Raw genomic sequence first — 57,671 nt, forward strand, 5'->3', positions numbered from 1 at the left:
AGGACGTTGATAGGCTGGGTGTGGAAGTGCAGTAATGCATTAAGCTAACCAGTACTAATTGCCCGTACGGCTTGTCCCTATAACTTTGGTCAGTTATAGATAACTACGACAAGTATTACAAAAGTGTTTGCCCATATTGTTTGAGCAGTCACAACCGATTATTTCTGACGATAACATCGTCTACTTCTTCCCAATTGGATTTGCTGAAAGCGACAAAACAACGCGCTCTCAACAAATCAACAAGTTATGCCTGATGACTATAGCAAGTTGGTCCCACACCTTCCCATCCCGAACAGGACAGTGAAACGACTTTGCGCCGATGATAGTGCTGCAACCAGTGTGAAAGTAGGTCATCGTCAGGCTCTTATCCCAGAAAGCCCCTGATTCCAGCGAATCAGGGGCTTTTGCTTTGCGCTTACGGAAAACATCGTCAACTCAATTGGGCCTAATATCCTGCCTAAGCTCATTTTTACCTACCCAATTTGATCGTCCTAAATCTAAGGAATAGAGCGAATATCAGGGGGCTGCTGTTGAACCAAGTTAATTTGTGTTTGTCCAACGACCGTTCGGTTCAAGCTTGGTCTATGATAAGTTTTGTCCTTCCTTAGATAATAATTACACGGAGTTTGCTATGCGTCTTAGCTACAGTCGAAGCCTGTTTATCGCGATGTGTTTGATTTCTGGTCTCAGTAACTCTGCTGATGTACCAAAGAAGAAATGGGATGTTAATTCCCCACCTAGCGAAACAAAGACCATTAATCTCGATATTAAGTCTGGTACTTGGATCAGCGTTGACGTGAGTCCTGATGGAAAACAGGTGCTGTTCGACATGCTTGGTGATATATATGTGATACCAATTGAGGGTGGTGATGCTAAAGCCTTGACGCACTCAATGGCTTGGGAAATGCAGGCTCGCTATTCACCAGATGGGAAACAAATCGCCTTCATGTCTGATGCTGGTGGTGGCGATAATATTTGGGTGATGAATGTAGATGGCTCCAATCCACATCCGGTCACGAAGGAAGACTTCCGTTTATTAAACAATCCTGTGTGGCATCCGAACGGTCAGTATATTGCTGCACGCAAACATTTTTCAGGAACACGATCCCTTGGTTCCGGCGAAATCTGGATGTATCACACGAGCGGTGGTTCCGGAGTTCAACTCAACGAAAAACCAAACTGGCAGAAAGATTTAGGCGAGCCAGCTTTTTCACCTGACGGCCGCTATGTTTACTATTCTCAAGATACGACTGGTGGTTCTTCGTTTGAATATAACAAGAATTCGAATGGACAAATTTATCAAATCTTCCGTAAAGATTTGATCGATGGGAAAACGATTTCTTTGGTTAGTGGCCCAGGTGGTGCTGTGCGACCTACACCATCACCCGATGGTAAATATTTGGCTTTTGTGCGTCGTATTCGAAATCAAAGTACTTTGTTTTTGAAGGATTTAAAAACCGGAGAAGAGATGCCGGTTTGGGCACATTTAGAGCGTGATATGCAAGAAGCATGGGCAGTGCATGGTGTTTATCCTGCATTCGCTTGGATGCCCGGAGCCAAAGAAATCGTGGTTTGGGCCCAAGGTAAGATCTGGCGAGTTGACCCATTTGCTAAGAGTGCCAAAGAAATACCATTTCATGTGAAAGACAGTAGGGATATTCGTTCCGCTGTTCGATTTAGTACCGAGGTCGGTGCAGATCAATTTGATGTGAAGCAATTGCGCTGGGTGAACGTGTCACCAAAAGGTGACAAGGTCTTGTATTCTGCTTTGGGACATATCTATATCCGCGATTTACCAAACGGTACGCCTCGTCGATTAACGAAGCAAAGCGAACATTTTGAGTACTTTCCGCAGTTTTCGCGAGATGGTAAGTCTGTCGTCTACGCAACCTGGCATGATCAAACAACGGGCTCGATTCGTACCTACGATCTGGAGAGTGACCGTGAGCAAGTGTTGACAAAAGAGCTAGGCAAATACATTGATCCTACGGTGTCCCCTGATGGCAAGACGGTCGTTTATCGAAAGGTGCGTGGTGGCTACCTGACTACACCTTGGTTTGGCCTTGAGAACGGTGTCTACGCCGTCAGTTCTGATGGAAAGTCATCCCCGCGTTTGGTGGCAGAGGATGGTGAAAATCCGCAGTTTGGAGTCGATAATAATACCTTGTATTTAACACGGACCAAATATACGAGTGAGGTCGATTGGTCGACATCTTTGTTTCGGATTAATCTAAGCAAATCAGAAGAGTTCGCGGTCGCTCGTGGCGACTTTGCATCAAACTTTTCAGTCTCGCCAGATGGTAAATGGCTGGCTTTTACCGAGCGTTTCCATGTGTATGTGATGCCTATGCCTGCAATTGGTAAAGCAATTACTGTTGGCTCGAAATCTGATGCTGTTCCGGTCAAGCAATTAGATGTGAACGCTGGGGACTATTTGCATTGGTCTGGTGACAGCAAAAAAATACATTTCAGCCTTGGTGATCAACTATTTACAAGTCCATTAATTGATAGCTTCGCATTCATTGATGGAGCGTCGAAAGAGTTGCCAAAGCCAGCTGAGAATGGGCTTCAAATTGGATTCCGAGCACCTTCTGATAAACCTTCAGGCGTGACGGTTGTCTCTGGAGCGCGCGTAGTCACGATGCGTGGCGACGAGGTGATTGAAAATGCGCGCATCCTTATTCGTGATAATCGGATTGCTGCAATTGGTAAGTCGGAAGAGATTGCAATCCCTGCCGGTGCGAACGTCGTTGATGCGAAGGGGAAGACGATTATCCCTGGCCTCGTTGATGTTCACTGGCATGGCGGTATGGGGGAGTCAGAGCTTATCCCGCAGCAAAGCTGGGTCGATTATGCATCGCTCGCTTTTGGTGTGACGACGATTCATGATCCGTCGAATGATACCTCTGAGATTTTTACTCATAGCGAGATGCAAAAGGCGGGTCAAGTGGTTGCTCCCAGAATTTTCTCGACTGGGACAATCCTTTACGGAGCAAAGGCGAATTTTAGCGCGGTCGTGAATAGTTACGAAGATGCGCTAACTCATTTAAAACGCCTCAAAGCAGCAGGGGCAATTTCAGTAAAAAGCTATAACCAACCACGTCGTGAGCAGCGTCAGCAAATTCTCGAAGCAGCGCGCCAGACAAATATGATGGTTGTACCCGAGGGTGGTTCTCTGTTTCAGCACAATATGACGATGGTAGTCGATGGCCACACAGGCGTCGAACACTCGATTCCAGTAGCGAACGCGTACGAAGATGTGAAACAGTTATGGTCTCAAACCAAGGTCGGTTACACGCCCACATTGATCGTTGGTTATGGTGGATTAGATGGCGAACATTATTGGTATGCGAGAACAGATGTGTGGAAGCATCCGATTTTGTCTCGTTATGTGCCACGCTCTGTTCTGGAACCACGTAGCGTGCGTCGTGAGACAGCACCCGAGGAAGATTTTAATGTATTCAATATCGCCCGCACTGCGACTGAATTGCAACGAGCAGGTGTAGCTGTCAATATCGGTGCTCATGGTCAACGCGAGGGACTTGGTGCTCACTGGGAGATGTGGACGTTGGCACGTGGCGGCATGACGCCGCTCGAAGTGATACGTTCTGCGACACTCAATGGCGCGGCTTATCTTGGTATGGATAAGGATATCGGTTCGCTAGAGGTTGGAAAGTTGGCTGACATGGTAATTTTGAATGGTGATGTGTTGAAGGATATTCGTAATTCGGATCAGATTTCCCACGTAATGTTGAATGGACGTTTATACGACGTAAATACGATGAACGAAATCGGCCTTCGTAATAAGACACGTAAGCCATTTTTCTTCGAGGGAAAAAATGGAGTGAATGTACCCGTCAATGTACAGACCTATGGTGATGGACACGGACACTAGGCGATTGATTTGAGTCGCCCACTGGGGGCGCATAAAGCCATAACATTTTGCGATGTTGTGGCTTTTTCTTTTTTAAATTTTGTTTCTGACCTTGCATCGACGGCACTGTCAACATGTTGGACAGAGTAAATCTAACTGGAAGAACGAGAGTTCCTTAAGAATCCGAGCAAGCGCTCGAAAAAGCAGATAAAAATCATTATTTTGCTAATAGAAAGGCAAGATTTGTGCATTGTGTTTCTGCATCGTTGTGTAAATCCTTTAGAATAGAGGGTTACAACATTTTGTGTTCACTGAGTTCGAATTGGTGACACGTCCAAGCAAAGTACAGCATGAATATTTCAAATACCCAAGAAATTGTCGAAGAACTGCGCGCCGGTCGTATGGTGATTTTGGTCGACGAAGAGGATCGCGAAAATGAAGGCGACCTAGTACTTGCCGCGGAGTTCGTCACGCCAGAGGCCATCAATTTTATGGCGAAGTACGGACGAGGATTGATCTGTTTGACCTTGACTGAAGAACGGTGCGACCAGTTGAACCTTGCGATGATGTCTAGTCGTAACGGTACTGCGTATGGTACAAATTTCACGGTCTCGATTGAAGCTGCAGAAGGGGTTACGACCGGTATTTCAGCGGCTGACCGAGCACGTACTATCCAAGTTGCTGTCGACCCGAATATGACGGCTGACGACATTGTGCAACCGGGACATGTGTTTCCATTAAAAGCGCAAAAAGGTGGTGTTTTGATGCGCGCTGGTCATACAGAGGCTGGGTGCGATTTAGCAGAGTTAGCTGGGCTCAATCCATCATCTGTAATTTGTGAGATTATGAAAGATGATGGCACAATGGCACGTTTGCCAGATTTGCTTGAATTCGCGGCGACGCATGGGCTGAAGATCGGTACCATTGCAGATCTGATTCGCTATCGCAGTCAAAATGAAAGTATGGTGCAACGTGTTGCTGAGCGCCCTATGCAAACCGTACATGGCCGTTTCGATGCGATTGTCTATCGCGATATTCCGAGTAACTCAGCTCACTTAGTCTTGGTCCATGGCGATGTCTCGGCTGATGTTGAAACGCTAGTGCGCGTGCATCAACCTGTTTCAATTCTCGATTTGCTTGAAACACAGGTAACAACACACTCATGGAATATAGCGAGTGCCCTACAAGCAATACAAGCAGCACCAAGTGGCGTAATGGTGCTGCTCAATTGCGAAGAGACCGCCGAACAGCTTTTCTCACAGTTTAATGCGTTGAATACACCAGAGAAAAAGCCTCAGGGGCGTGCAGCCCGGATGGATTTGCGCACTTATGGCATTGGAGCGCAGATTTTACGTGATGTTGGAGTGGGCAAGATGCGTTTGCTGGCTAATCCACGTAAGATGCCATCAATGACAGGTTTCAATTTGGAAGTGACAGGCTATCTCGATTGCCCAACAAAATAGTCTATGCTGTTCTGACACTGGCATTCAAGCAAAAGAAAATTTAATGCGATCTGGTCGCGAAAAGGAATAAACATGACAGTAGGACACTATGAATCAAATTTAGATGGTGCAGGCGTGCGCGTTGGGATTGTTCAAGCACGCTTCAACGAGAATATTGGCGAAGGATTGTTAAGCTCATGCTTATCGGAGTTAAAACGTCTCGGCGTGATGGATGAGGATGTCTTGCATGTCACTGTGCCAGGCGCCTTGGAAGTGCCACTAGCTTTGCAAAAGCTGGCAGCCACTCACCAGTTTGATGCTTTGATCGCTTTGGGTGCAGTCATTCGTGGTGAGACCTATCACTTTGAGTTAGTCTCAAATGAATCAGGTGCGGGCATTACACGCGTTGGATTAGACACTGGTATTCCAATTGCAAATGCAATTTTGACGACCGAAAATGATGAGCAGGCCGAAGTGCGGATGCATGAAAAGGGGGCAGATGCGGCACGCGTTGCGATTGAAATGGCGAATTTGACTTTAGCGCTGGAAGAACTCGCTGAAGCCACCGAAGACATTCATTACGAAGCAGATTAATTTGTAGTGCATTGGCACTACTACGACAAAATACGAAGGCAAAACTATGACTACCACTTCACAACACGCCAATCCAAATAAGAGTCGCTCACCACGCCATCGCGCCCGTGAGTTTGCACTTCAAGGTATTTACCAATGGCTCTTAAATAATGAAGATTCTGGCGTAATTGATGCACATATTCGAGAAGCGCACGGTTTCGATAAGGCTGATCGAGAGCACTTTGATGCACTCTTGCATGGTGCGATTAATCAATCGATTGAACTTCGTCAGCAGTTCGCGCCTTTTATTGATCGTGGCATCGCGGAACTGTCACCTATCGAACACGCTGCTTTGCTCATTGGCGCTTATGAATTGAAAAACCATTTGGAAATTCCTTATCGCGTCGTTATTAACGAAGCGGTGGAATTGACGAAATCATTTGGTGGACAAGACGGTCATAAATATGTGAACGGTGTGCTCGATAAATTGGCGGCACAACTTCGTGTGGTTGAGGTTTCTTCGAAATAAGGAGCAATTGACAGATTAGATGAAAAAGGCCCTCGATTGAGGGCCTTTTTTATATATGTATTGGATCTATTTTCGTGCTAATCAAAGCTATATTCTAATAGCACTTGAGAACCTTCATTACCACCCGAGCTCCAAGTCGTACGTCCGTGTCCGCGAATTCCTTCAAAATCGCCTGTACCTGAACCTGTGATCACGTTAAGTGTGCTGATCGATTGCCCCGATTTGACCGAACCAACATGTTGCAAAATAAAGCCACCACGGCGATCACCAATTTTCCCGTTCAAGTATTCGAGCCCCACGAAACTCGAGACCCCTCCATTCCCAGCGAATGCTAAACACTCAAAGCGCGATTCTGCCTGTATATCACCTAAATAATGGTGTGTGAGTTTAGACCTGCGTAGCCCAGTCTCTAGATCGAGTTTTTCGTCTAGACCAAAAAGTTTAACAGTTCCGCATGCAAGCATCTTTATTCCTCCCCCTAAGAATACGATTCAAAAAGACTAGTGAAATAAATAAGGACTTCACCACAACTGATAATTGTGACTATTCGGAAATGACCTTTTGAGTAATATACCGCTTTAATTTTTATTGTATTTCTTCCACTTGATTGTTCTTTCGATATAAATCAGCGTGGTTTTTTACCTTTTTTGCATCTAAAAGTAGAGTATTTCAAATTTTACGTATCATGTCTAATCGTAAAATCACATACTCTATGCGATTTTGTTATAAGCTCGGGGCCGGTCATAATATAAAGATTATTCTAATAAAAAACTTATATAAAAATGATGAAATTTAGACAAATCGAGGCATTTCGTTGTTTGATGGTCGCTGGTACGAGTTTGGGGGCAGCTAGAAAGATGAACATTTCTCAGCCCGCAATTAGCCGTCTGGTTGCAGATCTTGAGGATAGCCTTGGATTCCGGTTGTTCAATCGCTCTAAAGGCCGTTTAGAGCCGACTACGGCTGGAGTTCGATTCTATCGGGCCGTAGAAGAGAATTTTCTTGGTCTTGAGAGATTGACTCAAGTTGCGGCCAATATACGTGCTGATGCACCTGAAGGTATATCGGTCGCTTGTCTATTTGTACTTTCGACTACATTAATGCCCTTAGTCTTGAAAGAATTCTTTAAATATCATCCAAACGTGCCTGTAACGGTCGATACCTGCAATGGCCCTGAGATCTTAGTACGATTGCAAGATATGAAAGTCGATATGGCTATCGCACTTGAGTTCCCAGCGTTTGCTGGCATTGAGATTGAAAAGATACTAAAGGTGAATGTGTCTTGTGCTTTGCCCGAGGGGCATAGACTTGTCGAGAAGGATATGATCTTTCCGGAGGATATCGACGGTGAAAATATGATCGGTTGGGTACCTATCATTTCACAGAATTATGAAAAGGAACTCGAAAGTTTGCAGGCCGCAAAGAGTGTACCTAGAAATGTTATTAAGACCCACACTTCACATACACGTTATGCGATGGTGGCACATGGGTTAGGGCTCTCTTTGGTTGAACCATTCGCTGCCAAAATTTGGCGTAAAAATGGAGTGGTGGTGAAGCCATTTGCGGGTGAGATTAGTTATGATTATGTTTTAGCTTATCCGAGTGGCGGCATTCGATCTCAGATCATGCATGATTTTCGTGACGCAGTAATTAAGGTGGCTAATGAATATGATTTTGGCTTCGATTGTCGGACTAAAGCGGCATTAGTAAACGGTCTTTCAGAGAAGTCTTCAAGCAAAAAAAGCCCGAATTAATCGGGCTTTTTTTATATGTTTGTCGTTGATGAATTAAATCCCCGCAACGATCTCATTGTGATCTTTTGGCGTAACTTTCTCATTTGTAAGTTCGTCAATTGTTTTATCACCTGGCGTTTCTTGAGGGCGAACAATGTTTGCTGGCTTGTTGGTAGAGAATATTGAAACTGGCTTGCCAGCCGCGACGTCTTTAAGGCGTTTGTACTCGGCTAAGACCAAGTTGCCATAGCCGCCGTCTGTTTCATTGTCGGTTGCACCTACATATCGTTTAAGGCCACCTTCGATAGAGCCGGCAGCTTTTACGCAATCGCGCAGAATCATTGCACCAACTTTGATATTAGCCACTGGGTTCAACGCCGCTTTAACACCGCCCAATTCATTAAAACGATCCTTATGCACCTTGGACATGACCTGCATTAGTCCTTGTGCCCCTACTGGACTTTCGGAAAAAGGGTTGAAGCGTGATTCAATCGCGATGACCGACAAAATAAGTAGTGGATCTAACTTGGTTTCTTTGGCAGTGAGATAGCTCGCAGAAACTAGCATATCGATTGCGTCATTGGCTACACGGTAACGTTTCGAGAGCCAATTTGTGACGAGCAATTGCTGGCGTTGGTCGCCTAGTAATTTCGTGTTACTCACCGCGATTGTATCGACTGTCGATTCTTGCTCGGTGCTTTGAGAAATCATTTCAGGTGTTGCCATAATCATTGATAGATCCGGCGTGCTCGTACTTTCCAGGGCAGTATTTTCACTATTGGCAAATGGCGAGAGCGATCTGAACTTAGTCGCCAATTCTGGATTGAAAAACATGCATGCCAGAATAACGATAGCAAGCATGCCAAGCGCAGCCGTTGTGTGTAATACGGTGGTCAAAACATCGACCTTGCGTTTCTTCGCAAGCAAACGCTGCATTTCTTTTTGCGCAGAGCGAGAATGGCTCGGCGTATGAGCTGTTAAAATTAGGTTTTGAATCATTACTACCTCCTGAGTGCTCGAGCCACCCTCAAACAAAAGCCTTTGGCATTTATTTGATTGCGGAACGAATCAGAAACATCGCGCAAGCCCAACCTGATGGAGCAGGCATAAGAGCAAGAGCGCCGGAGTTACTCATCCTTTTGTGTCGTGTCATATGCATGGCAAAAAAGGATAAACAACGTTTTCGGGATGAATTTAAGGATTTCCTTAATCCGACATGGGAACCCGAATCCCAAGGTTTAGTGATACTGTTTGTTGCGTTGTTTTTAGACTTGGCTAAAAATTACTGTAAATCAAATCAGTAGTTTTTGAATTTTGGCGAATTGTATGGGCGCATTTATATCGAGTCAATACTATAGAAATCAGTTTTAATTACTTTTAGATCTTACTTTTCGTGCTGCGATGCAGCAAAACTGAATGAAATCAATCACTTGGAGCATATTTTTTGCCCAAAACATTGAACCAAAAAAAGCGTAAAAAAATATGAAATATACGGATTTGCGGGATTTTATTTTTCAATTAGAGAAACAAAATGAATTAAAACAAGTAGTTACACCTGTATCCCCATTTTTGGAGATGACGGAAATCTGCGATCGCACTTTGCGTAATGAAGGTCCAGCACTTTTGTTCACTAATCCTACTGGGCACCAAATACCCGTATTAGGAAATTTGTTTGGTACGCCAAAGCGGGTAGCGATGGGTATGGGGGCTGCCGATATTTCTGAATTGCGTCAGATTGGTCATGTCCTGTCTTCGCTTAAAGAACCTGAACCACCTAAAGGATTCAAAGACGTGCTCGGTATGGGGTCTCTGATTAAGGCGGTCTGGGATATGGCACCAAAAGAATTAAGGTCGGCCCCATGCCAGCAAATTGTGTGGGAAGGAAATGATGTGGATTTGGCTCGTCTTCCAATACAGCACTGCTGGCCGGGTGATATTGCGCCGCTTATCACTTGGGGATTGGTGATAACCAAGGGCCCTCATAAAAAACGTCAGAATCTTGGAATTTATCGTCAGCAGGTATTGGGTCGCAACAAGGTCATCATGCGATGGTTGGCTCATCGTGGTGGAGCCTTGGATTTTCGTGAACACACTATCGCTCATAAAGGTAAGCCATATCCGATCGCAGTAGCTTTGGGTGCAGATCCTGCGACAATACTTGGTGCTGTCACGCCAGTGCCAGATACGCTCTCAGAATACCAGTTTGCTGGCCTCCTTCGCGGCAGTCGTACTGAACTTGTGAAGGCAATCGGCAGTGAGTTGAGAGTGCCAGCCTCTGCTGAAATCGTTCTTGAGGGGCATATTTATCCGGACGATTCTCATCCTACTGGCTTTGAACATGCGCTTGAGGGCCCCTATGGTGATCATACTGGCTACTATAATGAGCAAGATAGTTTTCCCGTGTTTACCATCGATAGAATCACGATGCGTGAAAATCCAATCTATCATTCAACATACACCGGAAAACCGCCCGATGAACCTGCAGTCTTAGGCGTCGCATTAAACGAGGTATTCATTCCACTTTTGCAAAAGCAGTTTCCGGAAATTACGGACTTCTATTTGCCGCCCGAGGGATGTAGTTACCGTATGGCGGTGGTCCAGATGAAGAAGTCTTATGCAGGTCATGCGAAGCGGATCATGTTTGGTGTTTGGAGCTTTTTGCGCCAATTTATGTACACGAAATTTATTATTGTTGTCGATGAGGATGTCAATATTCGAGATTGGAAAGAGGTGATCTGGGCGATCACCACGCGTGTTGACCCTTTGCGCGACACCACAATGGTCGATAACACTCCTATCGATTATCTAGACTTCGCCTCTCCAATTAGTGGCCTTGGAAGTAAGATGGGTCTTGATGCTACCAATAAATGGCCAGGTGAAACCAGTCGTGAGTGGGGGCGCACGATAGAGATGACGCCAGAGGTAAAGAAGAGGGTGGATTCGATTTGGCAGGAGCTCGGCCTATAATGCTTGAGTTGATTTGCGTTGGGGATTTTTGCCACTCATTGGTATTGTGCGATATAATTGAGGTTGGCGGGCCCCTGCGCATTACGGCGTGATCAATCTGGTCAGGTCGGGAACGAAGCAGCCACAGTCATTTCCCGTAAGTGCCGTAGATCAGGCTCGCCTCTTTCAAACATCTTCGTTTCGCCCTTTCTCTTACTTGTCTGAACTTGCGCTATAACAAACTTATGAAAGTTTGGATTCGATTTTGTCGGATTACGATTTTGCGCAATTGCATACTTAAGTAGCTTATGTCACAGTCAATGTTGGTTCATTAATTTGATGTTGGGATGACCAGCTTTTAAAATTGTCATGGGCGCGGAGTACACAAATTGAGACAGCATAAAGTTGATGCAAATGGCATTGTAGAACTTGAATATGGTTTGAGCGCCAACTTCTTTACTTGGTTTTCTCGCCCAATTTTGTTATTTGGTCTGCTGTTATCAATTCCAGCGTTCTATTTATTGTTAGCGCAGGAAAATGCGCAGGGACGAATGATTGGCCATGTCCTTTATGGCGTCGTTGCTCTTATTTTGTTTGCAGACACACTCTGGCAATGGCAGGCGCATCGTAAGCAAAAAACTCGACACGGTAAGCTGATTCTCGATGTGGTAATCATACTAGGTTGTATCGCCAGTATTATTCCGACCGAAGTGCAATGGGGCATGTTGGAATGGTTATTTCGACTTGGCCTTTGTGCCGTGATCCTCTTACGTATCGCCACCTTAATTTTGCAACACATGCAGCCTAGCCATTTGGTGCAGGTGATCGTTCTCGCGATTATAATGCTGAGTACGGCTGGGGCCGGATTTTATTGGCTTGAGCCAAGAGTAGGAAATTACGCTGATGGAGTGTGGTTGGCGTTCACTACTGTCGCCACGGTGGGTTATGGAGATATCGTCCCGTCGACCCCCGCGTCAAAAATCTTCGCGGTTTTCATCGTTTTGTTGGGGTATGCGATGTTTTCGATCGTGACCGCAAATATCGCAGCTCTATTTGTTGGTGAAGAAGAAGAGGAGTTTGAGCGCCAATTGCACGATGATATTCGAGCTTTGCATCAAGAAGTATCCGCTTTGCGAGAAGAGTTGCGGCTTCAGGACCAACTACTCAATGCCTATCTACAACGGGCCGACAAAGAAAATCATTCTCCGTAGTACTTTTGCACGTACTTACTTCGATTTGTCTTTCATAAGTTGCGAAATTCCCTGATTTTCTTCGTCCAGTCGAGGCTATAATCGATAACCCTGAAATAGGTGGCAAAGAATAAGGTAAAATTGTCGTATGTCCTATCAAGTCCTCGCCCGAAAATATCGCCCTAAGAGTTTTGAGACTTTAGTTGGTCAAGAACACGTTGTTCGTGCCTTGACGCATGCGCTTGAACAGCAGCGGCTGCATCACGCATATTTGTTCACTGGTACGCGCGGTGTTGGTAAAACGACCTTGTCGCGAATCTTGGCAAAGTCATTCAACTGCGAAAAGGGAATCACAGCCCAAGCTTGCGGCATATGCGATGCATGTACTGCGATCGATGCAGGGCGATTTGTCGATTACATTGAGATGGACGCCGCTTCAAACCGCGGTGTTGATGAGATGGCCTCGTTGTTAGAGCAAGCGATTTATGCGCCTTCCAATGCACGATTTAAAGTGTATATGATCGACGAGGTGCACATGCTGACTAACCATGCTTTCAACTCGATGTTGAAGACTTTGGAAGAACCACCGCCGCATGTCAAATTCATTCTCGCAACGACGGACCCACAAAAAATTCCTGTTACCGTCCTTTCTCGGTGTTTGCAGTTTAATTTGAAGCAAATGCCACCTGGTCATATTGTCGGGCACTTGGAAAATATTCTCGGTCAAGAACATATCGATTTTGAAGTTCCTGCGTTACGTTTGTTGGCGCAAGGTGCGCATGGCTCGATGCGCGATGCTTTGTCCTTAACTGACCAAGCAATCGCATATGCTGCTGGTAAGGTAAGTCTAGATGCAGTACAAAATATGCTTGGAGCACTCGATCAATCTTATTTGATTCGATTATTGGACGCATTAGCGGTCGAAGATGGCGCTGCATTGTTGTCCGTTGCAGACGAAATGGCGGCTCGTAGCTTGTCGTATAAGTCGGCCTTGCAGGATTTAGGAACCTTGCTGCATCAGATTTCAATCGCGCAATTGGTGCCAGCGGCACTGGCAGATGATTTGCCAGAGCGTGCCGAATTGATCAGATTAGCTCAGTTGTTTAGTAAAGAGGAAGTGCAACTTTTTTACCAGATCGCGGTACATGGACGTAATGAAATCGGCTTGGCGCCGGATGAGTATGCTGGTTTCTCGATGACCTTGCTAAGGATGCTCGCATTTCGCCCCGGAAATTTGCCACCTGCTGGCGGAGCAGGCGGTGGCGGTCAAACTGGAGTAAGACCTTCTCCCGTAACGCCTAATCGCTCGGCTGCAGTTTCCCAGGCAAGTTCCGGTAATCCTGCGACACGCTCGGCAACTGTTGGGCTAATGCCAAACGGGGTACCTGCTCAAACGCCTTCGTCATCGATATCAACGGTTACTCAATCTTCAGAGGCAGAAAGCAAATCAGAAAATAAGCCAGATATTGAGCAAGAGACGATTGAAGACAAAGCGCTAGCAGGAATTCGCTTGCCACCTCCTGCACCTAAGGCCGACAATTCTTTAGCGGTAGCTGCACCGACAACCAATTCCGGTAAGTTAAGTCCTGCAATGGCAGCATTGGCAGCAGCACGTGCCGCGAGTGGTCGAAATCAAGGAGCTGCAGTTAGGTCATCTAACGTCGTAGTGGCGCCTACAGCACCAGCCCAAGTCAAGGCTGAAGCGATGCAAGAGCCACCAAAGGTAACGCCTATTGCGCCAAGGGTTCCAGAACATCGAGATGTGAGCTCTACCAACTTGCAAGATGGTGAAATGCCTCCACCTTGGGATGATGCTGAGTTTGCTTCAGTTGCTCTGCAGTCAGGGCCACCATTGAAGCAAAAAGATCTTAACGATAGTGATTATTTTGTCGAGGCTGGTCAAACGATTGATTCTCAACACAGTAGAAATGGAGAAGTTTCTGAGGCAGGTGCTTTGGTTGAACTCGCTCCACCAGTAGCGGTTGTACCGAAGGTCGAAGCGTCAAAACTTACAGTAAAGCCCCTTCAATTAATACCCATTGCTGAAATCAGCTGGGACGGCCACTGGCCGAATCTCGCGGCTTCTTTGCCTGTGCGTGGTGTCACACATCAATTGGCTCAGCAAAGTGAGCTTCGTCAATGCTTTGTGAACGGTAATGCCGTGGTTTTTCGGTTGTGTGTGCCTGTGCAAACTTTATTGTCGGCAGGAAGTCTCGAAAAACTATCGGCAGCATTAAACGAGCGATTTGCTAAATCTGGTCATGAGATTCGCATCGAAACCGAGATCGGAGCCGTTGAACAGACTGCTAATGCGCAAGCGCTGGCCGAAAGAGCGGAGCGTCAAGATTTCGCGGAACGAGCGATTCAAGAAGATGGCTTTGTCCAAACTTTGATGCGTGAGTTTGGTGCGACGATATTGACAGGTAGTGTACGGCCAATTTAAGAAATAAGTTATGCTGGACGAAGCTGTCGCAGCTACAGAGAATGTATTAGTATTTTTGTTGAGGAGTATTTGAGTATGATGAAAAATCAATTGGCAGGCCTGATGAAGCAAGCCCAAGCAATGCAAGACAATATGAAGAAAGCTCAAGATCAACTGGCATTGGTTGAGGTTGAAGGGCAGTCAGGAGCTGGTCTTGTGAAAGTCGTGATGACTTGTAAAAACGACGTGAAACGGGTTTCTATCGATCCTTCATTGCTGGCGGATGATAAAGATATGTTGGAAGATTTGGTCGCTGCTGCATTTAATGACGCAGTGCGTAAAGCTGAAGCAACTAGCCAAGAAAAAATGTCGGCATTGACAGCAGGTATGCCATTGCCACCAGGTTTCAAAATGCCGTTCTAATTTCGGTGAGTTGAGTCATTCCTTATATTTGGCGCATCAATCGGAATTCCATTTTCCGTGCGATGCGCCAATTTCATTTTTGAGATCGCATTGTGAAATCACTCAGTAGTTTGGAGCAAATGATTGAGGCTTTACGCCGCCTTCCTGGTGTGGGGCCGAAATCGGCAACGCGGATGGCTTACCATTTATTGCAGCACGACCGCGAGGGCGCACAAATGATTGGGCAGGCGATGATAAATGGCCTGAACATGATTCATAACTGTGGCTCTTGTAATACCTTCACGGAAAATACATTGTGCGATACATGTCAAGATTCTGAGCGTGATACCAGTTTATTGTGTGTGGTCGAATCGCCGAGCGACCAACTCATGATAGAGCAAACGATGACCTACAAAGGACTGTACTTTGTTTTGATGGGGCGTTTGTCTCCATTGGATGGTGTTGGTCCACAGGATATTCATCTCGATAAATTGATTCGCCGCGCTACTGATGGTGTGGTAAAGGAAGTCGTGTTGGCAACCAATTTTAATAATGAAGGCGAAGCTACAGCGCACTACATAAGCGAAACGCTAAAGGTGCGTGGACTTCATGTGAGTCGATTGGCGCGTGGTGTGCCCGTTGGTGGTGAACTTGAATATGTGGATCCGGGGACGATTGCACGCGCCATGCTGGATCGCCGAAATACTTGATTGATCATGGCAAATAAAAGTTTTGGACCTCTCGCCGGAATAAGGGTGCTCGAATTAGGTACGCTTATAGCCGGACCTTTTTGCTCGCGCATGTTGGCCGAATTTGGTGCTGAAGTGATAAAAGTGGAGGCTCCTGACGGCGGAGACCCTTTGCGTCAGTGGAGAGTGCTGAAAGATGGAACTTCGCTGTGGTGGAGTGTTCAAGCACGAAATAAAAAAAGCATTTGCCTCAATCTAAAGACGCCTGAGGGGCGTGAAGTTGCGCGGGATTTAGCTTTGCAAGCAGATGTTATCATTGAGAATTATCGGCCAGGTGTTCTCGAAAAGTGGCAGCTTGGTTATGAAGAATTAAGCACCGTTAATCCTGCTTTGATTATGGTTCGGCTTTCCGGTTATGGACAAACGGGGCCAATGCGAGACTTGCCTGGCTTTGGTGCGATTGGCGAATCAATGGGTGGCCTACGTTATGTGTCAGGGCATCCCGACCGGCCGCCGGTACGCGTTGGAATCTCCATTGGTGATTCTGTTGCAGCTCTACATGGTGTCATTGGTGCGATGATGGCTCTGCGTCACCGTGATGTGACTGGTGGTCGTTGGAATGGTAAGACGGGTTCAGAGTGTATTGCTGGGCGAGGCCAGATGGTGGATGTCGCTCTATACGAATCAGTATTCAACTTGATGGAGTCGTTGGTTCCTGAGTTTGATTATGCTGGTGTCATTCGTGAACGTACTGGAGGTGCCCTACCGGGTATCGTCCCTTCAAACACCTACACGACTAGCGATCAAGAAAATATTGTAATCGCTGGCAATGGTGATGCAATTTTTCATCGCTTAATGCTCGCCATCGGGCGCGATGACTTAGCTCATGATTCAGGCCTTGTCCGAAACGATGGGCGTGTGCCTAGAACTGCAGAAATCGACCAAGCGATTCAAGATTGGTGTGCAACACAAACGATTGATACAGCATTAGCTCGCCTGCGAGTTGCGGATGTTCCAGTTGGAAAAATTTATAGTGTCAAAGATATGATGCAAGATCCCCAGTTTCAAGCAAGGGGGATGTTCGAGCAGCATCAATTTGGCGATGGGCAGTCAGTGAAATTGCCTGCGATTTCGCCAAAATTGTCTGAGACCCCTGGTGAAACACAATGGTTAGGTCCTAAATTGGGCGAGCACACAGAAGAGATTCTCAAGTCACTTGGTTACGATGCAGAGAAGATTGCGCAATTACGTGGTTGCGAGGCAATCTAGCTCCGCTATTTATTTCAGGGGTAGTTGATCAACCCAATGTTTTGAGATAGTCACGTATTCCAGCAAGCAACATCTCGACAGCCATTGCGGTCAAAATCAATCCCATCAACCGCTCGACCGCGGTCATAGTTCGCTCTCCGAGTGCTCTTTGCATGCGTTCTGCGCTCAGCAATACGATTAGCCAGACAACCGCGACAGCAGTCAGTGCTGCGACGTGGATCGCAACATCCATTCTGCTGTCGGATGAGAATAAGAGAACGGTTGCGAGGGAAGACGGGCCGGCTAACGCTGGGATTGCCAGTGGTACGATAAAAGGTTCGTTGTCACCGTCTGTGTCGCCGAAGACGCCGCCTTCTTGTGGAAATACCATTCGTAAAGCGATCAAAAACAATATCACACCGCCGCCTATCCTTAGTGATACTTCGGAAAGTTGAAGTGCCTCTAAAAAATGCTTGCCAAAGAACATGAACAGCAGCAGTAAGACAAACGCGATCGCGCATTCACGTACCACTACTCGCCATCTCCTTTCAGGGGCGACATGCGATAATGCACTTACAAAAATTGGTATATTGCCGAAGGGGTCAGTCACTAAGATTAAAAGTATCAGAGATTGAATGAAATCTTTGGTCATCGCCGATCTCCTTTGCTTGAAGGCGCTTAGTTACTGATTGAAATGGCATTGGTTTTGTAATATCAGCATGATTCTCTCGTGGTTTGAATCTTGCTGTCAATAAAGATTGTGCAAGCAAGGGCAAAAGTGTTTGCTGGTAGGTCGAATACGGTTTGTTTCCTGACTTTTTTATCGTATGTCGTGTTGCCCGCAAATGGGAATAAATTGAAATTGGAGTTTAGATGGAAGATAAAAAACACCGCCCGGATACACCTTGTGTAGCAGTTTGTTCGACAACTTTCGATGAGGTTTGTCGCGGTTGTGGGAGAACTGTGGCTGAGGTCGCAGATTGGGTGTTTATGACGCAAGAACAGAAAGACGCAGTGTGGGAAAGAATTCTTGCAGAGGGCTATCCTCGCCGTAACTAGGTTCGGTAACGTTTGACGCAGGTGGTGGAGTCAAGCAAATGCTATGGGATTTGCTATTAATGTCATGTCTTGTATAGGATTTGTAAGAATTTTTGCAGGGTAGCGTATTCGGTCAAAACGCAAGTTACAATTAGTCGTGCAGTTCGAACTTTTGTTGTCTTTTTTGCGCGTATTCGTGTTAGGATTTCCTTCGCGTTATTTTGTCAATTTTTCATGGTCTGTATGTTTGTTGATAGAAGATACACTATGAAAATGATTCTGGTTTTGTTAGAACGAATTAAATGAGTTTAATGATGATGAATAAGATTAATTCAGTGAGTGGGATTCTCCACAAATCACGAAAAATGGCTGGCTTTACCTTGATCGAAATTATGATCGTGCTTGTGATTATGGGCATTCTAGCGAGTTTGGTTGTTCCGAAGTTGATGGGGCGGACCGATGATGCTCGCGTCCTTCAAGCGAAGCAGGACATCTCGACCATGCTTGGTGCACTGAAAATGTATAAGCTTGATAATCTTCGTTACCCAACAACTGAACAAGGATTGCAGGCCTTGGTCGCAAAGCCAACAGCTGGTCCTGCGGCAAATGGATACAAACCAGAGGGCTACATCTCGAAGCTGCCAAAAGACCCTTGGGGTAATTCATATCAATACATGTCTCCAGGCTTGAAGGCTGATGTTGAGATTTTCTCTTATGGTCAGGATGGGCAGCCTGGTGGTGCGGGCTATGATGCTGACATCGGTTCCTGGGATTTGTGATTTTTTTTTGCCTTAAAAATTCGTACATGAAATTGACTGGGCGTTGATGTGAAACATAAGCGTAGTCGTGGCTTCACTCTTCTGGAATTACTCGTGGTGTTGGTCATCATGGGAATTATGTTGGGGGCTGTATCACTCAATGCAATGCAAAGTACGCGTCAGCGTTTGCAGACGGATGCTCAACGCATTTCTTTATTGCTGCAATTGGCTCGTGAAGAAGCGATTGTACGTAACCGTCCGACCGCGTTTGAAGCGAATCAAGCGGGTTATCGTTTCTTGGTTCTCAATGATAATCGCTGGGAGCAAATCCTTGATCTTGATACTTTACGCGGCCGAGAATTCACCTTCCCAAATACGAAGTTGGAAATTATTCCGAATATCGATCAGAACACAGATAGTTTGAAAATCATTTTTGGTCGTGAGCCGGTTAGTCGCCCATTTGTTTTCAATTTACGTGTCGCCGAGGACTCGGTCTCTATTCGTGCCGATGGCGTAGGCCATTTTGTGGTGGAGTAAAGAATGGCAACTTCAAGCAGTAATTTGATTCGGCGAACGCAAGCGCAGTTTGGTTTTACCCTGTTAGAGGTGCTGGTTGCTTTAGTCATTGTTGGCACTGTACTTGGGGCAAGTCTTCGAGCCGTAGCAAGTCTAGCTCAAAATAGTAGTGGATTGCGTGCGACTATGATGGCGAACTGGTCTGCGGAAAATAGACTTGCACAAATTCGTCTCGGACATGAATGGCCAGAGTTGGGGGAACGGAGTTTTCCCTGCCCACAGGGCGAGCTTGCTCTGCTATGTGAAGAACATGTCATTGGAACGCCTAACCCTTCTTTTCGACGTGTTGAGGTTTTGGTCTTTGAACCAAGTAACTTGCAACGACGTTTGGCAAAACTGACACAGGTGGTGCCAAATGCTCCATAGATCGCCCAGCAAAAACTCAGGCTTTACCTTGATTGAATTGCTCGTGGCTGTGGCGATTCTAGCGATCATAGCGGTAATGGGGTGGCGCGGCTTGGATAGCATCATTCGAGCTCGTGTTGGTTTGAATCAGGAATTAGAACACAGTCGAGGTGCTCAAATTAGCTTTGTGCAGTTGGAAAACGATTGCGCACATTTGGTGAGCGAGGCAATGCTGCCTCGTCGGGAAAACATTCGGGCTTTTGATCAACAATTGATCTTGATTCGAACCGTCTACGAAGACAATCAAGCGACCCGCCTGCAAGTTGTGGCTTATCGCATGAAGGATGGGATCTTTAGTCGACGTGAGTCAATTCCTACGCGTGAGTTGGCGATACTGGATAGCTACTGGCAGCGCGCGATCAGCGGTGTCGATGATATGCCAGTCGTAAATTTGCAAACGGACGTTTCGGCCTTTCAAATGCGCACTTGGAATTACGAAGAGAATACATGGCGTGTTGCCGGTACTGATATCGCTGTTCCTCAAGCGGCAGACCCCACGGGTAGACAGGGTAAAGGCGTCCCACGTAAGACAGGACTTGAGGTCATGATGCAGGTCAAAGGACAAGAGTTTCCCTTGATGAAGATTTTCCTCTTGGGGGCAGCATGATGCGTGCTAGTCACAGACGATTGCAAGCGGGGGTAGCGGTTGTTACTGCGCTCTTGCTAACGACATTGGCAATCACTATTGTCGCTAGTCTTTTTTGGCAGCAACAAGTGCAGGTACGTTCGATCGAAAACCAACGATATCAATTGCAGAAGAAGTGGGTTTTACGTGGCGCACTAGATTGGGCTAGTTTGATTTTGCGTGAGGACGCTCGAACGAGTAATGAGCTTGATCACCTTGGTGAGCCTTGGGCGGTGAGTTTGGGTGACACCCGACTCGATCAATATGTGGAAAATGGGAAGACAGAGGTTGAAGACAGCGATGCAACCTTGTCGGGTCAGATTAGCGATGCTCAAGCCAAATTTAATCTGACAAATTTGGCGACTGACGGCGTTGTTGATGAGCGCGAACTAATGGCTTTCGGGAAGTTGTTAAGTAATCTTAAGCTTGACTCTAGTTTGGCTGCAGCTGTGGCTATTCAGGTGGCACAAACTCAGGATAAAGTAATCAAGCCAGACAAGCCGACCGAAGGTGGTGGAGGAAATCCGTCGGGGCCAAGTATGCCAGCAAGCACACCTGTAGGTTCGCAGAGCGAATCTACAACGAAATCTGCAAGTGAAAAGGCTGATTCATCAGTTAATGTATCGATAACAGCGAATTCCGCAGTACAATTTCTAAAATTTAGTCAGGTAGAAGATCTATTGGCCGTTCCTGGTTTTTCGCCAGAAATGATTTTGCGCTTGAAAAACTTTGTGACTGTGCTCCCAGTTCGTACAAGCATTAACGTTAATACGACCACTGCTGAGGTACTTTCAGCGAGGCTTGAAAACGTCAGTATGACGGATGCTGCTCTCATGATCGCAACCCGTGATCGAAGTTTTTTCCGTGATTTTGCGCAATTCCAATTAAATTTTCCCGATAAGCTAAATGAGGCGGCGAAGAAGGACGTTTCTTTTTCTACGCATTATTTTGTCGTGAACGGCAAGGTCCGCCTTAATCGTTCGAACTTGGAAGTGAATTCGTTGATTGAGCGACTTGGTCAACGAACGCAAATTTTGTGGGTAAAAGAAAATTGAGTCTCGACGTAAGAACTCATTTAAGCAAAAGGGTGTAGAGGAACATGGCAAGTACGCTTTATATACAAATGCCTCCAAAATCGGTGGCTGATACCACCGTTGGCTGGCAAGATCATGCATTCCCATTTTGCTTGGCTTCTGCTGATAAACGGCCCATGCAACACGGTCGTCAGAATCTGAATGACCTCAAGGAATTAGCGCGTTCCGCAAATCAAACCATTCTTTTAGTGGCCTCATCGGATGTCAGTTTTTTTGACATTGAAGTGCCTCCGATGCCTATACAAAAACTACGTGCGGCGTTACCTAATTTATTGGAGGAGCAGCTATTAGTTGATCCGTCGGAATTGTTGTTTGTCTGCGGAAATCCTGTAAATTCCCGTTGTACGGTTGCGGTAGTCGGGCGCATCTGGACCGAGGCTTTGTTAGCAGCGGCTCAAGTGCTTGATGCACGAAAATTAAGCGCTTATCCATTGGCTCTTAGCTTGCCACAAGATCCAGATACCGCTTCGGTTGCGATTGAGCACGTGTTAGGCGCTGAAGATCAAATAATGCTTTCCGTTAAGCTCTCATCGCAGTCGTGTGCTGGTCTCACTCTCTCCTTGGGGCGAAGCGAGAGCGCTAATGTAGGTACTGCATTATCTTCAATCGGTCTATTTTGTCGTGGTCGAAATCTAAAGCTGTTTGTCGAGAATAGCATGCTGTTGCCAACACAAAAAGCAGTTGAGGCTAATTCTCTAGACGTAAATATCATCCAGGTTGAAGTTCTAGATTGGTCACATAAGATTGCGGCGGATTTGCCACCATTGCTTAATTTGTTTTCCTTATTAGTTCAGGAAAACCAAGCGTCATTTGATTGGCCGAAATGGCGTTGGACTGTGGCACTCACAGCTTGTATCGGATTAGTTTCAGTTTTTGGTCTCAATTTTGAGTGGTTTAGACTGAAGTCAGAGGCAAGCGCGCTCAATGGTTCGTTACTGGCAACCTATAAAAATCTTTTTCCTCAAGAAAATAGCTTGAGAGATCCTCTTTTGCAATTGCAACAAAAAATTGAGCAATCCAAGAGGATGGCAGGGCAGTCAACCGAAGAAGATTTTTTGGTAATGAGTGGTCAATTAGCGCAAGCATGGCAGACTGCTCATCCGCAAGGTATTCAGTTGGCTAATCTCGAATACAAAGATAGGAGTTTGATCGCGAAGCCAAAAAACGTCGGTGAGGTTCAAGTCGATAATTTGCGTTCGGCCTTGCGTGAATACAGCCTTAAACTTGAAGTTAAAGACGGCAATTATAAAATCTGGCGTGACGATGGGAGTGGCAAATGATTGCGCAAGAGTTGATCGAAGAGATAAAGAGTTCTTGGACAAAACGCGAATTGCGTGAAAGACGCATTCTTAGTTTTATCGGGTTAATTACCTTAGTGAGTATTGTTTATCTAGTTGGGGTTGAGCCCGCGCTTAGAAATCGAAGTAACTTAGAAAAAAGCATTCCACAACTCAAGCAGAATGCAGCAAAAATGACTGATCTCGCTGCTCAATACTCGGCATTGTCAAAGACTCTGTCTGAGGGGGTAGCTCCTATTTCAAGGGAGTTAATTGAGTCGACACTGGCGCGGCGCAATATCAAGACGCAGTCCCTTTCGGTTAGTAATGAGATTGTACGTTTTCAAGTGAATGTGGTGGCCTATTCAAATATGATGGAGTGGCTATTGGAAATGCAAAGAGTCGCTCGCCTAACTGTTGAAGAGATCAAGGTTACATCTTTAACGGAGCCAGGGCAGGTGAGTGTCGTGGTCACCTTGAAGCAACAGCGAGCGTAAGTTATGTGGCGTGAATTGTCGCTAAAGGCGCGCTTTTTTTTCGTTGTATTCGCTTGTTTGTGTATTTTGTTAACGGTGATAGCGTTTTTGCCTGCGAGTTGGCTGGGAAGTATTCTTGAGAAGCAAACGAATGGCCGGGTTAGTTTGGGAGATGTGCAAGGAAGTTTCTGGCAAGGATCAGCGTTTATCGGTGTTGCGGCAGACCAAAAAAGTGCGGTCACGGCTTTATTTCCTGGTCGCTTTAGTTGGAAAATTTCACCGAAGTTGTTATTGGGTCAGATTGATGTTGAGATCTCAAATAATGATGTACTGACGGCGCCTGTGCAAGTGAGTGGAAGTTTTACACAATGGCGTCTGAGTCCCGCGAGTTTGCGTTTGCCTCCTGAACGCCTCGAGGGCTTGGGTGCGCCATTAAACACAATTGGTCCGAGCGGGAAGATTTGGCTTCGTTGGGACGGAATTGAAATGACTCGAGTCGATGGACAGTTGCAAGTGACTGGTCGCGCGGAACTTGAGTTGAATGACATGGCATCTCGAGCATCGTTGATAAAGCCTTTAGGAAGTTATGTTTTAAGTTTTCAATTGATGGGACAGACCAGCAATATGGTGCTGACAACATCTCGAGGGCCAATGATGTTGGAAGGCAGTGGTTCGCTTTCAAATGGAAAATTTCAGTTTTCTGGGAAGGCGTATGCGCAGGTCGGGCAAGAAGAAAAATTAGCAAATCTCTTGAATTTGCTGGGGAGACGTCGCCAAGAGGGTGACAAACAAATAATCGCTTTAGAATATAGATGAGACGATAAGTATGAATAACGAGCGTAATCAAGTTGAAGGTGTTAAAGCAATGAATTCAAGCAAACAATGGCGCAAAATGGCTGCCCTCAGCACCTTAGCGAGTGCCCTTATGTTAGGAGGCGTGGTTTTGCAGAGCGCCGCGACCGCTCAAGAGTCGAGTCAAAATGCCGCAACTTTGAATTTTGTGAACGCCGATATTGAGTCTGTTGTAAAAGCGATTGGTCATTACACAGGCACCACATTTGTGATTGACCCAAGAGTAAAGGGGCAGCTCACATTGGTGTCGGAGAAACCCCTGAGTAAAGAACAAGCGTTTAAATTGTTGACCTCGAATTTGCGTATGCAAGGTTTTGCTGTTGTGACTTCTGATGGATTTTCAAAAGTTGTGCCAGAAGCAGATGCCAAATTGCAAGGTGGACCAACTCAAGCTAAAAGCGTGAAGGGCGATCAAATTGTCACGCAAGTTTTTAGAATTAATTATGAGGCGGCAAATAATATTGTTACGGCCTTGCGTCCCTTGATTTCCCCAAATAATGTGATCAACGTAACTCCTGGCAATAACTCAGTTGTTATCACGGATTATGCAGATAACATGCGTCGCATGGCTGAAGTGATTGCCTTGTTAGATGTGCCTGCTAACCCCGACCTTGAAATCATTCCGATTAAACACGCCATTGCAAGTGACATCGCCACAATGGCAACACGTTTGACAGAAGGGGGACAGGCAGCTGGTGACTCTGGTCGTACGGTCATTATGGCTGATTCACGAACAAATTCAGTGCTAGTGAAGGCACCTTCCGCAGCACGTAGTAATTTGGTGAAATCTCTAGTAGCTAAGCTCGATCAGCCCACCGATCTGCCAGGCAATGTTCACGTCGTCTACCTAAAAAATGCTGAGGCAGTGAAGTTGGCTTCCACGCTGCGTTCAATAATTACGGGTGAGGGCAGCTCAGCGAATGGTACTGGTCAAAGTGGCGGCGGACTCTCGACGCAAAGCGTTGGTGTCAACAATTTGGGGCAGCCTCAAGCCGGAAATAATTCTGCATTAAGCAGCACAGGCTCTAATTTGAGTTTGCCGATCAGTAGTTCAGCTAATGGCCAGTCGCAGGCGGGGGGCTCAGGCTTCATTCAAGCCGATCAAGCTACCAACACTTTAATCATTACTGCAAGTGATACGGTCTATCGGAATTTGAGAGCAGTCATTGATCAACTCGATGCGCGTCGCGCGCAGGTGTACATTGAAACTTTGATCGTTGAAGTTTCGAATGAAAAGGCCAGTGAGTTGGGTGTTGAATGGTTGGGAGCGACTGGCGATTCGAATAGCAAATATCGCTTAGGCGGTATTACTTCGTATCCTAGTGATACTGGTTTAGTGGCGCTTGGTGGCAATACAGCAGCCCAAGTCGGTGCGGTCACTGGAAAAGGTTTAACGGTAGGTCTCTTTAGACAGGTCGGTGGCCAATTAGGTCTTGGCGCTTTAGCACATGCTTTAGCGACGGATGGCAATACAAATGTTCTATCAGTTCCTAACTTAGTCACACTCGACAACGAAGAGGCGAGCATCGTTGATGGCAAGACTGTTGGCGTCGTCACTGGTCAATATACGTCGAATACAGGTAGTGCGGGGCAAAATCCTTTTCAGACTATCGAGCGAAAAGAAATTGGTATCAAGTTGAAGGTTAAACCGCAAATATCAGAAGGTGGAACGGTTCGTTTGGCAATCGCTCAGGAAGTTTCTAGTATAGGTCAGCCTGTGGCCGGTGGCGTAGGGATTACCACAATTGTTCGTTCAATCGCGACCAATGTTTTGGCGGAAGATGGGCAAATCATTGCGCTTGGTGGACTGATTCGTGACACGAACGATGATGCGGTTGAGAAAGTTAATTTCCTAGGTGATATTCCTATTATTGGTAACCTGTTTAAGTACAAAAAACGTACGAACGGAAAAGCGAATCTAATGGTGTTCTTGCGTCCTACGGTAATTCGCAGCGCGGAACAAAGTAGTAGTGTTTCTCTCGATCGTTACGATTACTTGAGGACACAGTATCTTCAGTCTTTAGATAAAGATACCAATGGCGATATGTTGAAATTGGAAAAAGGAAAACTGATTGTTCCGGCGGGTGCAGAACAACCAAAAAATAAACCAGAATCCAAATAAGGTAATACATTCGTATGTCAGAAAATCGATTATTACCATTTGCGTTTGCCCGAGATTTTTCTATTCTTGCGCATCGTCGTGATGATTTAGAGGGCGCACCAATCGAATTAAAGGTGTCAGATCAAACGCGTCAAGCCGCGATCCTTGAAGCGGGGCGCCGGTTTGGTCGCATTCAACTCGACCTTATGCCTCACGACGTTCTCCTTCAGGAAATCGCGCGTGCATATGCAGGCTCTGGTGGAGATGCTGCCGATGTCGTTGGTGAAGTCGAGTCCGACATGGACTTGGCGAAACTAATGCAAGACATGCCAGCGATAGAAGATCTTCTCGAGTCTGCAGACGACGCGCCAGTGATTCGTATGATTAATGCACTTCTCACGCAAGCTTTGCGCGAGGGAGCATCCGATATCCATATCGAACCTTTTGAGCAAATTTCCGTTGTTCGATTTCGAGTCGATGGTGCTTTGCGTGATGTGATTCGCCCTAAGAAAGCGATTCACGCCTCCTTAGTCTCCCGCATTAAAATTATGGCGCAATTGGACATTGCCGAGAAACGCCTGCCTCAAGATGGACGAATCACCCTTCGGATTGGTGGCAAACCTGTCGATGTTCGTGTATCAACGTTGCCGACCGGACATGGAGAGCGTGCTGTTTTACGTCTCCTAGATAAAGAAGCTGGTAAGCTCGATTTAACGCATCTGGGAATGAGCCCCGATGTGTTAGTGCAATTCGATCAGTTAATTGCGCAACCGCATGGTATTGTTTTGGTGACCGGGCCGACGGGCTCTGGCAAAACCACCACACTTTACGCTGCGCTGTCGCGTGTTAATGCGGGGACTACCAATATCCTTACCGTTGAAGATCCAATTGAGTATGAGCTAGCTGGGATTGGCCAGACACAAGTGAACGCGAAGATTGATATGACCTTCGCTAAAGCATTGCGGGCGATTTTGCGTCAAGATCCAGATGTCATCATGATTGGTGAGATTCGAGATTTAGAGACGGCGCAGATTGCGGTTCAAGCATCTCTCACTGGTCATTTAGTATTGGCGACCTTGCATACGAATGATTCTGCTGCAGCCGTTACTCGTTTGCTGGATATGGGAATTGAACCATTCCTGTTGTCGTCTTCGTTATTGGGTGTTGTCGCGCAACGCTTGGTACGTAAGTTATGCGGCCATTGCAAACAGAATGAAAATGGTACTTGGAAGGCTATCGGATGTGATCATTGTGGGCACACAGGATACCAAGGCCGGGTTGGTGTTTATGAGCTACTTCTCACCACGGAAGCAATTTCAGCACAAATTCATCATCAAGCCTCAGAAGCAGAGATTCGCACTGCCGCGCAAGGTGACGGTATGAAAACAATGCGCGAAGATGGGCAACGTTGGTTGGATGCAGGGGTGACGACCAAAGAAGAGCTTTTACGCGTAACTAAAGAATAGTTGGAAAGAGAAGACTACCGTGCCAGCATTTAGATATGAAGCCGTCGATTCCAACGGATCAACTAAGAAGGGTGTAATCACCGCGGATAGTGCACGTGCGGCACGTTCAGATCTACGCGACCAAAAGTTAGTGCCAGTACTCGTCGAGCAGATTGCAACTCAAAATGCCGATGGCAGCAATAAAGGGCGCGGTTTTTTTTCAGAGAAACTGTCGAATACCGAACTGGCCTTATTCACACGTCAGTTAGCAAGTCTCCTAGAAGCAGGCTTACCATTAGAGCAGGCTTTTTCTGCGTTGTTAGATCAGGCAGAGCGAGTTTATATTCGAGACTTGGTGGCTTCTATTCGTTCTGAGATCCTGGCTGGGTCAGCATTGTCGGACGCACTAAAACAACATCAAAATGATTTTGCAGATATTTATATCGCGTTGGTGGCGTCGGGCGAGCAGATTGGACAGTTGTCTAGAGTCTTATCACGCCTCGCCGACTACATCGAACGACGTAATGCATTGGTGCAGAAAGTTAAATTAGCCTTTACCTATCCTGCAATTGTGACCGTAGTTGCCTTCGCGATTGTCATTTTCTTGCTAACCTATGTGGTGCCACAGATTGTTTCTGTATTTGCAAATACAAAGCAAAAATTGCCTTTGCTAACTGTAATTATGTTGGCGATTTCTGATTTTGTAAGGGCTTATGGCTGGTTGGTCGCCATCGTTGTGATTGGGATTGGTTTTGCTTGCCGTCACGCGTTGAAGAATCCGAACATTAAACTGCGTTGGCATACTTGGCTTTTGGATGCCCCGATGTATGGAAAGTTCGAGCGTAGTCTAAATACCGCACGTTTCTCAAGTACTTTGTCGATCACTACAGGTTCTGGCGTGCCAATCTTAAAGGCATTGCAAACAAGCAAAGAGACTCTGTCCAACGTTGCTATGCGCCAGCAGGTTGAGGATGCGACGAACAGCGTGAGAGAAGGCGTTAGTTTGGCGCGATCTTTGTCGGCCCATAAGCATTTCCCCCCGATGCTCATTCACATGATTCGAGCAGGTGAAGTGACTGGAGAATTGCCAGCGATGCTAGAGAGGGCTGCATCTGCACAAGAGCAAGACCTCGAACGCCGAGCATTAACAATGGCAGGACTTTTGGAACCACTTTTGATCTTGGCGATGGGTGTGGTGGTGTTATTGATTGTATTGGCTGTGCTGATGCCAATCATTGAAATCAATCAGTTGGTTCGTTAGACGTATATTAAAAAAATGAGTAAAAAATGAAACGCCTTCCATTAATCGTAAATTTGCTTCTGACTCTTGCGTTGTGTTCTGTGCTTGCTTTTTGGGGATTGCGTTTGTTTACACCAAAACTTCGCCCTGTAGCGGCACCGGTCTCGGTTGCCAGCTACGAGCCTGGAGTTGGGCAATGGGGAACCTTGTTTGGTCAATCGGCAGTTGCCGAAGCTGCACCAAGCAGTTATCAAGTAAAAGGTGTGATCGTTGCTCCACGGGCCAACGATAGTGCAGCGATTATCGTTGTGGAAGGAAAGCCTACATTTACCATTGGGGTTGGAAAAACCTTGAGTCCTGGAGTTGTTTTGAGTGAAGTACATGTAGACCATGTCATTGTGACCGAGGCAGGATTACCTAGGCGAATTGATTTGCCACCACCACCGCCCGCTGCTGCGGGCTTAAACGCAGTGACAAATGCCGGTAATAATTTAAATCAACCTGCTGCTCCTGTTTCGCAACCAATTCCACCTACTCAATCAAATTAATCTATTTTTGAATTTTGAGACCTACTGGAGGGGCTTTTTTGGCTACCTACCCCGATGACTTTGAGCCTATGCTCGAATCAGCACATTCAAGTTGGCGAGCGATTTTGCGAGAGGGACTGCAGGCGATCGAGCAGCAATCTCCCAATTATCTTACGGATCTAATTGCAACGGGCTTTTTGCCGAGGCAAACAAGTCTGTTTGCCGCTTTCTCGCAACCACTTCAACGCGTTAGTTACGTTCTCGTGGGAGAAGGCCCTTATCCTCGCTCGGAGAGTGCCAATGGCTATTGTTTTATGGATGGCGCAGTGAATAGCCTTTGGTCTAGTGATACAAAGTTTGGATTAAGTAAGCAGGTGAATCGTGCGACGTCCTTACGCAACTTCATGAAGATGCTGTTTGTGGCGGAAAATCATATTGGCCTATCCGATTTGGATTCAAACTCAATTGCAGAGTTTGTTCGGAAGGCGAGGTCAGATTCTTCGCCTTATATTCAGACGATGGCAGATCTTCAAACAAACTTTCTGCAGCGTGGCTTCTTGCTATTAAACGCCTCGCTCGTTTTTCGCTCTGATGTGGCTCCTGCTAAAGATGCAAAAGCTTGGTCTCCTTTTCTTAATGTTATTTTTCAGAGCCTGTCTCAAGAGTCTGGGCCTCAACAAAAAATTAAAATCATTTTATGGGGGAAAATTGCGGATCGTTTGCTTGCTTTGAAAAGCGTTCAAGCTCCGACAAACCTATCATTTGTGAGGGCTGAGCACCCTTATAATCTCAGTTTCATTTCAAATCCGGAGATGCATTCGTTGTTTCAGCCACTTCAGCTGCTTTCATTGCCTCATTGAATTAAGTAAAAGTTAAGTGCAAGCCTCTAAATCTTTGCGGCTTCTTTCATTCTCACTCGTTGCGTAACTTCGTTGTTGTTTTTGTGCGATGTCCAAGCCAGCATCTGTAGTCGTCATGAAAAATTTGCCTCAAATCAACAAAAAATCTGTGGGTTTACATGCCCGAACACCAACTCTACTGTAGAATATTTCCACTAGGATCATTTGCTTAGGAAACGGTCAGAAACCATTCTCCGAGATGGTTTAGTAATAGTTAAGATCTTTTGATTACCAATTATGATTAAGAAAATCAGCTTCGAACAGATCCGAAAAGGGATGTATATCCATGAACTTTGTGCTTCGTGGATGAGTTCACCTTTTTGGCAAAAATCGTTTCTGATCGAAAATCAAGCTACGATAGATAAGATTCGCAAAGCGGGTATTCAAGAAGCATGGATCGACACGACCAAAGGTTGCGACGTCCTCGTTGTAGCTGAAAACATTGTAGTTGCCGAGGTTGATCCTGAGCCAGAAGTTGAAGTCTTCGCAGAACCCGAACCACGTGTTCCTTATGACACCATCACTCCAATTTCCATGGACGCTGAGATGGGGCGGGCTGCACAAATTGTCGGTAAGTCAAAGACTGCTGTGTTCTCGATGTTTACTGAAGCTCGAATGGGTAAGGCAATCGAAGCGGAGCAAGCGATGCCTTTGGTTGAGGAAATCGCTAATTCGGTCATGAGAAACCCTGGCGCTTTAATTGGCTTGGCGAGACTCAAAACTGCGGATGACTACACTTATATGCATTCAGTTGCAGTGTGTGCTTTGATGATTGCCTTGGCTCGTCAACTTAAACTCAGTGACAATGAAACTCGTGAAGCAGGATTAGCCGGACTTTTGCACGACATCGGCAAGATGGCTGTGCCATCCGACATTCTGAATAAACCTGGTAAGTTGACGGATGAAGAATTTGTGTCAATTAAGGAACATCCAGGCGCAGGCTATGAAATGCTTTTGGAAGCAAAGGGCGTAGGCCAGATTGCGCTTGATGTTTGTTTGCACCACCACGAAAAGATGGATGGAACAGGATATCCTAAAGGCTTGAAGGGCGACCAGATTAGCCTGTATGCAAAAATGGGGGCGGTGTGTGACGTTTATGATGCTATTACATCCAATCGTCCCTATAAGGCAGGCTGGTGTCCTGCCGAATCTTTGAAAAAAATGTCTGAGTGGGCCCGTGGCCATTTTGACGAAACCGTGTTTCAAGCATTCGTAAGAAGTATTGGCATTTATCCAGTCGGGACGCTTGTCAAATTGCAGTCTGGGCGGCTTGGTGTGGTTGTTGAGCAGCAGATGGGGAAATCGTTACTCTTACCAAAAGTAAGGGCGTTCTTTTCTACCCAATCAATGGCTTATATTTCCCCGGTGCTGTTGGATCTAAGTGCGCCGGGTAATCGAGATAAAATTGTTTCTCGTGAGGATGCTATTACTTGGGGGTTGAAGGAAATTGATCGCTTTTGGCTTGGTGATGCCGCAGGTCCTCAGTAGCTTGCAGTTGGATATATTTCACCACTATTTTCGACCTGAAATAAATTTCTTGTCCGATGAAAATCATGGAATGCATCGGTTAAAATGCTTCTATGAAAATTTTGATCAGTAATGACGACGGATATCAAGCACCAGGCATTCATGCTTTAGCTGAAGCGCTACGCACTATTGCCGACATCACGGTGGTAGCGCCGGAATGCAATCGCTCTGGAACTTCCAATGCACTAACTCTTGATCGGGCGCTTCGTCTGCATCAATCCGATAATGGATATTATTTTGTCGACGGAACGCCGACTGATTGTGTTCATATTGCGCTCACAGCCTTAATGGATTCGCCTCCAGATTTGATCGTCTCCGGTATTAATCAAGGTCAGAACATGGGTGATGACACACTCTATTCAGGTACCGTTGCTGCCGCCACTGAAGCTTATTTGTTCGGAATTCCAGCGATCGCATTTTCTCAAGTTGATAAGGGGTGGCAGAACCTCGAAAGTGCGGCTAAGTTTGCTCGCTCGTTGGTCTTGAACGGACTTCCAGGTCTACCGAAACCTTATTTGCTCAATGTGAATATTCCCAATCTTCCAGAGCACGAGTTGAAAGGTACTCGGCTCGCCCGTCTTGGGAAGCGACATGTTTCCGAGCCAGTTATTCGAGAGCTTGATGCAGATGGTAAGCCTCGCTATTGGATTGGACCCCCAGGTGCTGCGAAAGATGCTGGAGAGGGTACCGACTTTTTTTATACTTCGCAGGGTTATGTAACGCTAACACCATTACAAATTGATCTTACGAATTACCGTCAATTGCAAGTTCTTGAACAATTGGAATTAGGATCGCTATGAGTGACAAAGAGCGCCGATTTCCATTAAGTTTGTCTTCAGTTGTGGACTCTACTAAGAACTCCCGTTCTGTCAAAGTAGCAATGCCACAAACTGCGGTGCAGAATGCAGCAAACCATCAGAAAAGCTCGCTCAAATCTTCGTCGGAGAAAACGACGTTTTTTGGTGGCACGAAGACAGCTCAGGCAAAGGTAGTAGACAAACCGGTGCCCAATGTTGGCGGTGAACAAACCAGTTCGAGGTCTAATTCAAGCTTTATGGTGTCGGACAGGATTCGTCAAGCAATGGTTGCACGCGTCGCTCAACAAGGTGTGAAAGATGCTCTGGTGTTAGCTTCAATGGAAGCGATTCCTCGCCATCTTTTTATTGAGTCTGGGTTGTCGGGACAAGCTTATATCGATGCTTCACTTCCAATCGGTCATCATCAAACAATTTCTCAGCCATACATTGTGGCGCGAATGATAGAGATTATGCGAAATGGGAAAGTGCTCGATAAAGTTTTAGAAATTGGTACCGGCTGCGGTTATCAAGCGGCCGTGCTGTCGCTCGTCGCAAAAGATGTGTATTCGATTGAACGCATTAAGGCCTTACACGAATTGGCGAAAGAAAATTTGCGCCCGATGAGAATTGCCAACATTCGTCTGCATTATGGGGATGGCATGCTAGGATTGCCACAAGTGGCGCCATTTGACGGTATTATATTGGCTGCAGCAGGCATGGAAGTGCCTCAAGCATTACTCGAACAACTTGCGGTTGGGGGGCGGCTTATAGCGCCGGTCGGTGGCCGAAATCAGGTACTGCAATTAATTGAAAGATTGAGCGCAAAAGAGTGGCGAAGTTCGGTTTTAGAGCAATGCCATTTTGTACCTCTGCATCAAGGTGTAATTTAGGTTGTGTAGACCCTGTCGTAATTTAAAGAAGTTGAACATGATAAACCGAAATTTGAATGCGAAAGACAATGTGTTTAGAATTGGACTAGTATCTCTCCTATTCTTGTTATCCGCATGTGCAAGCAGCTTGCATCAAGCACCAGTGGTGGAACGAAGTCATGAAACGGTAAAAGAGGAGCGGAATCCTGCCCCCGAAACGCCGACCGTGAAACCAGTGGTCGACAATCGACCAACGTACACAGTAAAGCGTGGCGATACTCTGTTGCGTATCGCGTTTGATTTAGGTCTCAATTATCGTGATATCGTCGCTTGGAATAGCTTGAGCAATCCAAACGATATTAAGGTCGACCAAGTTCTGTTCGTGGGGCCGCCTGATTCAAGTGGAGTTGCCAAGGCTACGCCAATCAACCCTAACCAAAACGTCGAAGTAAGAAATTTGACGCCAATAAATCCATCGACCAATAAGACCTCACCACGTGGTGACAAAAAGGCGTATTCAGAGACTGCACTTGCAGAAATGCAAAAAGCAGATTCAGGTCCTAGCACGCCAATTCAGACGGCCAAGGTCGAGACGCCAGCAGTAAAACCCGTAGAGAAAGTTGTCACAGAAACGATTGAGTGGATGTGGCCAACTGAAGGGAAAGCATTGTCGACGTTTGATGAGCAGCGTGGAAAAGGTATTGATATCTCAGGTAAGTTGGGACAAGACGTGTTTGCAGTAGCCCCTGGTAAAGTAATTTATGAGGGCAATGCAATGCGTGGATATGGCAATATCATCATCGTCAAACATGCCAACAATTACTTGTCTGCTTATGCGCATAACAAAACGAATTTAGTAAAAGAAGGCCAGCCTGTCGCCCGAGGACAAAAAATTGCGGAGATGGGGAATACTGATGCTGAAAGTGTGAAATTGCATTTTGAAATTCGTCAGACTGGCAAGCCTGTGGACCCGCTCAAGCTACTGCCTCAACGGTAAAGCGCAATTTTTTGTTTAAGTGGGTGTCAACCAATCTGTTTGATTTACTAACTAAACTATGTCAAAAAAATCGAAGCATGAGTCATCCGTCTTAGATGAAATCGTTCAGCCAAATGATGGGCGCAACGACTTGCGAAGTGAGGCCGCATCCATTGAAGATGAACTTGATGACGAAGCGGAATTAGATGCATCAGAAGAGGCGGTTGATGCTCCGGCTGTTGCATTGGCACCGATAGATGAAATTAAAAACATTTTGGCGGCAGAGTTATCAACCGATACTACCCAGCACTATCTGAATCAAATCGGCACTCGGCCACTATTTGTGGCGGCCGAAGAATTGCATTATGCAACCTTGGCAAAGCAAGGTGATTTTGCAGCACGTCAAAAAATGATCGAGCACAACTTGCGTTTGGTCGTTTCTATCGCCAAGCATTATATTAATCGCGGGGTTGCCTTACTCGACATGATCGAGGAAGGAAATCTCGGCCTCATGCATGCGATAGATAAATTTGAGCCTGAGCGCGGATTCAGATTTTCGACCTATGCCACATGGTGGATACGTCAAAGTATCGAGCGGGCGATCATGAATCAGGCTAGAACCATCCGCTTACCGGTGCATGTGGTCCGTGAACTCAATCAAATTTTGCGTGCAAAGTATCATCTCGAGTCTCAACAGCATGATGGCAAAGACGCGACAGTGGACGATATCGCCCATTTGGTTAGCAGGCCTATTGACGAAGTGCAGGATATTCTTGCGTTGTCTGAACATGCGATGTCGTTAGATACCCCACTCGACGGCGATCCTCAAAGTAGTTTGCTTGACATGTTGCCTGGTGATAGTGACCATGCCCCTGATACCCAAGCAGAACACCATGAAGTGACCGTGCTCGTGAGAGATTGGCTCTCAAAGCTGCCCGAAAAACAGAGGATCGTCATCATGCGCCGTTTCGGTCTGGATAACGATGATCCTGTGACCCTAGAAACTTTGGCGGATGAAATGGGTATTACCCGCGAACGGGTACGTCAAATTCAACAGGAAGCATTGATTAAGTTGAAACGTACCTTTATCTCCCGTGGTGTAGGGCGCGACGCCTTACTCTGATTGCTTCAAGCGACCGCGTGGTCGACAGGTTTTAGGCATTAAGCCTGTATAATGTCGGCTTATTTACTCCTGCTTTCTGGGAAAAACGTCTCTCGGCGCCTTTTTGCGCGTCGCTCCTTTGATTATCATGAATACAATTAATATCCGTTCTTTAGACATGGACGCGCGTGGCGTCGGGCATTTGGAAAATGAAGATGGCACCCCAGGAAAAGTCATTTTCGTCGAGGGTGCTTTACCGGGTGAAACGGTTGGCTTTAATCCTTACAAGAAAAAAGCCAGTTGGGAAGCAGCGACCATGGGCGCATTGGTAAAAGAATCTTCACAGCGTATCAAACCGAAATGCCCTCACTTTGGTGTGTGTGGTGGATGTTCTATGCAACATCTTGAGCCAAATGCCCAAGTCGCAATGAAGCAGCGTGTCTTAGAGGATAACTTAGGGCACATCGGCAAAGTAAAACCTGAAATGGTGATGCGACCCATTTATGGTCCAACTTGGGGTTATCGTTATCGCGCCCGTTTGTCGGTGCGGAATGTGCACAAGAAAGGCATCGTTCTCGTTGGTTTTCATGAGAAAAAATCGCGATACGTGGCCAATATGGAGACCTGCGAGATCTTGCCTCCGCATATATCGGCGATGCTCATGCCGTTGCGTGATTTGATTTCTTCGTTGACGATTATCGAAGCTATGCCGCAGATCGAATTGGCCATAGGCGAAGGGGTGACGGCAATGGTGCTGCGGATCATGCAGCCATTGGGTGATGGCGATGCTGAAAAACTAAAGTCTTTCGCTGATCAACATCAAGTGCAATGGTGGTTGCAAACTGCCGGGCCAGATAGTGCTGAACCTTATTATCCAGCGATTTCAGATCTGCATTATTCGCTACCAGAATTTGGTGTGAAAATGCCGTTTAAACCGACTGATTTTACTCAAGTCAATCATCATATTAATCGGGTATTAGTTGCTCGCGCTTTAGGCCTTCTTGATGTTCAAAAAGATGAGCGTATTCTCGATCTCTTCTGTGGTCTTGGAAATTTTACTTTGCCGATCGCAACTCAAGCACGTGAAGTAGTTGGGATTGAGGGAAGTACTGCTTTAACGGAGCGCGCTTTGGAGAATGCGAAAGCGAATGGTCTAGATCACAAAACCTCTTTTGCGACTCGCAATTTGTTTGAGGCAAAAGCCGAAGACTTCGTCGCTTTAGGTAAGTTTGATCGTTTTTTAATTGACCCACCTCGAGATGGTGCAATGGCGGTATGCCAAGCTTTAATTGACTTGGGTAAATTGGCGCCAGAACTTCGTCCAAAGCGTATAGTGTACGTCTCTTGTAGCCCATCTACATTGGCGCGCGATGCGGGTATGCTGGTCAACGAGGCGGGTTATATTATGTCGAAAGCGGGTGTGGTGAATATGTTTCCACATACCTCCCATGTGGAATCGATGGCAGTATTTAATCTACCTTGAAAATTATGTGGTAGTATGTAATTCAACAGCCGGCTCTCGAAGCCGGCTTTTTTTTGGGGAGTGCGATTTCGTATAAACATGATTGCGCATTTGTTGTAAGCGTGACATATCTCTCCTGTTGTCAGCTTGCAAGATTTGAATTGAGCGCGGATACTCAAATTGCAAGTGAAAGAGAAAATAAGATAAAGGAAAAAAATATATGGAATATGAAGTAATTGACACAGAAATTGCACCAGAAGGACGTTTGGAAGTTCTGTCAAAAGCCGAAGTAGCAAGATTATGGGATACCAGCCATAGTGGCTTGTATCAACTGTTTAGAAATTGTGCGTTAGCGGTATTGAATTGCGGTAGCGGCCTGGATGATGGCAAAGAGTTGTTGGAACGTTATAAGAGTTTTGAAATCAGCATTATTCAACGTGAGCGTGGCATCAAGCTTTTTGTAAAAGGGGCACCAGCCAGCGCATTTGTGGATGGTGTGATGATCAAAGGTATTCAAGAACATTTATTCGCAGTGTTGCGAGACATCTTGTTTATCGATGGCGAAGTCTTAAAGAATTCGCAGATCGACCTGAACACGACAGAAGGTATTACTGATGCGGTATTCCACATCCTACGTAATGCGAATATCTTACAACCACAAATTAGTCCAAATTTGGTGGTGTGCTGGGGTGGTCACTCAATCTCTGGTGTCGAATATGATTACACCAAAGAAGTCGGTTATCAATTAGGTCTGCGTGGTCTCGATATTTGTACTGGCTGCGGCCCTGGCGCAATGAAAGGCCCAATGAAAGGCGCCACGATCGCCCATGCAAAACAACGTATTCCTCGCGGACGCTATCTTGGCTTGTCCGAGCCAGGCATTATCGCTGCGGAAGCGCCGAATCCAATCGTCAATGATTTGGTGATTTTGCCCGATATCGAGAAGCGTCTGGAGGCGTTTGTTCGTGTTGCTCATTCGATTATCGTGTTCCCAGGTGGTGCGGGTACTGCAGAAGAAATTCTCTACTTATTAGGAATTTTGTTGCATCCAGAAAATGAGAACTTGCCTTTCCCAGTGGTGTTCACAGGTCCTGCTAGTGCAGCCGCATATTTTGAACAAATCGATCAGTTTATCGCAGCGACCTTAGGCGAGAAAGCACGTTCAAAATACCAAATCATTATTGATGATCCGGTCAAAGTAGCGAAGGTCATGCAAGAAGGTATCAAAGAAGTGCGTGCCTATCGTAAGAGCCATGGTGATGCGTATTACTTCAACTGGATGCTGAAAATTGACGAGGAGTTCCAACGTCCATTTTTGCCGACTCATGAAAATATGCGCTCACTCGCTTTACACAAAAATCAAGAAGCTCACTTGTTGGCTGCCAACCTACGCCGAGCCTTCTCAGGTGTGGTGGCGGGTAATGTGAAAGATCAGGGTATTCGTGCGATCGAGAAGCATGGTCACTTTGAAATTGTAGGTGATGCTGAGATCATGCACTCGATGGATGCCTTGCTTCATTCTTTTGTGACTCAATCACGAATGAAATTGCCGGGTAAGGCCTATGTTCCTTGTTATAAAGTGATTAAGTAAATCTTCGGTTCTTGAGTAATTTTTTCCTCGAAACACGAATAAAACCCAACTGCTGTGACAATTTTGTCGCGTAGATTGAAAAAGATAAATATTTCAGATGGGAAAGTAGTGTTTCCTGGAAAAAAAGTAGCATAATAAGAAAACGGTGCAATTTTAGATTGTAAGTTCTTCCTTGACCGTCTCACTAACCTATAAGGATGATAGACATGAGTACTGTACAACACGAAGTTGATGAACGTACCAATTTGATTTCCTCGAATAAGTTCGAGCTATTGTTGTTCAGACTTGGCGTTGATACCGTGAATGATCGTTCAGAATTGTTTGGGATCAATGTTTTCAAAGTTCGTGAAATCGTCGCTATGCCTGAGATCACGGCCGTCGCTGGTGCTTTACCGCACAACCTAGGTGTAGTGAACCTGCGTGGGCAAATTATCCCCGTAATTGATCTTCCTTCTGTTGTCGGACGTACGCCTAAGTCTGGCTTGAACATCATGCTTGTCACCGAGTTCGCACGTTCGACACAAGGCTTTGCAGTTGAGTCTGTGGAAGAAATTGTACGGCTTGATTGGAGTCATGTGTTGTCAGCGGAATCTAGTGCTGCTGGTGGCGGTTTGGTTACAAGTATTGCGCGTCTAGATGGTGATGCTGAAGATACACGTTTAGCGCAAGTGCTCGACGTTGAGCAAATCCTGCGTCAAATTGCGCCTAAGGGTAATAAAGATGTTGACTCTGAAACGATTGGGGCGAAGTTAAGGATGAAGCCAGGGTCCGTAATTATGGCTGCTGATGATTCCGCAGTTGCACGTGGCCTGATTGGTCAAGCTCTCGACGCCATTGGTGCACCTTATATCATGTCTAAAACAGGTAAGGAGTGCTGGGATAAATTACAGGCCATGCAGGCTACAGCCGTGGCTGAAGGTAAGAGTTTGAAAGACAAAGTGGCTTTGGTGTTGACTGACTTGGAAATGCCAGAAATGGATGGCTTTACTTTGACGCGGAATATCAAGCAAGATGATCGCTTTAAAGATCTGCCGGTCATTATTCATTCTTCTTTGTCCGGTACAACGAATGAAGATCACGTGCGTAGTGTCGGTGCCGACGCTTATGTCGCCAAGTTCGTTGCTGAGGAATTGGCTGCAACGATTCGAGAAGTTATCGTCAATTAAGATTGCATCGTTTCATGTGTACTAACAGAGAGGCGCTTCATTGAAGCGCCTTTTTATTTCTCCACTAGGTGCGATTTCAGCGTAAGATGCGCGCCTTACGTCGTTTTACATGATTCAGTTTTTAGAAGGGAAGCAAAATGGAAAAGTTTATGACCTATGAAGAATATCTTGATGAGGTGACGACTTTACTGACAGAGATGTATAAGCTCAATGATGAAGCAGCTATTAAATATGTAATGCGTGCGCAGGCAGCCGAATACTTCAGTCCTCATGACGATCATGAAGAAATGCGTACCTTAGATCGTGCTATGAAAGATGCGAAAATTGTGTACGAGACGCGCAATAAATCACGCCCCGAAATCTATAAAAAATAAAGAGATGCCAGGAAGGGGATTAAACTTTCTCCATGTCTTCACTATCAAGCCCGATAACGTGGGTTTGTAATTGACCACGTTCGTCGTGCCACTCCCGCATCACGCATGCAGCGCCTTCTTCAATTGCAACGACTTTGAAGAAATTCCCTATCATTGATTCGATCAAAATCCGCTCATCTTCGGGAAAAGTCTTGATAAACTTTTTGTCGAGCGTAATTACTCGCACGATATCTCCAACCAACACTGGCTGATTTTTACAATCGATCGCTTGTTCTTCTGACATAGTGAGTTCTTTAAGGTGTGGTTGCCGTGGATCTTTCACGGCCAATCCAAAATAAAATAGCGCAAATCAATGCGAACGGCAGCAATGATAACAGGTCTGCCTTGGCACCTTCAAAGAAAGGGTTGTTGGCAGTCGCCCAGTTAGTGATGTTGCGGTCAAAATCGGTCATAATGCCAGCGCTAAAGGCGATGATAATGCCGGCCAAAGCACCTCCCGCGATATAACCTGAAGATAGCAGTACGCCCTCGCTGCGGTCTCCTGCTGCTTGCATTTGCTCTTCATTAAGCCCTTTGTATTTCTCGAGCTTAGCGTTACGTCGATCGACAAACCAGCGCACCATGCCACCGATGAAGAGGGGCGCGGAGGAGGCCAACGGAAGATAAACACCGACCGCAAAAGCCAGCGATGGAATGCCAGACATTTCCAATGTTAGCGCAATAATGACACCGAATAAAACGAGTGCCCATGGCAACTCGCCGTCAAGGATGCCTTTAATGATGTATGAAATCAAAACTGCTTTTGGTGCGTCATACTTCTTTACTTCTGAGCCGTCTGGGCGTTTGCTGTGGGTGCCGTTAATACCTGGATCAACTAAATAAATAGCATTACCTTGTTGATCAACCAAGTATTTTCCAGCAGGCGCACCATGGCCATCACTCTTTTGCCAAACTAGATAGCTCTGCTGATCTTGCTCGGCTTGTGGACCGCTGAGCTGCATTTTTTCATGCAGTTCCTTAACGTCGGTATGGAGGCCTGGCGCGACTTGTGCGATCGGCACATACACTGTGCTGGCTTCATTGAGCTTTAATAGAATCGGTCCTAGTAAAAGTGCAGAGCAGAAAGCGCCGATCAAGATTGCATACTGTTGGTATTTGGGCGTCGAGCCAACTAAGTATCCTGTCTTGAGATCTTGTGATGTACATCCGGCAACGCTGGAGGCGATACATACTATGGCGCCGACGGACAATGCTGTCACATAATACTGACCACCAACCCATCCCATTAATAGAAAAATGAGGCATGTGAACAGAAGGGTCGCGACGGTCATCCCTGAAATTGGGTTTGAAGATTGACCAATTTGTCCGGTTAGTTGCGATGAAACTGTCGCAAAAAGGAAGCCGAAGACTAGGATTAAAAGCGCTCCAAGCAAATTCATGTGGAGAGGTGTCGCGACAGTTATTATGGCAACAATCGCCAATGATCCTATCACTACCCATTTCATATGAATACTGCGATCTGTGCTGTGGACTTGTTGATGATCATTAACGGTTTTCGCACCCGTTTTTCCGAAGCCAGACAAACCTGCAGAAAGACTGCGCCAAATTAATGGTAATGCTCGAGCCAAGCTAATTAGGCCACCGGTGGCGACGGCACCTGCACCGATGTATAAAACGTAAGCGCCACGAATCTCATTGGGGCTCATTTCGCTAATTAACTTTGTTGCAGGTGCCAGCGGCGTCAACAGCCCATCACCAAAGAATTTGATCAGGGGAATTAAGAGCATATACGACATCACGCCACCCGCTGCCATGATGGCAGCAATTCGCGGGCCTATGATATAGCCTACACCTAGTAGTTCAGGTGATATTTCTGATCCTATAGAGCCACCTTTGAGTGGAGCCGAAAATACGAAGTCGACCGTATCCTTCCATCCTTTCAAGGCAATATTGAATACCTTATAGATCAAACCAATGAAGAATCCACCGAATATAATTTTGGCACGTCGACTTGCATCAGCTTGCGCATTGGGATTGCTTGACTCGCCAGCTGCCGCACGTGATTCATCATTGGCTGCTGCCTTCAATACTTCAGCGCATGCAGTTCCTTCCGGATATTTTAACTCGTGATGTTTTTCGACAATCATGGTGCGTCGCATTGGGATCATCAACAAGATCCCAAGTAAACCTCCTAACACCGCTACTAACATGACGCGATAGATCTCAAGATCAAAACCCAAGATCAAAATCGCTGGCATGGTTACCCCTAAACCAAAGGCCAGTGACTCACCTGCAGAGCCCGCTGTTTGTGCAATACTATTTTCGAGAATACTAGAATCTTTGCCACCCAGTTTGTGGGTGAGACGGAAGAGGGTAATGGCAATGACGGCGACCGGGATCGATGCACTCACCGTCAAGCCAACCTTGAGAACTAGATAGAGTGACGATGCGCCAAAAACCATTCCTAAAATGGTGCCCATCAATAAAGCACGCAGCGTAAATTCTGGTAGCGATGAATTGGCGGGAATATAGGGGTGAAATGGGGTGTTGGCTGAATTTGTTTCGTGACCTGCAGGCATATTGACCTCAGTTGTGTCGCATTATTATGGTTTTTTACGACGCGCAGGATCAGTTCAGCGCATCAATTACATTATCGCGGGTTTTAGCCGGAAAGTGCAAATATTGCATGTTTGCTTCATTTCCCAATTCAGCTGATCAAAAAATCTGCAGTGCCGATGCGATGTGCCTTAATGTGGTGTCGCTGGCAGTTGCTTGATGGCACGAATAACCTTGTTATGCCAGGCGAGCACTCCGAGAATGAGTACGAAGATGGCGGAAAATGCCAAAGCATGTCGCAATCCGAAATTCTCGCCTAGCCACCCACCCAATAAGGCACCCGGACCGGCTGGAATAAGGATAAGCCAGCGCATGGTGCTTGTCATTCTGCCGAGTAAGGGTTCAGGTGTAACACTCTGTCGTAAAGCGAGGAAATTGATAAAGATAAAGACGCCGCCGATGGCCAAGAAGGTGAGCATAAGGGCAAAGGCCGCAATTCCCCATCCATTGGCAGGCGCTAGTGCTAATACGCCCCATCCGAAACCGCAAACGAAAATCCCAACAATCATGCATAGACCCGGGCCTAATTTCTGACTGATTCTGTTACCCACCGCGGATGCTAGGATGGTGCCTAAGCCCATGCAGACGTAGCTTAGGCCTACAGCGTGCTCTGATAGACCTAGCGTGCGCGTGGCGAACAGAATTTGTACGACAAGTGCAGCGTTATAAGCGACTTGCCACCCGCCTACAATGAGCGCAAGGTTCACTAAAATTTTATTATTCGCGACGAATTTCAATCCTGTCTTTAAATCATTTAAGAAATGTGCTTCGTCGTTTATGACACGCATCTCATTGATTTGAATTTTTCGCAAAATGGTCGCAGAAGTGAGTAGTAAAAACGCATCAGCAAATAATGCTAGAGGAGCCCCTAACAGTTTTATTAGGGCCCCCGCTGTTGCAGGACCTGCGACCTCAGCTCCGGAACTTGCTAGGGCATTTTTTGCATGGGCTTCGATCAATCTTTCACGCGGCACGATCTGCGTCAAAACGATTTGAGCTGCTGTTCCCGCGGTTGTATTGACCGCTCCGATCATGAACCCAACTACATATAGCCAAAGCATATTTAAGGTGTTGCACCACCAAGCGATTGGAACACTGGCGACCGCGATAGAGATTGCTATTTCACCCCAAATGTAAACGGGTAGCTTACGTACTCGATCTAGCCAAACACCAGCGGGCAATGAAAGTAGCACATACGGGACTAATTCAAAAAATGCCAGTAAACCCATTTGGGATGGTGAGGCGTGCAAGAGAACCGCCGCCGTCAAGGGAAGGGCAAGTAAGGTGATCTGCGCACCGAAGGAGCTAATCAAAATTGATATCCAGAGGCGACTGTAGACTGGATCGCGCAGTAGATCATTAGCTGGCAAAACCATGCTATTGCGTATTCGATTGACGATGGATTGGGCGCGGTTTTTTGACATGGGGCGAGATTGTTTTGCGAGTGACTACGTCTATCGCAATTGTACGTCATCTAGTGTCTCTCCCCGCGCACGCTTTAAGCGATAAAACGGCAGCAGCATTATTGTCTCGGTATTACAATACATGATCTGGTATTTGAAGAGAGAATTGTTCGTCATGTTTGCACACCCTATCGTAATGATTGACTTTGAAACTTCCGGCATGAGCCCAGGGCAGGGTGGTAGGGTGACTGAAGTTGCTGCCATACGTATCGTCGGTAACGAGATCGTTGATCGGTTTGTGTCACTTATTAATTGTGGTGTTGAGATACCACCGTTTATCACGCAGTTGACAGGGATAACTCAGCAGATGGTGGATGGTGCACCAAGTGTAGAAAGAGTAATTCCGAAGTTGATTGAATTTATCGGTGAGGATTATTTGGCTGCGCATAACGCGAGTTTTGATGAGAAATTTTTGTTGGCTGAGGCTCAGCAATTGGGCCTGATGCCACGTCACCGTGGAGTGATTTGTTCGGTGAAGCTGGCGAGACGGCTTGCACCTGGAATTGAGAGTTATTCTCTAGGCCCGCTTGCGATGCGTCTCGGAATTCGTTTTAAAGGTAAGGCGCATAGAGCGGAAGCGGATGCCGAAGTAGCAGCGCATCTTTTACTTAAGCTTGGAAGTGATCTGCTCGGACAGCATGCACTTGATCAAGTTGATCCAGAACTTTTGGTGCAAGTTAACCATTTAAATGCAGCTAAGGTTTCGCGCTTTTTGCAGGCGTGGGCAGAGAAACAGAAGGAAATACAAATGCAAGAAAGAGATCAGCTTAATTCATCTGGAAATAAACCGATTCGCTACCGTCACTATAAAGGGGGCATTTACGAACTGGTTTGTGAGGCCACTCAGGAATCCGATTTGAGCCCTATCATTGTCTATCGTTCTCATGACGGTAGTTGCTGGACTAGGCCTAAATCAGTTTTCTTTGAAATGATCGAAGTTAATGGTAAAGAGGTACAGCGTTTTGTGGAGATCAAAGACTAATGGATAGCGTTGATCTTGAAGTACTTAAGACTTGTGCACTTTGGTTGTCCGACGGAAAACAATGTGAACTAATCACTGTGGTGAAGACCTGGGGCTCGAGCCCACGTCCAGAAGGTTCCATGTTAGCGATTGGAGAAGGGGGACTGGTTGTGGGGTCAGTCTCCGGCGGATGTATTGAGGACGACCTAATTCAACAAGTTCAAGAGCACGGTTTCCAGCGAAAGCTGCCTGAGCTACTAACGTATGGCATTACCGCAGATCAAGCCCATCGTTTCGGTCTACCTTGCGGTGGCACAATACAGTTGGCTGTTGAACCTTTGGCTCCAGAGAGTCGTGTCGCCGATCTACTGCAAATGTTAGCGCAGCACCGTTTGGTCCGACGCACACTTGAATTAGCTTCTGGTTCAGTGAGCTTGATTGAAGTTACGACCGATCATGGCCTGAGCTTGACATCAACCCATTTGAGTACGACGCACGGGCCACGTTGGCGCCTACTCGTCATTGGTGCCGGTCAGATGTCCCGATTTCTTGCTAGCATCGCTTTGGGCCTCGAATTTGAAGTAACGATTTGCGATCCTCGTGAAGAATACACAGAGACCTGGCACTTGCCTGGTGTCCGTTTAGTCCACGAAATGCCAGATGATGTGGTGGTAGCAATGCAGTTGGATAGCCGAAGTGCTGTAGTCGCTTTAACCCACGATCCTAAGCTTGATGATATGGCTCTGCTGGAAGCATTGAAGACCGATGCATTCTATGTTGGAGCAATTGGATCCCGCTTGAACAACACAAAACGTCGAGAACGGCTCGCTTTGTTTGATTTAACTGCGGAACAGATCGCGCGTTTACATGGCCCTGTCGGGATTTACATCGGCAGCAAGACTCCACCTGAAATTGCTGTATCTATCATGGCCGAAATCATTGCAATAAAAAATCAGGTGCCACAGGCTTCGGTTATGAGCGTGCTTCATGCTAAACAATCGCAGTTAACATAGTGGTTCCAATGTATTAGGCGGTACATCCGTTGTGATATGTTGGAGTGAAGCACCGGTAAACGCTTCAAATTCGCCTAATTTGCATGCTTTTCACCCATAAAAAACAACTTTTGAGCGACCTTTTCGCGTAAAATTTCGCCTTATTACAGTATTTTCCTTCTAGGACGAAAGATGAGTATTAAGTCAGACAAATGGATACGCCGTATGGCCGAACAGCATGGCATGATCGAACCATTTGAGCCAGGTCAAGTGCGTCAAGCTAATGGTCAGAAGATCGTCAGTTATGGTACTTCTTCTTATGGTTACGATATCCGCTGTGCAGACGAGTTTAAGATTTTCACGAACATTAATAGCACAATCGTCGATCCAAAAAATTTCGATGAAAAATCCTTCGTTGATTTCAAGGGGGATGTTTGTATTATTCCGCCAAATTCGTTTGCATTAGCTCGTACGGTCGAGTATTTCCGTATTCCACGCAGTGTTTTGACGATTTGTCTTGGGAAGTCGACGTACGCGCGTTGCGGCATTATTGTGAATGTGACTCCGTTCGAACCGGAATGGGAAGGCTATGTGACACTTGAGTTTTCCAATACGACACCACTGCCCGCCAAAATCTATGCGGGCGAGGGATGCGCGCAAGTACTTTTCCTTGAGAGCGATGAATTGTGTGAGACATCATACAAAGATAGAGGCGGCAAGTATCAAGGTCAAGTTGGTGTAACTTTGCCGAAAACTTGATTGCGATAGATGTCTCTTTGAGTCACCTCAGATCCTATAAAAAAAGCCCCGCGTACTTTTGACCGCGGGGCTTTTTTATACCAATGTATGCCTGTCTGTGAAGGCTTTGGACCAATGTAAGATTTCAACAGAATCTCTTAGTCCAACAAGCCAGAAAGGATCGGTTTCAATTAAAGCCACGACTTCTTCACGGCTCTTTGCCTCAACTATCCAGAGGCCTCCAACGGGAGCGTGTTCTGGAGCATGGCGTAAAGAGCCAGCAATCAGAATCGTATCCCGATGTTTGTCTAACCAAGAAATATGGCTAGAGAGATTTTCTTCCCGGCATTTCGATGTATCTTGTTTATCTCTAAAACGAACCGCAAACAGCATTAGATAAATCCTAGATTTCGATTAGTGAAGTTGTTTATGTTGGGGAAAACATCACTGATCTGAGTTGGTGTTAGTCCAAACCAAGTTGCGAGCGTCGCTCCATATTGATCGACCGAAAACTGCGGTAGGAGGCTACCTGAACCAACGTCTTCTGCATGCTTTAGTCCAGTGACAGGAAAATTCCCATAGATGTTTCCACCTTTGACCGCACCACCCACAATGAAATGGTGTGACCCCCAGCCATGATCGGTGCCATCACCATTGCTAGTGAAGGTGCGCCCGAAATCCGATGCGGTAAAAAGGGTCACCTGATTGCGTAAATTTGTCCCCATCAGATTTCCCATTACACTATCAAAATAATTGATTGCGTGCGACAGCTTCGCAAGTAAATCCGCTTGTGCAGTTTTTTGGAAGTCATGCGTGTCAAAGCCGCCCATACTGACGAAAAATACTTGGCGTTTTGCGCCTAAGGCACTGCGACCTGCAATTATCCGAGCAACAGTTTGCAATTGCGTCGCAAGCGAATTGTTTGCTAACGCTCCCGTATTTGGATTGGTATATTGACTCGGATTTGGAACGCCGGTAGCTCCTGCTGGTGCCATCGAAGGCCCCAACAAAGCCTGAGCATTGATTGAGCGGCTAGTCACGGCGGCATGCTCTTTTTGGAAATAGTTCGCAGTGTCACCAGTGACAATCGAACGCAGTGTACTGCCAGCTGTCGACGAACCAAATAAAGTGCCCGAAAGACCGTTGATTGGAGTTGCACCCGATCCACTGACTTGGTATTGAATGATGTTCCGTCCCGACAGAAAAACTGCATTGCCCGAGGCTGAAATTGCGGTAAAAATTGGATTGCTATTGTTGGCGGCTAAAAGATCACCCATGCGACCGCCCCACCCGTAAGCGGCACCTTCCGGCGCGTAGGCTTGCCATAAACTTTGCTGATCATTGTGTGAAAAAAGTTTTGGTGGCAGTGGTACTGTCGCTTTTTGGTACTGCGTTAATGTCGTTGGGACGATGAGGGGGCCGACATTGCTGATGATCGCCGCTCTGCCACTATCGAATAGTGTTTTGAGCTCAGGCATATTGGGGTGTAGCGCAAATGTTCGGCCATTTTGTACTGTACTGGGTGTTATTGGTAATACACCGCCTGTTGCGCCCAAGCCTGGCAGAGCGATTGATCCCGCTTCAGCAGTCGTTCGAACTGTTGTGTATTGAGTCCACGAAGTACTGTCAGTCGCCAGTACAGTATTTGCATGGTCGTTCGCCCCGTAGAGGAAAAGGCAGACAATTGCCTTGTAGTCGCTTACCGCTCCTTGGGCAGCTGCACTTCCCATAGTGGCGAGATTGAGTGCGAACGGCGTTGCGGCACCCAGTGCACTGGCGGAGCCTAAAAGACTACCTAATCGCAAAAATTCACGGCGTGATGCATTTAATTTGCTCATCATGATCTCCTTATTTTTGTACCAGATATTCTGGAGATGCCATCGTTAGGTAGATTGCCATGTACACACGATTCTTCTTGGCGTTATCGATGTTGGTGGTATTTGTGGCTGGGATTGTGATTGAATTAACCGCACCGACAATTTGATTGCGCAAGGTTGAACTCATTTGATTAGCCATCAAAAGCAAATTGACCTGATCAACCAATTGATCTGGGGTGGTGGAAAGGGCGATCAGATTTGTGTAATCAGCTTTGACGTCGCGAGAACTGCCAACGCCATTCGGAATAATGTCACGCATGAAGTTGAGATAGCCTACAACGGAAGGTTCCGCCACGATTTGCATTTCGGGTGCGACCAGTTTGGCATTGGCAATTTCTGAGTTAGGCGGTACGTAACCAGGTCGATAGAAATTAAAAACGGTTGGCGAACGCATAGGTGATTGTGCGAGGCTTGTTAAGGGGTCATCTAGACTAGTTAACTTAAAAAATGTCGACGTGGATTTGGCACCAAAGGCGCGCATCCAATTGGCGAGTCGGATGACTGGTTCACGTAGTTTTCCCGTACCTGCATTGGCGAGCTTCGGTTCGTTTCTAGCTTCAGTATCCGTCAAGATAGCTTTAAAGACGGCTCGCATATCGCCACGAATTCCTTTGCCGTTGTCATTAAATGCGGCAGCTACGCGAGCCACGTATTGGGGACTCGGATTGCTGGTAACCATGCGTTGAATCAATTGTTTTCCAATAAATGGCCCAACATTCGGATGATTAAATAAGGTATCCAAAGCTACTTTAAGGCTAGCCTCTGGGTTTGCAGGGGATTGCGCTGAAATGGTCACACCTAAAAACTTCTTCTCAGATGTCGAATGGTAAGCCGGATAGCTTTGCATTGGCAACACATCACGATTGACGTCAGCATTGCCACCAAAGAAGCGAGTATTGGATTTGTCGGGACCAGCCCAGCTCCAACCGGTAAATACTTTGGCTAGCCCTTGAATGTCAGCGCTACTATAAGTTTCAACTGGCTTGCCGTTGACGATAACTTGACTACCATCTGGATTGAGTTGATATAAACCAATTGTGAATAATTGCATGACTTCGCGAGCATAATTTTCGTCGGGTACCCGTGTGCCAGATTCTTTTTGGTTGCGCATCGAGGTGAGATATATACCCATCATCGGGTGTAAACTGACGTTTTCTAATAAGGTTCTAAAATTTCCAAAAGCGCCGGTCGCTAGCGTGTCATAGTAGGATGCAACTCCACGTGGATAATTGGCGACTCCACTGTCTTGAAAAGAAATGACAAAGATTTCAGATAGCGCGAATGTCGCTCGCTGCCTTAACTGATCTTCACCTGTTGCTGCTTGCTGCCAAAATGATTCGAAAAAATTATTCTGGCTTAAACCAGAAATGCCGTTGAGCATGCCAGCTGCCGTCGTATCCATATAGGCCTTGTGCGAGCTTTGGTTTTTCGTAAATTGAGCATCAATCCAATTGGAGATGCCAGTGGACATCAAGAGATTGACGTCGTTGCTTGTTGCACCAAAGCTTGCTTGCCCCAAGAAGCGTGATGCTTGTCCAATTGTTGGGAGGTCTTTCGTATTAGGTGCGGTACCAATGAGCGAGCTGATGAGCCCATTGGCAACCGTAGTATCGAGTGGGGTGACTGTTGCTGCAATCGCCATTCCTTTTGAAATAGAGTCTGTCTCGCTGACATAACTTAGTCCTTGAGTAACAGCAAATTCGCGAGAAACGAGGTTTTTATTGTCCAAAAGTTTCGCCACCCAACCATAGGTAGGATCACCGTTGAACGTGTGCGCGGCACCCAGCATTTTATGAATCAAGGTTCCTCGGGTTTCCGTTCCGTTTGCTAGGGCGTTAGTCCAATAATCAAGCCCTTCTTTATCTGGTGTTGGGCGACCTAGGACGTTTTTATATACGATGGTGACAAAGTCAGCATTGCTCATGCTTGAGCTGTAGCCTGTTTGCGTCGAATAGATAAGTGCAGCAGCGTAGAAAGACTCACCAATCTTATCGATGCTGACACCCGCTTTAAATTGATCGATCCAGTAGGCTAGTCCATTCGCATCAGGCACCCGATTAAAGTAAGCAATATAGAGCTCGATGATAGAGTTAAGATCGCTGCTACTAATTAAATTTGCTTTGCTTGAAATCTCTAAATTGATTGAGACGTCATTAAAGATTAGGGACTTGATGTTTGCACTGACAATCGTTGTGCCGTCACTACCTACTTTGTCTGCTACGCTTAAACCCGAGGGGGTGCTAGAGACTGTATAGTTTGATCGTAGGCCATTGAATACAATGCTTGACGCACCAACTGTAGGTGGTCCTGAATACGCCACTTTCGCTTGTGTTTCTGCACTATCGTTCTGTTGACCACAGGCTGTCACAACGCAAAGCAATGCGCAAATGCCGAGGCGCTTCAATGCACGCCAAGATGCTGAAGTAAAGTATGTCGATCCCATTAAGCGCTCCTTTGCTATTTGCTCAAACTGTAGAGCACTATGACAAGTTATTCGGTCTCAGCCAAAGTTTGGTGAACGAACGAAGATAAAATTAATTTTGACTGCGTTGGCATATCAACGAACTCAAAGCCATAACGAAACTCACCTTCATTCTCTGTTTCAACGATCGAACGAACAATGATAGGAAGCGTCAAATAGGCATCTTCCCCAGCCGTGGTGACTTTGAATTTAATGACACCACTATCGTTTTTTTTACCGATCTGCCGTTTGATAATTCCTGAAGTACCACCCATACTAATGTCACTCAATGTTGCTGCCGCCGTTTGTTCGGGTTCTCCTGCTGTGACCGAAGCGATAATTTTTACGCTGGCGCGTGAGTTTTGGCGAATTGCGGTGCATCGCACTATTTTGGGATAGGAGAGGTGCAAATAAGCATGTGGTGTGTAAACCGACTTTAAAGCTGACGCAGTAAATGCATAGGCTTTTTTTCCGGGGAATGCCCTCACAATGAAGGTTTGACCGTCACGGATGATGGCACCACGCCCATCGATGCGAGGCGCTGTTACTAAGATGGATTGATTCTTGACGTAACCAATCAATTTGACTGTGTAACGAACCGCAGCATTGTCGTGCACCTGGAGGAAAAACGTTTCGCCAACATGCCATCGCACGCTGTCGAGATCTAGCATGACGGATTCTTTGTTCAAATCCGTCGTATTTGTGCTTGCAGGTGCGATGATAGGGTCGAGCGCAACGTTTACTTTTGGTGCGGGCTGCGAGAATGTGCTCGCTTGTGTCGCCACTGGTAGCGGTGTTTGATCATTCGCAACGGGATCTCCAAGAGAGTCTTCGAAATACCCATCTTCGATGACTAAATTGAATTCATCTTGGTCTGTGATGACCGTCCCCGCCTCATGTAGGGTGTTGCCCCAGGCATCAAAAACTGCCCATGGTAGTGGTTTGCCAAGAGCGATCTGTTCTTTATCTATGGGTGTGAGGGCACCGAGCTGGCTCATGTTGATTTTCTTAGTGAGTTGAGAACGGAGCTTATTGTATATCGGAAACTGTGTTGTTGAAGGGGTAAAAAAAGCCGTAGACTCGCGCCTACAGCTTTTTGTTGGAATTACAGCAAATTTTGACCCGAAAACGATCGCTTTAAGCGGCGTTTTCCCCATCTTGTCTGACGCAGTCAACAAAGTAGCCAATCTTGCCATTTACTTCTGCTTTCACCAAACCGTGGCAATCTGTCTCGAAGCCAGGGAATTGCTCATTGAAGGCACGAACAAATTTCAAATAGTCGACGATCGTTTTGTTGAAACGTTCACCAGGGATTAACAGTGGAATACCTGGTGGATATGGCGTCAACAAGATCGCTGTAACACGACCCTCGAGATCATCAATCGAAACACGCTCTATCTCGCGGTGCGCCATCATCGCAAATGCATCAGATGGCTTCATCGCTGGTTGCATATCAGACAAATACATCTCTGTCGTTAATCGCGCAACGTCATGAGATTTATATACCTCATGGATGCGTTGGCAAAGGTCGCGCAGACCAGCGCCTTCATAACGCGGATTAGCGGCGGCAAACTCCGGTAGGATCCGCCACATTGGTTGATTTTTATCGTAGTCATCTTTGAACTGCTGCAAGGCAGTCAATAATGTATTCCAACGACCTTTGGTAATGCCGATGGTGAACATGATAAAGAACGAATACAGACCGCACTTCTCAATGATGACGCCGTGTTCAGCTAAGTACTTGGTAACAATTGAAGCAGGGATGCCAGTTTCGCCAAACTTACCTTCGAGAGAGAGCCCAGGTGTGACGATAGTTGCCTTGATTGGATCGAGCATATTAAAGCCCGGTGCCAATTTGCCAAAACCATGCCAATCATCTTCAGCATGAATCATCCAATCATCTTGCGTGCCAACACCATCTTCGGATAAGTGGTCAGGGCCCCATACTTGGAACCACCAGTCTTGACCCCATTCTTGGTCGACCTTGCGCATTGCACGACGGAAGTCGAGTGCTTCCAGAATGGACTCTTCTACCAATGCAGTACCACCAGGAGCTTCCATCATGGCCGCTGCGATATCGCATGAAGCGATAATCGAATATTGAGGTGATGTCGACGTATGCATCAAGTAAGCTTCGTTGAAGCTGTCCTTGTCGAGCTTCACTGTCTCAGATTCGCGTACCAAAATCTGTGAGGCTTGTGAAATACCCGCCAACAGTTTGTGCGTTGACTGAGTGGAGAAAATCATTGATTTCTTTGCACGTGGGCGTTCTTTGCCGATCGCATGCATGTCTTGGTAGAAGTTATGGAAGGTCGCGTGCGGTAACCAAGCTTCGTCAAAGTGCAAAGTATCGATCTCGCCGTCGAGCATCTCTTTGAGAGTTTCAACGTTATACAACACACCGTCATAAGTCGATTGAGTAATCGTCAAAATGCGCGGTTTTTTATTCTTTGCCATGCGTGCGAACGGATTCGCTTCGATCTTTTTCATAATGCTTTCCATGGAGAACTCTTCCAATGGAATTGGGCCGATAATACCGAGGTGATTACGGGTAGGCATCAGGAAAACAGGGATGGCACCACACATGATGATGGAGTGCAAAATTGATTTGTGACAGTTACGGTCAACGACGACGATATCTCCTGGCGCAACGGTAGAGTGCCATACCATCTTGTTAGAGGTTGAAGTGCCGTTAGTCACGAAGTAGCAATGATCCGCGTTGAAGATACGTGCAGCATTGCGCTCAGACGCGGCAACTGGGCCAGTATGATCTAATAACTGACCGAGCTCTTCAACCGCATTGCAAACGTCTGCACGCAACATGTTCTCGCCAAAAAACTGGTGGAACATTTGACCGATAGGCGATTTCAAGAAAGCGACGCCACCCGAGTGTCCAGGACAGTGCCAAGAGTAGGAGCCGTCATTCGCATAGTGGACCAAGGCTCGAAAGAAGGGCGGCGCTAAGCCGTCAAGGTAGGACTTGGCTTCGCGAATAATATGGCGGGCCACGAATTCGGGCGTGTCTTCGAACATATGAATGAAGCCATGCAATTCACGCAAAATATCGTTTGGAATGTGGCGTGATGTGCGTGTTTCACCATACAGATAAATTGGAATATCTGCATTTTTATAGCGAATCTCTTCGACGAAAGCACGCAATGGCTTTAATGCCAAATCACTTTCTTCATCTGTGCCTTCACCGAACTCTTCATCGTCAATGGAGAGAATAAATGCCGAAGCACGTGACTGTTGTTGCGCGAACTGAGAAAGGTCACCATAGCTAGTAACGCCCAGCACTTCCATGCCTTCTTTTTCCATTGCATCGGCCAAGGCACGAATGCCCAAACCGGAGGTGTTTTCAGAACGGAAGTCTTCGTCAATGATGACGATGGGGAAGCGGAATTTCATTTAGGTCTCCAAAAAGCCTGTTACGGGAGACGCCTGGGCCAGTTCGTTAAACCGCTTGCGCGCCAAAAAAATAAAGATGCGAATTTTCGCAGAAATGCAGGTTCAGATGTCAAAAAAATTGTTGAAATTTGTGCAGAATCGACATTAACACATGATATTTCACATGGCGGTCACAAAAAAGCCGGTGCGCACTCATTTTTACTGTTTTTAATGCAATATTTTTCTACTCAAAGGGCGGACTAACTGGTCTCTGTTGCAAACTAGTACGGAGTCCGTCGATTGAGTAAATGATCAAGCCTATCCAAATACCCAAAAATCCAAGCATGCGCTCATGACTAAATTTTTCATTGAATAACAGAACACCGATAAGCAGTTGAATTGACGGCGATATGTACTGTAGTAAACCCAATGTCGCCATCGGAATTCGACGGGCGCCGGCTGCAAAAAGTAGTAAGGGAATCGCCGTAATCGGACCTGCGGCAACAATCCATACTTGGGTTTGCCAGTTTGCATGGAGAAAAGCATTTTGATCTTGTAGCGCAAGGTAAATGAGATACGAAAGTGCAAATGGAAACAATAAAAGTGTCTCTAGTGACAATCCTTCTAGCGCACCTAGGCTAGCGGTTTTGCGTAGTAATCCATACATGCCAAATGTGCACGCAAGACTCAGCGCTATGTAAGGCAAATGCCCAGCATGGAAGGTGAGCCAGGCGACACCGAGGGCTGCGGATAAGACCGCCAGCCATTGAGTAGGGCGCAAACGCTCTTTCAACATGATAAATCCGAGGAATACGTTGACCAAGGGCGTCATGAAGTAACCAAGACTGGCATCGATGATACGGTCGTTATTGACGGACCAAATGTAGATAAACCAGTTGGTTGAAAGTAAAGTTGCACTTGCGGCGAACCCTGCTAGTAACTTCGGTTGTTTCAGGACGTCTCTTAACCATGCCCATTGCTGACGGACACTCAACACCAAGGCCAGAAAGACCAAAGCCCACACCATACGGTGGAGCAGAATCTCTAACGACGGGATGTCATGGAGAGCCTTGAAATAGAGAGGGAACAAGCCCCAGACAAGATAACAAGTGGCGGCGTAGAGGATGCCTTTGCGCATGGGATGAGGACAGCGAACCTGATGGTGATGTGAGTAATTTTGACATTATCGCAGTTATTGCTGCTTCATGCTTTGATCTCTTGTTCCCTTATTCCTATGGTGAGTTCAAGTTCATGCAAATTCGATCATGCTATTGAAATGTGTGTAGATGTACGCATATGCAGGTTCATGGCGGGCAAGCAACTCAGTTCGCAAACTATTTATCTGAGGTCTACCTATGTTCGCTCTTGCGGTTATTGTTACATTGCTGGTCTTGTTGTTTGTGGTTTGGCCGCGCATTCGTTTGCGCCAGGTTCTGGCCAAGGCTTTCCCAAGTAATTATGCCAAGATTTTGCGACGCAATTTACCGCAGTACCGATATATGCCGACCGATCTTCAGTTACAGCTGAAGAAACGAATTAAGCAGTTCCTTCATGAGAAGACTTTTGTCGGTTGTGATGGATTGAATGTAACCGATGAAATGCGCGTTACTATTGCTGGGAAGGCCTGTTTGCTGTTGCTGAACCGTGATGCCGAAGTGTATCCGGATCTCACTCATATTCTTTTATACCCAGGCGCTTTTGTCGCTCAACGCAGAGAAGTCCAGAGCGGAGGAGTTGTGACTCACACTAATCAAGGTTTAAGTGGGGAGTCATGGAGTGACGGACGTGTCGTACTAGGGTGGGACCAAGTTCTTGCCAACGATCTTGATCAGCCACACGGACATGATCTTGTACTTCATGAGTTTGCTCATCAGCTCGATAGCCAAACCGGTAGCACAAATGGTGCGCCGCTGCTCAAGAGTGCCGATGCCTACCAGATATGGTCAAAGGTGATGACTCATGAATTTGAACAATTGCAAGCCGATATGGAGCAAGGCTTTCAAACTATTATCGACCCGTACGGCGCGACTAATCCAGCAGAGTTTTTTGCTGTCACAACGGAGGCCTACTTTCGACGCGCTGACGCATTGGCTCAATACCATCCGGCACTTTATCAGCAACTTTATACGTTTTATCGGGTTGACCCTAGAGATTGGCGCTAAGAAGAGTTAATTCTTATTGCGCGTTTCTTGGATTTTTTTGCATAGCATTTCAGTAGCATCAAGTACTCGAGGTCCCGCGCGGTGTAACCAATCACCAGGAATGCTATACAGATTTTGCTTTTTGACTGCAATCAGATTTGGAAAGGATACCCAGTCGTTGAGAAGTTTACTGTTATCTTTGCCGCTACTAAAGATGAATTCCGGGTTGGCATTCATGAGGGCTTCGACCGTGATTGTGGCGCTAATGTCCTTCAAGTCGGCAAAGACATTTTTTCCACCACATAACTGAATCATTTTGGAAATAAAGTGCTCACGATTAACGGTCATCAACGGTGACTTAACCATTTGATGAAACACCGCGACAGGCCTTTGTTTCTCCGTAAGTTGATAGGTCGCTGTTAAATTCTGGAGGCGTTGGCGAAATAGCTGGGCGTTCGCAAGTCCCACTTTTTCAGTGCCCGCTAGAATAGCGATTTTTTCGATCGCATTCGCTATGTCTTCGAAGTTATGTGGTTCGTTCTCAAAAACAGTCAGTTTGTTATCGCGTAGTTTGTTTGCAAGAAGTTTGGCATTGCCTGAGCCCCAAATGATCACAAGGTCAGGCTTGAGCGCTAGAATCCGTTCTAAATCGAGTGCAAAGATACTGCCAATCGAGGCTATTTTTTTTGCGTCTTCAGGATAGTCACTATACTCACTGACTCCAACCAGAGCGTTGCTGGCCCCGGCTGCAAATACGAGTTCAGTGATGTGGGGTGCGAGACTGATAATACGCTTGGCTGGCTTTTCGAG

The 57,671-nt window shown here is 46.3% G+C and carries 51 protein-coding genes, 2 rRNA genes and 1 other RNA gene (1 of these 54 running past the window's edge); 41 read left to right on the forward strand and 13 right to left on the reverse strand.

The features are described 5' to 3' along the window. The 6 genes from H8K36_RS00005 to nusB form a co-directional block, all read left to right on the forward strand. Positions 1 to 79: ribosomal RNA gene (locus tag H8K36_RS00005) — 23S ribosomal RNA — on the forward strand; the annotation flags it as partial. A 170-nt stretch (positions 80 to 249) separates the two neighbouring features. Continuing rightward, a 5S ribosomal RNA gene (gene rrf / locus H8K36_RS00010) occupies positions 250 to 362 on the forward strand. A 269-nt stretch (positions 363 to 631) separates the two neighbouring features. Next, entirely contained in the window at positions 632 to 3,895 is a 3,264-nt protein-coding gene (locus H8K36_RS00015; protein ID WP_186915675.1) for an amidohydrolase family protein, read from the forward strand. Positions 3,896 to 4,224: 329 nt separating this feature from the next. Beyond that, positions 4,225 to 5,337, forward strand: a complete 1,113-nt coding sequence (ribBA, locus tag H8K36_RS00020) for a bifunctional 3,4-dihydroxy-2-butanone-4-phosphate synthase/GTP cyclohydrolase II (protein ID WP_186915674.1) — start codon at positions 4,225 to 4,227, stop codon at positions 5,335 to 5,337. Between the two features lie 72 nt (positions 5,338 to 5,409). Beyond that, a complete protein-coding gene (ribH, locus tag H8K36_RS00025; protein ID WP_186915673.1) occupies positions 5,410 to 5,910 on the forward strand; it encodes a 6,7-dimethyl-8-ribityllumazine synthase in 501 nt (166 codons plus the stop codon). A gap of 46 nt (positions 5,911 to 5,956) precedes the next feature. Further along, positions 5,957 to 6,418, forward strand: a complete 462-nt coding sequence (gene nusB, locus H8K36_RS00030; RefSeq protein ID WP_186915672.1) for a transcription antitermination factor NusB — start codon at positions 5,957 to 5,959, stop codon at positions 6,416 to 6,418. Between the two features lie 77 nt (positions 6,419 to 6,495). Here the strand turns inward: nusB and H8K36_RS00035 are convergent, their stop codons facing one another. Continuing rightward, entirely contained in the window at positions 6,496 to 6,882 is a 387-nt protein-coding gene (locus tag H8K36_RS00035) for a DUF3224 domain-containing protein (RefSeq protein WP_186915671.1), read from the reverse strand. Between the two features lie 321 nt (positions 6,883 to 7,203). Between H8K36_RS00035 and H8K36_RS00040 the strand changes: the two genes are divergently transcribed. Then, positions 7,204 to 8,172, forward strand: a complete 969-nt coding sequence (locus H8K36_RS00040) for a LysR substrate-binding domain-containing protein (protein ID WP_329604207.1) — start codon at positions 7,204 to 7,206, stop codon at positions 8,170 to 8,172. 33 nt (positions 8,173 to 8,205) lie between these two features. Here H8K36_RS00040 and H8K36_RS00045 read toward each other — a convergent pair whose 3' ends face one another. Continuing rightward, positions 8,206 to 9,150, reverse strand: coding sequence for a lytic transglycosylase domain-containing protein (locus tag H8K36_RS00045; RefSeq protein WP_186915669.1), 945 nt, complete (start codon positions 9,148 to 9,150; stop codon positions 8,206 to 8,208). 483 nt (positions 9,151 to 9,633) lie between these two features. Between H8K36_RS00045 and ubiD the strand changes: the two genes are divergently transcribed. From ubiD to H8K36_RS00080, 7 genes are all read left to right on the forward strand, one after another. Then, the gene (gene ubiD / locus H8K36_RS00050) at positions 9,634 to 11,118 is read left to right on the forward strand and encodes a 4-hydroxy-3-polyprenylbenzoate decarboxylase (RefSeq protein ID WP_186915668.1); all 1,485 of its coding nucleotides are present in this window, start codon (positions 9,634 to 9,636) and stop codon (positions 11,116 to 11,118) included. Positions 11,119 to 11,183: 65 nt separating this feature from the next. After that, positions 11,184 to 11,282, forward strand: an RNA gene (gene ffs / locus H8K36_RS00055) — signal recognition particle sRNA small type. A 204-nt stretch (positions 11,283 to 11,486) separates the two neighbouring features. Continuing rightward, positions 11,487 to 12,308, forward strand: a complete 822-nt coding sequence (locus H8K36_RS00060; protein WP_186915667.1) for a potassium channel family protein — start codon at positions 11,487 to 11,489, stop codon at positions 12,306 to 12,308. A 127-nt stretch (positions 12,309 to 12,435) separates the two neighbouring features. After that, positions 12,436 to 14,730: a DNA polymerase III subunit gamma/tau gene (locus tag H8K36_RS00065; RefSeq protein ID WP_186915666.1), complete on the forward strand. Its 2,295-nt coding sequence runs from the start codon at positions 12,436 to 12,438 to the stop codon at positions 14,728 to 14,730. 75 nt (positions 14,731 to 14,805) lie between these two features. After that, on the forward strand, positions 14,806 to 15,132 hold the full coding sequence (locus H8K36_RS00070) for a YbaB/EbfC family nucleoid-associated protein (RefSeq protein ID WP_186915665.1): 327 nt from the start codon (positions 14,806 to 14,808) through the stop codon (positions 15,130 to 15,132). Between the two features lie 92 nt (positions 15,133 to 15,224). After that, on the forward strand, positions 15,225 to 15,821 hold the full coding sequence (gene recR / locus H8K36_RS00075; RefSeq protein ID WP_186915664.1) for a recombination mediator RecR: 597 nt from the start codon (positions 15,225 to 15,227) through the stop codon (positions 15,819 to 15,821). Positions 15,822 to 15,827: 6 nt separating this feature from the next. Then, the gene (locus H8K36_RS00080) at positions 15,828 to 17,069 is read left to right on the forward strand and encodes a CaiB/BaiF CoA transferase family protein (protein ID WP_186915663.1); all 1,242 of its coding nucleotides are present in this window, start codon (positions 15,828 to 15,830) and stop codon (positions 17,067 to 17,069) included. 28 nt (positions 17,070 to 17,097) lie between these two features. Here the strand turns inward: H8K36_RS00080 and H8K36_RS00085 are convergent, their stop codons facing one another. Next, the gene (locus tag H8K36_RS00085) at positions 17,098 to 17,700 is read right to left on the reverse strand and encodes a MarC family protein (protein WP_186915662.1); all 603 of its coding nucleotides are present in this window, start codon (positions 17,698 to 17,700) and stop codon (positions 17,098 to 17,100) included. A gap of 221 nt (positions 17,701 to 17,921) precedes the next feature. Between H8K36_RS00085 and H8K36_RS00090 the strand changes: the two genes are divergently transcribed. From H8K36_RS00090 to H8K36_RS00200, 23 genes are all read left to right on the forward strand, one after another. After that, a complete protein-coding gene (locus H8K36_RS00090) occupies positions 17,922 to 18,107 on the forward strand; it encodes a DUF1289 domain-containing protein (protein ID WP_186915661.1) in 186 nt (61 codons plus the stop codon). Between the two features lie 290 nt (positions 18,108 to 18,397). Continuing rightward, complete coding sequence (gspG, locus tag H8K36_RS00095; protein ID WP_230404315.1) at positions 18,398 to 18,865, forward strand: type II secretion system major pseudopilin GspG; 468 nt, start codon at positions 18,398 to 18,400, stop codon at positions 18,863 to 18,865. Between the two features lie 48 nt (positions 18,866 to 18,913). Continuing rightward, entirely contained in the window at positions 18,914 to 19,381 is a 468-nt protein-coding gene (locus tag H8K36_RS00100; RefSeq protein ID WP_186915660.1) for a GspH/FimT family pseudopilin, read from the forward strand. Between the two features lie 3 nt (positions 19,382 to 19,384). Next, entirely contained in the window at positions 19,385 to 19,786 is a 402-nt protein-coding gene (gene gspI / locus H8K36_RS00105; protein ID WP_186915659.1) for a type II secretion system minor pseudopilin GspI, read from the forward strand. Next, on the forward strand, positions 19,776 to 20,432 hold the full coding sequence (locus H8K36_RS00110; RefSeq protein ID WP_186915658.1) for a PulJ/GspJ family protein: 657 nt from the start codon (positions 19,776 to 19,778) through the stop codon (positions 20,430 to 20,432). Before gspI ends, H8K36_RS00110 begins: the two co-directional genes overlap by 11 nt. Beyond that, complete coding sequence (gspK, locus tag H8K36_RS00115) at positions 20,429 to 21,505, forward strand: type II secretion system minor pseudopilin GspK (protein WP_230404248.1); 1,077 nt, start codon at positions 20,429 to 20,431, stop codon at positions 21,503 to 21,505. Before H8K36_RS00110 ends, gspK begins: the two co-directional genes overlap by 4 nt. 44 nt (positions 21,506 to 21,549) lie before the next feature. Next, entirely contained in the window at positions 21,550 to 22,824 is a 1,275-nt protein-coding gene (gene gspL / locus H8K36_RS00120; protein WP_186915657.1) for a type II secretion system protein GspL, read from the forward strand. Continuing rightward, positions 22,821 to 23,318 (forward strand): type II secretion system protein GspM, encoded by a 498-nt coding sequence (gene gspM, locus H8K36_RS00125; RefSeq protein WP_186915656.1) that lies wholly within the window; start codon positions 22,821 to 22,823, stop codon positions 23,316 to 23,318. The genes gspL and gspM overlap by 4 nt, the downstream gene beginning before the upstream one ends. Positions 23,319 to 23,321: 3 nt before the next feature. Next, the gene (locus H8K36_RS00130; RefSeq protein ID WP_186915655.1) at positions 23,322 to 24,113 is read left to right on the forward strand and encodes a type II secretion system protein N; all 792 of its coding nucleotides are present in this window, start codon (positions 23,322 to 23,324) and stop codon (positions 24,111 to 24,113) included. Between the two features lie 10 nt (positions 24,114 to 24,123). After that, the gene (gene gspD, locus H8K36_RS00135) at positions 24,124 to 26,271 is read left to right on the forward strand and encodes a type II secretion system secretin GspD (RefSeq protein ID WP_230404249.1); all 2,148 of its coding nucleotides are present in this window, start codon (positions 24,124 to 24,126) and stop codon (positions 26,269 to 26,271) included. Between the two features lie 14 nt (positions 26,272 to 26,285). Then, positions 26,286 to 27,716 (forward strand): type II secretion system ATPase GspE, encoded by a 1,431-nt coding sequence (gene gspE / locus H8K36_RS00140; RefSeq protein WP_186915654.1) that lies wholly within the window; start codon positions 26,286 to 26,288, stop codon positions 27,714 to 27,716. Positions 27,717 to 27,735: 19 nt separating this feature from the next. Continuing rightward, positions 27,736 to 28,956, forward strand: a complete 1,221-nt coding sequence (gene gspF, locus H8K36_RS00145; RefSeq protein ID WP_186915653.1) for a type II secretion system inner membrane protein GspF — start codon at positions 27,736 to 27,738, stop codon at positions 28,954 to 28,956. 26 nt (positions 28,957 to 28,982) lie between these two features. Continuing rightward, a complete protein-coding gene (locus tag H8K36_RS00150; RefSeq protein ID WP_186915652.1) occupies positions 28,983 to 29,483 on the forward strand; it encodes a type II secretion system protein N in 501 nt (166 codons plus the stop codon). 38 nt (positions 29,484 to 29,521) lie between these two features. Then, a complete protein-coding gene (locus H8K36_RS00155; protein ID WP_230404250.1) occupies positions 29,522 to 30,322 on the forward strand; it encodes a uracil-DNA glycosylase family protein in 801 nt (266 codons plus the stop codon). A 276-nt stretch (positions 30,323 to 30,598) separates the two neighbouring features. After that, positions 30,599 to 31,849 (forward strand): HD-GYP domain-containing protein, encoded by a 1,251-nt coding sequence (locus H8K36_RS00160; protein WP_186915651.1) that lies wholly within the window; start codon positions 30,599 to 30,601, stop codon positions 31,847 to 31,849. Positions 31,850 to 31,941: 92 nt separating this feature from the next. Then, on the forward strand, positions 31,942 to 32,688 hold the full coding sequence (surE, locus tag H8K36_RS00165) for a 5'/3'-nucleotidase SurE (protein ID WP_186915650.1): 747 nt from the start codon (positions 31,942 to 31,944) through the stop codon (positions 32,686 to 32,688). Beyond that, positions 32,685 to 33,575, forward strand: coding sequence for a protein-L-isoaspartate(D-aspartate) O-methyltransferase (locus tag H8K36_RS00170; RefSeq protein ID WP_186915649.1), 891 nt, complete (start codon positions 32,685 to 32,687; stop codon positions 33,573 to 33,575). The genes surE and H8K36_RS00170 overlap by 4 nt, the downstream gene beginning before the upstream one ends. A 37-nt stretch (positions 33,576 to 33,612) precedes the next feature. Continuing rightward, positions 33,613 to 34,551 carry a peptidoglycan DD-metalloendopeptidase family protein gene (locus tag H8K36_RS00175; protein ID WP_186915648.1) on the forward strand — a complete coding sequence of 313 codons (939 nt, stop codon included), beginning with the start codon at positions 33,613 to 33,615 and terminating at the stop codon, positions 34,549 to 34,551. Between the two features lie 58 nt (positions 34,552 to 34,609). Next, positions 34,610 to 35,653: an RNA polymerase sigma factor RpoS gene (rpoS, locus tag H8K36_RS00180; RefSeq protein ID WP_186915647.1), complete on the forward strand. Its 1,044-nt coding sequence runs from the start codon at positions 34,610 to 34,612 to the stop codon at positions 35,651 to 35,653. Between the two features lie 127 nt (positions 35,654 to 35,780). Continuing rightward, positions 35,781 to 37,115: a 23S rRNA (uracil(1939)-C(5))-methyltransferase RlmD gene (gene rlmD, locus H8K36_RS00185; protein WP_186915646.1), complete on the forward strand. Its 1,335-nt coding sequence runs from the start codon at positions 35,781 to 35,783 to the stop codon at positions 37,113 to 37,115. Positions 37,116 to 37,314: 199 nt separating this feature from the next. After that, entirely contained in the window at positions 37,315 to 38,685 is a 1,371-nt protein-coding gene (gene ppnN, locus H8K36_RS00190) for a nucleotide 5'-monophosphate nucleosidase PpnN (RefSeq protein WP_222611087.1), read from the forward strand. 206 nt (positions 38,686 to 38,891) lie between these two features. Further along, entirely contained in the window at positions 38,892 to 39,851 is a 960-nt protein-coding gene (locus H8K36_RS00195; RefSeq protein ID WP_186915645.1) for a chemotaxis protein, read from the forward strand. Positions 39,852 to 39,988: 137 nt separating this feature from the next. Next, the gene (locus H8K36_RS00200) at positions 39,989 to 40,225 is read left to right on the forward strand and encodes a hypothetical protein (RefSeq protein ID WP_329604192.1); all 237 of its coding nucleotides are present in this window, start codon (positions 39,989 to 39,991) and stop codon (positions 40,223 to 40,225) included. 19 nt (positions 40,226 to 40,244) lie between these two features. Here H8K36_RS00200 and H8K36_RS00205 read toward each other — a convergent pair whose 3' ends face one another. From H8K36_RS00205 to H8K36_RS00215, 3 genes are all read right to left on the reverse strand, one after another. Then, complete coding sequence (locus tag H8K36_RS00205) at positions 40,245 to 40,508, reverse strand: hypothetical protein (protein WP_186915644.1); 264 nt, start codon at positions 40,506 to 40,508, stop codon at positions 40,245 to 40,247. Positions 40,509 to 40,518: 10 nt separating this feature from the next. Further along, the gene (locus tag H8K36_RS00210) at positions 40,519 to 42,804 is read right to left on the reverse strand and encodes an OPT family oligopeptide transporter (RefSeq protein WP_186915643.1); all 2,286 of its coding nucleotides are present in this window, start codon (positions 42,802 to 42,804) and stop codon (positions 40,519 to 40,521) included. A gap of 168 nt (positions 42,805 to 42,972) precedes the next feature. Beyond that, positions 42,973 to 44,265, reverse strand: coding sequence for an MFS transporter (locus H8K36_RS00215; RefSeq protein ID WP_186915642.1), 1,293 nt, complete (start codon positions 44,263 to 44,265; stop codon positions 42,973 to 42,975). 154 nt (positions 44,266 to 44,419) lie between these two features. On the opposite strand from H8K36_RS00215, the gene H8K36_RS00220 reads away from it, so the two are divergent. From H8K36_RS00220 to dcd, 3 genes are all read left to right on the forward strand, one after another. Continuing rightward, positions 44,420 to 45,286, forward strand: coding sequence for a DUF1653 domain-containing protein (locus H8K36_RS00220; protein WP_186915641.1), 867 nt, complete (start codon positions 44,420 to 44,422; stop codon positions 45,284 to 45,286). Further along, positions 45,286 to 46,278: an XdhC family protein gene (locus H8K36_RS00225; protein ID WP_186915640.1), complete on the forward strand. Its 993-nt coding sequence runs from the start codon at positions 45,286 to 45,288 to the stop codon at positions 46,276 to 46,278. Before H8K36_RS00220 ends, H8K36_RS00225 begins: the two co-directional genes overlap by 1 nt. A gap of 171 nt (positions 46,279 to 46,449) precedes the next feature. Next, on the forward strand, positions 46,450 to 47,016 hold the full coding sequence (dcd, locus tag H8K36_RS00230; RefSeq protein ID WP_186915639.1) for a dCTP deaminase: 567 nt from the start codon (positions 46,450 to 46,452) through the stop codon (positions 47,014 to 47,016). Positions 47,017 to 47,091: 75 nt separating this feature from the next. Here dcd and H8K36_RS00235 read toward each other — a convergent pair whose 3' ends face one another. The 6 genes from H8K36_RS00235 to rarD all read right to left on the reverse strand — a co-directional run bounded on the left by H8K36_RS00235 (position 47,092) and on the right by rarD (position 55,858). Beyond that, complete coding sequence (locus tag H8K36_RS00235) at positions 47,092 to 47,388, reverse strand: YciI family protein (RefSeq protein ID WP_186915638.1); 297 nt, start codon at positions 47,386 to 47,388, stop codon at positions 47,092 to 47,094. Next, positions 47,388 to 48,833: a DUF1501 domain-containing protein gene (locus H8K36_RS00240; protein WP_186915804.1), complete on the reverse strand. Its 1,446-nt coding sequence runs from the start codon at positions 48,831 to 48,833 to the stop codon at positions 47,388 to 47,390. Before H8K36_RS00240 ends, H8K36_RS00235 begins: the two co-directional genes overlap by 1 nt. A gap of 10 nt (positions 48,834 to 48,843) precedes the next feature. After that, positions 48,844 to 51,315, reverse strand: a complete 2,472-nt coding sequence (locus H8K36_RS00245; RefSeq protein ID WP_186915637.1) for a DUF1800 family protein — start codon at positions 51,313 to 51,315, stop codon at positions 48,844 to 48,846. 47 nt (positions 51,316 to 51,362) lie between these two features. Beyond that, positions 51,363 to 52,331 (reverse strand): flagellar brake protein, encoded by a 969-nt coding sequence (locus H8K36_RS00250; protein ID WP_186915636.1) that lies wholly within the window; start codon positions 52,329 to 52,331, stop codon positions 51,363 to 51,365. A gap of 139 nt (positions 52,332 to 52,470) precedes the next feature. Beyond that, on the reverse strand, positions 52,471 to 54,741 hold the full coding sequence (locus tag H8K36_RS00255; RefSeq protein WP_186915635.1) for an arginine/lysine/ornithine decarboxylase: 2,271 nt from the start codon (positions 54,739 to 54,741) through the stop codon (positions 52,471 to 52,473). 223 nt (positions 54,742 to 54,964) lie between these two features. Continuing rightward, positions 54,965 to 55,858, reverse strand: a complete 894-nt coding sequence (gene rarD, locus H8K36_RS00260; RefSeq protein WP_186915634.1) for an EamA family transporter RarD — start codon at positions 55,856 to 55,858, stop codon at positions 54,965 to 54,967. Between the two features lie 217 nt (positions 55,859 to 56,075). Between rarD and H8K36_RS00265 the strand changes: the two genes are divergently transcribed. Further along, positions 56,076 to 56,882: a M90 family metallopeptidase gene (locus H8K36_RS00265; RefSeq protein WP_186915633.1), complete on the forward strand. Its 807-nt coding sequence runs from the start codon at positions 56,076 to 56,078 to the stop codon at positions 56,880 to 56,882. Between the two features lie 6 nt (positions 56,883 to 56,888). On the opposite strand, the gene H8K36_RS00270 is transcribed toward H8K36_RS00265, so the two are convergent. Further along, a protein-coding gene (locus H8K36_RS00270; RefSeq protein ID WP_329604193.1) for a cobalamin-binding protein crosses the window boundary here: on the reverse strand, positions 56,889 to 57,671 show its 3' portion. 6 nt of this gene lie beyond the right edge of the window; only the last 783 of its 789 coding nucleotides appear in the window; the start codon falls outside the window, past its right edge; it ends in the stop codon at positions 56,889 to 56,891.

Origin of the sequence: Affinundibacterium nitidum (genome assembly GCF_014284155.1) — a bacterium.
Classification (GTDB): Bacteria; Pseudomonadota; Gammaproteobacteria; order Burkholderiales; family Burkholderiaceae_D; genus Undibacterium; species Undibacterium nitidum.

Bases quoted from the DNA above. Each gene is read 5' to 3' on its own strand.
- H8K36_RS00015 (WP_186915675.1), top strand. From the start codon at position 632: ATGCGTCTTAGCTACAGTCGAAGCCTGTTTATCGCGATGTGTTTGATT.
- ribBA (WP_186915674.1), top strand. From the start codon at position 4,225: ATGAATATTTCAAATACCCAAGAAATTGTCGAAGAACTGCGCGCCGGT.
- ribH (WP_186915673.1), top strand. From the start codon at position 5,410: ATGACAGTAGGACACTATGAATCAAATTTAGATGGTGCAGGCGTGCGC.
- nusB (WP_186915672.1), top strand. From the start codon at position 5,957: ATGACTACCACTTCACAACACGCCAATCCAAATAAGAGTCGCTCACCA.
- H8K36_RS00035 (WP_186915671.1), bottom strand. From the start codon at position 6,882: ATGCTTGCATGCGGAACTGTTAAACTTTTTGGTCTAGACGAAAAACTC.
- H8K36_RS00040 (WP_329604207.1), top strand. From the start codon at position 7,204: ATGAAATTTAGACAAATCGAGGCATTTCGTTGTTTGATGGTCGCTGGT.
- H8K36_RS00045 (WP_186915669.1), bottom strand. From the start codon at position 9,150: ATGATTCAAAACCTAATTTTAACAGCTCATACGCCGAGCCATTCTCGC.
- ubiD (WP_186915668.1), top strand. From the start codon at position 9,634: ATGAAATATACGGATTTGCGGGATTTTATTTTTCAATTAGAGAAACAA.
- H8K36_RS00065 (WP_186915666.1), top strand. From the start codon at position 12,436: ATGTCCTATCAAGTCCTCGCCCGAAAATATCGCCCTAAGAGTTTTGAG.
- H8K36_RS00070 (WP_186915665.1), top strand. From the start codon at position 14,806: ATGATGAAAAATCAATTGGCAGGCCTGATGAAGCAAGCCCAAGCAATG.
- H8K36_RS00080 (WP_186915663.1), top strand. From the start codon at position 15,828: ATGGCAAATAAAAGTTTTGGACCTCTCGCCGGAATAAGGGTGCTCGAA.
- H8K36_RS00085 (WP_186915662.1), bottom strand. From the start codon at position 17,700: ATGACCAAAGATTTCATTCAATCTCTGATACTTTTAATCTTAGTGACT.
- H8K36_RS00090 (WP_186915661.1), top strand. From the start codon at position 17,922: ATGGAAGATAAAAAACACCGCCCGGATACACCTTGTGTAGCAGTTTGT.
- gspG (WP_230404315.1), top strand. From the start codon at position 18,398: ATGATGATGAATAAGATTAATTCAGTGAGTGGGATTCTCCACAAATCA.
- gspI (WP_186915659.1), top strand. From the start codon at position 19,385: ATGGCAACTTCAAGCAGTAATTTGATTCGGCGAACGCAAGCGCAGTTT.
- H8K36_RS00110 (WP_186915658.1), top strand. From the start codon at position 19,776: ATGCTCCATAGATCGCCCAGCAAAAACTCAGGCTTTACCTTGATTGAA.
- gspK (WP_230404248.1), top strand. From the start codon at position 20,429: ATGATGCGTGCTAGTCACAGACGATTGCAAGCGGGGGTAGCGGTTGTT.
- gspL (WP_186915657.1), top strand. From the start codon at position 21,550: ATGGCAAGTACGCTTTATATACAAATGCCTCCAAAATCGGTGGCTGAT.
- gspM (WP_186915656.1), top strand. From the start codon at position 22,821: ATGATTGCGCAAGAGTTGATCGAAGAGATAAAGAGTTCTTGGACAAAA.
- H8K36_RS00130 (WP_186915655.1), top strand. From the start codon at position 23,322: ATGTGGCGTGAATTGTCGCTAAAGGCGCGCTTTTTTTTCGTTGTATTC.
- gspD (WP_230404249.1), top strand. From the start codon at position 24,124: ATGAATAACGAGCGTAATCAAGTTGAAGGTGTTAAAGCAATGAATTCA.
- gspE (WP_186915654.1), top strand. From the start codon at position 26,286: ATGTCAGAAAATCGATTATTACCATTTGCGTTTGCCCGAGATTTTTCT.
- H8K36_RS00150 (WP_186915652.1), top strand. From the start codon at position 28,983: ATGAAACGCCTTCCATTAATCGTAAATTTGCTTCTGACTCTTGCGTTG.
- H8K36_RS00160 (WP_186915651.1), top strand. From the start codon at position 30,599: ATGATTAAGAAAATCAGCTTCGAACAGATCCGAAAAGGGATGTATATC.
- surE (WP_186915650.1), top strand. From the start codon at position 31,942: ATGAAAATTTTGATCAGTAATGACGACGGATATCAAGCACCAGGCATT.
- H8K36_RS00170 (WP_186915649.1), top strand. From the start codon at position 32,685: ATGAGTGACAAAGAGCGCCGATTTCCATTAAGTTTGTCTTCAGTTGTG.
- H8K36_RS00175 (WP_186915648.1), top strand. From the start codon at position 33,613: ATGATAAACCGAAATTTGAATGCGAAAGACAATGTGTTTAGAATTGGA.
- rpoS (WP_186915647.1), top strand. From the start codon at position 34,610: ATGTCAAAAAAATCGAAGCATGAGTCATCCGTCTTAGATGAAATCGTT.
- rlmD (WP_186915646.1), top strand. From the start codon at position 35,781: ATGAATACAATTAATATCCGTTCTTTAGACATGGACGCGCGTGGCGTC.
- ppnN (WP_222611087.1), top strand. From the start codon at position 37,315: ATGGAATATGAAGTAATTGACACAGAAATTGCACCAGAAGGACGTTTG.
- H8K36_RS00195 (WP_186915645.1), top strand. From the start codon at position 38,892: ATGAGTACTGTACAACACGAAGTTGATGAACGTACCAATTTGATTTCC.
- H8K36_RS00200 (WP_329604192.1), top strand. From the start codon at position 39,989: ATGGAAAAGTTTATGACCTATGAAGAATATCTTGATGAGGTGACGACT.
- H8K36_RS00205 (WP_186915644.1), bottom strand. From the start codon at position 40,508: ATGTCAGAAGAACAAGCGATCGATTGTAAAAATCAGCCAGTGTTGGTT.
- H8K36_RS00210 (WP_186915643.1), bottom strand. From the start codon at position 42,804: ATGCCTGCAGGTCACGAAACAAATTCAGCCAACACCCCATTTCACCCC.
- H8K36_RS00215 (WP_186915642.1), bottom strand. From the start codon at position 44,265: ATGTCAAAAAACCGCGCCCAATCCATCGTCAATCGAATACGCAATAGC.
- H8K36_RS00220 (WP_186915641.1), top strand. From the start codon at position 44,420: ATGTTTGCACACCCTATCGTAATGATTGACTTTGAAACTTCCGGCATG.
- H8K36_RS00225 (WP_186915640.1), top strand. From the start codon at position 45,286: ATGGATAGCGTTGATCTTGAAGTACTTAAGACTTGTGCACTTTGGTTG.
- dcd (WP_186915639.1), top strand. From the start codon at position 46,450: ATGAGTATTAAGTCAGACAAATGGATACGCCGTATGGCCGAACAGCAT.
- H8K36_RS00235 (WP_186915638.1), bottom strand. From the start codon at position 47,388: ATGCTGTTTGCGGTTCGTTTTAGAGATAAACAAGATACATCGAAATGC.
- H8K36_RS00240 (WP_186915804.1), bottom strand. From the start codon at position 48,833: ATGAGCAAATTAAATGCATCACGCCGTGAATTTTTGCGATTAGGTAGT.
- H8K36_RS00245 (WP_186915637.1), bottom strand. From the start codon at position 51,315: ATGGGATCGACATACTTTACTTCAGCATCTTGGCGTGCATTGAAGCGC.
- H8K36_RS00250 (WP_186915636.1), bottom strand. From the start codon at position 52,331: ATGAGCCAGCTCGGTGCCCTCACACCCATAGATAAAGAACAGATCGCT.
- H8K36_RS00255 (WP_186915635.1), bottom strand. From the start codon at position 54,741: ATGAAATTCCGCTTCCCCATCGTCATCATTGACGAAGACTTCCGTTCT.
- rarD (WP_186915634.1), bottom strand. From the start codon at position 55,858: ATGCGCAAAGGCATCCTCTACGCCGCCACTTGTTATCTTGTCTGGGGC.
- H8K36_RS00265 (WP_186915633.1), top strand. From the start codon at position 56,076: ATGTTCGCTCTTGCGGTTATTGTTACATTGCTGGTCTTGTTGTTTGTG.